At 70.9% G+C, this 50,213-nt stretch carries 40 protein-coding genes, 1 tRNA gene and 1 pseudogene; 26 read left to right on the top strand and 16 right to left on the bottom strand.

Annotation, left to right across the window (positions count from 1 at the left end; all coding sequences use genetic code 11):
* Positions 1 to 209 precede the first annotated feature (209 nt).
* The 6 genes from AB0J67_RS15440 to AB0J67_RS15415 all read right to left on the bottom strand — a co-directional run bounded on the left by AB0J67_RS15440 (position 210) and on the right by AB0J67_RS15415 (position 6,035).
* The gene (locus AB0J67_RS15440) at positions 210 to 1,028 is read right to left on the bottom strand and encodes a WecB/TagA/CpsF family glycosyltransferase (RefSeq protein WP_363482076.1); all 819 of its coding nucleotides are present in this window, start codon (positions 1,026 to 1,028) and stop codon (positions 210 to 212) included.
* Between the two features lie 30 nt (positions 1,029 to 1,058).
* Positions 1,059 to 2,123 carry an NAD-dependent epimerase/dehydratase family protein gene (locus AB0J67_RS15435; protein WP_363482073.1) on the bottom strand — a complete coding sequence of 355 codons (1,065 nt, stop codon included), beginning with the start codon at positions 2,121 to 2,123 and terminating at the stop codon, positions 1,059 to 1,061.
* Positions 2,124 to 2,286: 163 nt separating this feature from the next.
* Positions 2,287 to 3,570, bottom strand: coding sequence for a hypothetical protein (locus tag AB0J67_RS15430; RefSeq protein ID WP_363482070.1), 1,284 nt, complete (start codon positions 3,568 to 3,570; stop codon positions 2,287 to 2,289).
* Positions 3,563 to 4,072 carry a sigma-70 family RNA polymerase sigma factor gene (locus AB0J67_RS15425; RefSeq protein ID WP_363482066.1) on the bottom strand — a complete coding sequence of 170 codons (510 nt, stop codon included), beginning with the start codon at positions 4,070 to 4,072 and terminating at the stop codon, positions 3,563 to 3,565. The genes AB0J67_RS15430 and AB0J67_RS15425 overlap by 8 nt, the downstream gene beginning before the upstream one ends.
* Before the next feature lie 104 nt (positions 4,073 to 4,176).
* On the bottom strand, positions 4,177 to 5,382 hold the full coding sequence (locus AB0J67_RS15420) for an ATP-binding protein (RefSeq protein WP_363482063.1): 1,206 nt from the start codon (positions 5,380 to 5,382) through the stop codon (positions 4,177 to 4,179).
* Positions 5,379 to 6,035 carry a response regulator transcription factor gene (locus AB0J67_RS15415; protein ID WP_363482060.1) on the bottom strand — a complete coding sequence of 219 codons (657 nt, stop codon included), beginning with the start codon at positions 6,033 to 6,035 and terminating at the stop codon, positions 5,379 to 5,381. The genes AB0J67_RS15420 and AB0J67_RS15415 overlap by 4 nt, the downstream gene beginning before the upstream one ends.
* A 164-nt stretch (positions 6,036 to 6,199) precedes the next feature.
* Here AB0J67_RS15415 and AB0J67_RS15410 point away from each other — a divergent pair, with 164 nt between their 5' ends.
* From AB0J67_RS15410 to AB0J67_RS15395, 4 genes and pseudogenes are all read left to right on the top strand, one after another.
* The gene (locus AB0J67_RS15410; RefSeq protein WP_363482057.1) at positions 6,200 to 6,751 is read left to right on the top strand and encodes a hypothetical protein; all 552 of its coding nucleotides are present in this window, start codon (positions 6,200 to 6,202) and stop codon (positions 6,749 to 6,751) included.
* Positions 6,748 to 7,875 (top strand): peptidoglycan-binding protein, encoded by a 1,128-nt coding sequence (locus AB0J67_RS15405; protein WP_363482054.1) that lies wholly within the window; start codon positions 6,748 to 6,750, stop codon positions 7,873 to 7,875. The genes AB0J67_RS15410 and AB0J67_RS15405 overlap by 4 nt, the downstream gene beginning before the upstream one ends.
* Positions 7,872 to 8,519: pseudogene (locus tag AB0J67_RS15400) on the top strand (ABC transporter ATP-binding protein); the annotation flags it as partial. The gene AB0J67_RS15405 and the pseudogene AB0J67_RS15400, both read left to right, overlap by 4 nt.
* 224 nt (positions 8,520 to 8,743) lie before the next feature.
* Positions 8,744 to 9,958 (top strand): ABC transporter permease, encoded by a 1,215-nt coding sequence (locus AB0J67_RS15395; protein WP_363482051.1) that lies wholly within the window; start codon positions 8,744 to 8,746, stop codon positions 9,956 to 9,958.
* A 380-nt stretch (positions 9,959 to 10,338) separates the two neighbouring features.
* Here AB0J67_RS15395 and AB0J67_RS15390 read toward each other — a convergent pair.
* Positions 10,339 to 10,424: transfer RNA gene (locus AB0J67_RS15390), tRNA-Leu, on the bottom strand.
* A gap of 280 nt (positions 10,425 to 10,704) precedes the next feature.
* On the opposite strand from AB0J67_RS15390, the gene AB0J67_RS15385 reads away from it, so the two are divergent.
* From AB0J67_RS15385 to pknB, 7 genes are all read left to right on the top strand, one after another.
* Complete coding sequence (locus tag AB0J67_RS15385) at positions 10,705 to 11,463, top strand: DUF3662 and FHA domain-containing protein (protein ID WP_363482049.1); 759 nt, start codon at positions 10,705 to 10,707, stop codon at positions 11,461 to 11,463.
* A gap of 6 nt (positions 11,464 to 11,469) precedes the next feature.
* A complete protein-coding gene (locus tag AB0J67_RS15380) occupies positions 11,470 to 11,961 on the top strand; it encodes an FHA domain-containing protein (RefSeq protein ID WP_363482046.1) in 492 nt (163 codons plus the stop codon).
* Positions 11,958 to 13,325 (top strand): PP2C family serine/threonine-protein phosphatase, encoded by a 1,368-nt coding sequence (locus AB0J67_RS15375; protein ID WP_363482043.1) that lies wholly within the window; start codon positions 11,958 to 11,960, stop codon positions 13,323 to 13,325. The genes AB0J67_RS15380 and AB0J67_RS15375 overlap by 4 nt, the downstream gene beginning before the upstream one ends.
* Positions 13,326 to 13,482: 157 nt before the next feature.
* The gene (locus tag AB0J67_RS15370) at positions 13,483 to 14,802 is read left to right on the top strand and encodes an FtsW/RodA/SpoVE family cell cycle protein (protein ID WP_363482082.1); all 1,320 of its coding nucleotides are present in this window, start codon (positions 13,483 to 13,485) and stop codon (positions 14,800 to 14,802) included.
* Positions 14,799 to 16,322, top strand: coding sequence for a penicillin-binding transpeptidase domain-containing protein (locus tag AB0J67_RS15365; protein ID WP_363482040.1), 1,524 nt, complete (start codon positions 14,799 to 14,801; stop codon positions 16,320 to 16,322). Before AB0J67_RS15370 ends, AB0J67_RS15365 begins: the two co-directional genes overlap by 4 nt.
* Entirely contained in the window at positions 16,322 to 17,587 is a 1,266-nt protein-coding gene (locus tag AB0J67_RS15360; RefSeq protein ID WP_363482037.1) for a serine/threonine-protein kinase, read from the top strand. Before AB0J67_RS15365 ends, AB0J67_RS15360 begins: the two co-directional genes overlap by 1 nt.
* A complete protein-coding gene (gene pknB, locus AB0J67_RS15355; RefSeq protein WP_363482034.1) occupies positions 17,584 to 19,287 on the top strand; it encodes a Stk1 family PASTA domain-containing Ser/Thr kinase in 1,704 nt (567 codons plus the stop codon). The genes AB0J67_RS15360 and pknB overlap by 4 nt, the downstream gene beginning before the upstream one ends.
* A gap of 75 nt (positions 19,288 to 19,362) precedes the next feature.
* Here pknB and AB0J67_RS15350 read toward each other — a convergent pair whose 3' ends face one another.
* From AB0J67_RS15350 to AB0J67_RS15335, 4 genes are read right to left on the bottom strand one after another with little or no spacing between them, the layout of a single operon-like run.
* Complete coding sequence (locus AB0J67_RS15350) at positions 19,363 to 20,010, bottom strand: aminodeoxychorismate/anthranilate synthase component II (RefSeq protein WP_363482031.1); 648 nt, start codon at positions 20,008 to 20,010, stop codon at positions 19,363 to 19,365.
* Positions 20,011 to 20,022: 12 nt separating this feature from the next.
* Positions 20,023 to 20,307, bottom strand: a complete 285-nt coding sequence (locus AB0J67_RS15345) for a hypothetical protein (RefSeq protein ID WP_363482028.1) — start codon at positions 20,305 to 20,307, stop codon at positions 20,023 to 20,025.
* Positions 20,307 to 21,611: a class E sortase gene (locus AB0J67_RS15340; RefSeq protein WP_363482025.1), complete on the bottom strand. Its 1,305-nt coding sequence runs from the start codon at positions 21,609 to 21,611 to the stop codon at positions 20,307 to 20,309. Before AB0J67_RS15340 ends, AB0J67_RS15345 begins: the two co-directional genes overlap by 1 nt.
* Positions 21,612 to 21,629: 18 nt before the next feature.
* A complete protein-coding gene (locus AB0J67_RS15335; protein ID WP_363482022.1) occupies positions 21,630 to 22,439 on the bottom strand; it encodes a DUF881 domain-containing protein in 810 nt (269 codons plus the stop codon).
* Between the two features lie 115 nt (positions 22,440 to 22,554).
* Here AB0J67_RS15335 and AB0J67_RS15330 point away from each other — a divergent pair, with 115 nt between their 5' ends.
* The 5 genes from AB0J67_RS15330 to AB0J67_RS15310 all read left to right on the top strand — a co-directional run bounded on the left by AB0J67_RS15330 (position 22,555) and on the right by AB0J67_RS15310 (position 29,020).
* The gene (locus AB0J67_RS15330; RefSeq protein ID WP_363482019.1) at positions 22,555 to 22,818 is read left to right on the top strand and encodes a cell division protein CrgA; all 264 of its coding nucleotides are present in this window, start codon (positions 22,555 to 22,557) and stop codon (positions 22,816 to 22,818) included.
* A gap of 222 nt (positions 22,819 to 23,040) precedes the next feature.
* A complete protein-coding gene (locus AB0J67_RS15325; protein WP_363482016.1) occupies positions 23,041 to 25,209 on the top strand; it encodes a (Fe-S)-binding protein in 2,169 nt (722 codons plus the stop codon).
* Between the two features lie 227 nt (positions 25,210 to 25,436).
* Positions 25,437 to 26,750 carry a hemolysin family protein gene (locus AB0J67_RS15320; RefSeq protein ID WP_363482079.1) on the top strand — a complete coding sequence of 438 codons (1,314 nt, stop codon included), beginning with the start codon at positions 25,437 to 25,439 and terminating at the stop codon, positions 26,748 to 26,750.
* Positions 26,743 to 27,753: a hemolysin family protein gene (locus AB0J67_RS15315; RefSeq protein ID WP_363482013.1), complete on the top strand. Its 1,011-nt coding sequence runs from the start codon at positions 26,743 to 26,745 to the stop codon at positions 27,751 to 27,753. The genes AB0J67_RS15320 and AB0J67_RS15315 overlap by 8 nt, the downstream gene beginning before the upstream one ends.
* Before the next feature lie 265 nt (positions 27,754 to 28,018).
* A complete protein-coding gene (locus AB0J67_RS15310) occupies positions 28,019 to 29,020 on the top strand; it encodes an NlpC/P60 family protein (RefSeq protein ID WP_363482010.1) in 1,002 nt (333 codons plus the stop codon).
* Between the two features lie 60 nt (positions 29,021 to 29,080).
* Here AB0J67_RS15310 and AB0J67_RS15305 read toward each other — a convergent pair whose 3' ends face one another.
* Complete coding sequence (locus AB0J67_RS15305) at positions 29,081 to 31,054, bottom strand: N-acetylmuramoyl-L-alanine amidase (protein WP_363482007.1); 1,974 nt, start codon at positions 31,052 to 31,054, stop codon at positions 29,081 to 29,083.
* Positions 31,055 to 31,235: 181 nt separating this feature from the next.
* Here AB0J67_RS15305 and AB0J67_RS15300 point away from each other — a divergent pair, with 181 nt between their 5' ends.
* Both AB0J67_RS15300 and AB0J67_RS15295 read left to right on the top strand, forming a co-directional pair.
* Positions 31,236 to 32,063: a laminin G domain-containing protein gene (locus tag AB0J67_RS15300; protein ID WP_363482004.1), complete on the top strand. Its 828-nt coding sequence runs from the start codon at positions 31,236 to 31,238 to the stop codon at positions 32,061 to 32,063.
* 149 nt (positions 32,064 to 32,212) lie between these two features.
* Complete coding sequence (locus tag AB0J67_RS15295) at positions 32,213 to 33,151, top strand: NlpC/P60 family protein (RefSeq protein WP_363482001.1); 939 nt, start codon at positions 32,213 to 32,215, stop codon at positions 33,149 to 33,151.
* A gap of 3 nt (positions 33,152 to 33,154) precedes the next feature.
* On the opposite strand, the gene AB0J67_RS15290 is transcribed toward AB0J67_RS15295, so the two are convergent.
* On the bottom strand, positions 33,155 to 33,832 hold the full coding sequence (locus tag AB0J67_RS15290) for an NUDIX domain-containing protein (RefSeq protein WP_363481998.1): 678 nt from the start codon (positions 33,830 to 33,832) through the stop codon (positions 33,155 to 33,157).
* Positions 33,833 to 33,929: 97 nt separating this feature from the next.
* Between AB0J67_RS15290 and AB0J67_RS15285 the strand changes: the two genes are divergently transcribed.
* The 7 genes from AB0J67_RS15285 (at position 33,930) to AB0J67_RS15255 (ending at position 42,208) form a co-directional block, all read left to right on the top strand.
* Complete coding sequence (locus AB0J67_RS15285; RefSeq protein ID WP_363481995.1) at positions 33,930 to 34,967, top strand: SPFH domain-containing protein; 1,038 nt, start codon at positions 33,930 to 33,932, stop codon at positions 34,965 to 34,967.
* 40 nt (positions 34,968 to 35,007) lie between these two features.
* The gene (locus AB0J67_RS15280) at positions 35,008 to 35,919 is read left to right on the top strand and encodes a hypothetical protein (RefSeq protein ID WP_363481992.1); all 912 of its coding nucleotides are present in this window, start codon (positions 35,008 to 35,010) and stop codon (positions 35,917 to 35,919) included.
* 39 nt (positions 35,920 to 35,958) lie between these two features.
* Entirely contained in the window at positions 35,959 to 36,588 is a 630-nt protein-coding gene (locus tag AB0J67_RS15275; protein WP_363481989.1) for a TetR/AcrR family transcriptional regulator, read from the top strand.
* 10 nt (positions 36,589 to 36,598) lie between these two features.
* Complete coding sequence (locus AB0J67_RS15270) at positions 36,599 to 37,036, top strand: thioesterase family protein (RefSeq protein WP_363481986.1); 438 nt, start codon at positions 36,599 to 36,601, stop codon at positions 37,034 to 37,036.
* An 86-nt stretch (positions 37,037 to 37,122) separates the two neighbouring features.
* Positions 37,123 to 38,016: a polysaccharide deacetylase family protein gene (locus AB0J67_RS15265; protein ID WP_363481983.1), complete on the top strand. Its 894-nt coding sequence runs from the start codon at positions 37,123 to 37,125 to the stop codon at positions 38,014 to 38,016.
* Between the two features lie 46 nt (positions 38,017 to 38,062).
* A complete protein-coding gene (locus tag AB0J67_RS15260) occupies positions 38,063 to 38,383 on the top strand; it encodes a hypothetical protein (RefSeq protein ID WP_363481980.1) in 321 nt (106 codons plus the stop codon).
* Positions 38,384 to 38,509: 126 nt separating this feature from the next.
* Positions 38,510 to 42,208: a M4 family metallopeptidase gene (locus AB0J67_RS15255; RefSeq protein WP_363481978.1), complete on the top strand. Its 3,699-nt coding sequence runs from the start codon at positions 38,510 to 38,512 to the stop codon at positions 42,206 to 42,208.
* A gap of 161 nt (positions 42,209 to 42,369) precedes the next feature.
* Here AB0J67_RS15255 and AB0J67_RS15250 read toward each other — a convergent pair whose 3' ends face one another.
* The 3 genes from AB0J67_RS15250 to AB0J67_RS15240 form a co-directional block, all read right to left on the bottom strand.
* Complete coding sequence (locus tag AB0J67_RS15250) at positions 42,370 to 42,804, bottom strand: VOC family protein (RefSeq protein WP_363481975.1); 435 nt, start codon at positions 42,802 to 42,804, stop codon at positions 42,370 to 42,372.
* Positions 42,805 to 43,088: 284 nt separating this feature from the next.
* Positions 43,089 to 43,487, bottom strand: a complete 399-nt coding sequence (locus AB0J67_RS15245) for a hypothetical protein (RefSeq protein WP_363481972.1) — start codon at positions 43,485 to 43,487, stop codon at positions 43,089 to 43,091.
* A gap of 127 nt (positions 43,488 to 43,614) precedes the next feature.
* Complete coding sequence (locus AB0J67_RS15240) at positions 43,615 to 44,097, bottom strand: hypothetical protein (RefSeq protein WP_363481969.1); 483 nt, start codon at positions 44,095 to 44,097, stop codon at positions 43,615 to 43,617.
* 2,704 nt (positions 44,098 to 46,801) lie between these two features.
* Between AB0J67_RS15240 and AB0J67_RS15235 the strand changes: the two genes are divergently transcribed.
* Complete coding sequence (locus AB0J67_RS15235; RefSeq protein WP_363481966.1) at positions 46,802 to 50,110, top strand: hypothetical protein; 3,309 nt, start codon at positions 46,802 to 46,804, stop codon at positions 50,108 to 50,110.
* Positions 50,111 to 50,213: the final 103 nt, after the last annotated feature.

Raw genomic sequence — 50,213 nt, 5'->3', positions numbered from 1 at the left:
GCCCCCCGCGTCGTGCCACACCCGTTGTGACTACCCCCCCGGGTCGGTGCTGCACCACATCTCCCCCCCCACCCGCTCACCCCCGGCCGCCGCGCCCGCCTGCGCGGGCGCGGCGGTGCGGGCCTCTGCCCGCCGGTCGCCCGTCCGCTGCGCGGACTTGTCGGCGGGTCCGCCGGTGACCGGACCGCGCTGCGGGCCGGTCCTTCGCGTCAGACGGCGAACGACGCCGGGGACTCCGTGGCCGGGGTGCTCGGGTTCGCGCGCCACAGGCGGGTCTTCTGGGCGCCGAGGCGGGCCAGGTACTTCGGGTTGAGGATCAGGTAGCGACGCCACAGGCGCCGGGGCTCCAGGCCCAGGCGCCACAGCCATTCCAGGGCGTTGCGCTGCATCCACGCCGGCGGCTTGCGCAGGCCGCCCGCGTGGTAGTCGAACGCCGCCCCGACCGCGAGCAGCGGCATGTCCAGGTGCGGCCGCATGGCGTACACGAACTTCTCCTGGCGCGGGCAGCCCAGGCCGACCAGCACGATGCGGGCGCCGGAACCGGTGATGCGCGCCGCGATCTGCTCGGCCTCGCCGGGCGCGACGCCGCGGAACTTCGACGGCTCGCTGCCCGCGATCTTCAGCGCCGGGAACTTCTCGGTCAGTGCCGTGATCAGCCGTTCCAGCGTGGGCTGGGTGGAGCCGTAGAGGTACACCGGCAGGCCCTGCTCGGCGGCGCGGGCCAGCACCCGCAGGGTCAGCTCGGGGCCGTACACCCGGTCACGGAGGCGGGCGCCGTGCAGCAGGTTGAGCGCCCACCGCACCGGCTGGCCGTCCGGGGTGATCAGGTCGAAGCTGTTGAGCTGCGCGTTGAGCACCGGGTCCGCGACACCCTCCATCACGCCGTGCACGGCCAGCGCGGTGACGGCGAACGGGCGTCCGTCCGTCGCGGCCCGGATGATGCGCTCCGTCGCGTCGGCGTAGTCGGTGGCGTCGACGAAGACGCCGAGCACGTTGCGCTTGCTGCCGGTGATCGGCGTCGTCGTCATCGCATTCCTCAGAGTGTGCGCAGGTGGTTCCTACATCCACTTGTCGGCGTTGGCCTCGTAGATTTCGTTGAGGATAGCCGGGACGTCGTAGGTCATCTTCCAGTCCGGGTAGTGCTTCTGGAACTTGGCCATGTCGCTGACGTACCACTGGTGGTCGCCGACCCGGTTCTGCTCCACGTAGTTGACCTGAGCCTGCTTGCCGGTGATCTGCTCGGCGATGGCGAAGGCCTCCAGGTGGGAGGTGTTCGAGAAGCGGCCGCCGCCCAGGTTGTAGACCTCGCCGGAGCGCGGGTTGCGGAAGAACGCCTCGAACGCGGTGAGCACGTCGTGCGAGTGGATCGCGTCGCGCACCATCTTGCCCTTGTAACCGAAGAGGTTGTAGGTGCGGCCCTCCATCACGCAGCGCATCAGGTACGCCAGGAAGCCGTGCAGCTCGGCGGCGGAGTGCGCGGGGCCGGTCAGCGTGCCGCCGCGGAACGCGGCGGTCTTCATGCCGAAGTAGCGGCCGTACTCCTGCACCGCAACGTCCGCGGCGACCTTGGAGACGCCGAAGATCGAGTGCAGGCTGTTGTCGATCGTCATCTCTTCGGTGATGCCGTTGGCGAACTGGTGCGACGGGTCGATCTCGTAGCGGGTCTCCTGCTCGGTCAGCGGGAGGCGGTTCGGGGTGTCGCCGTAGACCTTGTTCGTCGAGCAGAAGATGAACGCGGCGTCGGGGCAGTGCTGGCGGGTGTACTCCAGCACGTTGAGGGTGCCGACGGCGTTGACGTCGAAGTCGGTGAACGGCTCCTTGGCCGCCCAGTCGTGGCTGGGCTGGGCCGCGGTGTGGATCACCAGGGAGATGTCCCGGCCGTACCGCTCGAAGATCTTGTTGAGCACGTCGCGGTCGCGGATGTCGACGTCGTAGTGGGTGTACGAGTCGCCGAGCTTGCTGGTGAGGTTCACCAGGCTCCAGGCGGTCGAGCCGTCCTCGCCGAAGAAGTACTTGCGCATGTCGTTGTCGAGGCCGACGACGTGCATGCCCAGGTCGGCGAAGTGACGTGCCGCCTCGGAACCGATCAGGCCGGCCGAGCCGGTCACCAGCGCAACGCTCACCAGATACTCCCTGTAACCAATCGACGAACGCGACCAGCGGAGAGCTTACCCTGACCGGCCGGGCACGTCGGGTGCCCATCAGAGGCGAAGGTGAAGGGTACACGCAGCGTTAAGAAGGGCACCTTCTGCCACGGAAACCGTTAAGAAGGTGCCCTTCCTTTCCCTAGGTCAGGGGGATCTTGATCCAGGGGCGGGCGGTGACGGGGTCGGCGGGCTCGTCCGGGCTCAGCCAGCGGGCGCCGCCCCCGGAGCCGAGCAGGGTGCCGTCGGGCAGCCGGCTCAGCTGCTCCATGGGGGGCAGGCCGGACACCAGCGTGAGCGTGGGGTACCGCAGGTGCCACACGCCCCGGGGGTCGCTCAGCAGCAGCGAGCCGTCGCGCAGCACCACGACCTGATGGGGGAGGGTCTCGGCGGGCAGGCCGTGCTGCGGGTTCCAGGCCGCGCCGGTGCGCCGCCACAGCGCGCCCTCCTGGCCGACCAGCCAGGCGTCGGGACCGCGGGCGGGCAGCAGCAGGCCGGGCAGCCGGCCGGTCAGCGGGGCGGGCAGCTCCCGCCAGGTGCGGGCGTCGTCCGTGCTGATCTGGAGGCGGATCTGGCCCTCGTCGTTGAGCGAGGTGACCAGCCAGAGCCTGCCGTCGGCCCCGCGATACACCGTCGACGGGCGGTTCGGGGCACCGCCGAGCTTCGGCTGCGGCGACACCGGGCCCGAGCCGATCTTGATCAGCTGCTCCTGTTCGCACTCGATGCCGCTCGCCCCGTCCTCGAAGCCGAGCGCCCCCGGGCACAGCAGCACGTATCCCTCGCGGCCCTGGGCCCGGGCGCCGGCCAGCAGGGCCTCGGTCGGTGGGGCGGAGAGGGGGTGCGCGGAGAACGTGGCGCCGCCGTCGCGGGTGAGTAGGAACCTCTCCCTGACGAGGTGCAGCACGGCGGTCTGGTCGTCGAGCGGGTACAGGTTGATCGTCTTGCCGCGCAGGTCGAGGTCCGCGCCGACCTTACGCCAGGTGCGGCCGCCGTCGGCGGTGCTCGCCGGCACGGAGTCGCAGCCGCCGTCGCACTTCTCCAGCAGCGCCCAGCCGTGCGCCGCATCGGTGAAGATCACCGTGCGTGGCACGTACCCCGGAGCGACACCGGGCACCCGCACCGGCCGGGTCTCCACCTGCGGCGCCGGTGCCACCGGCGGAGGCGGGCTCGCCGAGGGACCGGCCGAAGGGCGGGCCGCCGCGGGCGTGGACGGGGTGAGCACGGGCGGGGTCTGCCCCCGGCCGGCCAGGCCGAGCACGACCACGGGCGTGGCGACGACCACCAGCGCGAGGGCAGCGAGCCCGGCGTGCCTGATCCGCCGCCGCCGGCGGACCGCCGAGGTCAGGGCCTCGACCGGGGCGGCCCGGAAGGTGCCCGCGGTGTCCGACGCGAAGTCGGCGAAGATCTGGTCCATCGGCTCAGGCACGGCTGCTCTCCGCTCGGACGTCGCTGAAGTGGGTGGCGAGTGCCGCCCGGCCGCGCGACAGCCACGAGCGCACGGTCCCCTCGGCCACGCCCTGCTGCTCGGCGATCTCCGCGGTGGAGAGGTGCCCGAGGTGGTGCTGTACGACCGCGAGCCGGTGCCGGTCGGGCAGCTTCGCCAGCGCCGCGACCAGCGCGACGCGGTCCGGCTCGGGCCCGGCCACGTGCTCGGCCCGCTGCCGGGCGAGGTGGCGTAGCGCGACCGCGCGCCGCCGCAGGCGGCTGGTGGCCAGGTTCCAGGCGACGCGGCGGACCCAGCCGACGGGGTCGTCGTACCCGCTGACGCGATGCCAGCGGTCCAGCGCCCGGCAGAACGCCTCCTGGGTCAGGTCCTGCGCCTCGGCGTGGTCGCCGAGGTACGCGTACAGCTGGGTGGCCAGCCGGGCGAAGTGGGTGCCGTAGAGCTCGGCGAACCCGGGTGGCGCAGCGGTGCCAGGTGGTGACATGCGGCGGCTCCGTGAGGGGAAGGGTCTGTGCCCGAGCCGCCCGTCGGCGGCTCCTCACTGGCACGCCCCACCCACCCGGAATGTTGCACCCGACTTCCGCGGGGTCAGTCGCGGGGCAGTGAGACGGTGACCACCAGGCCGCCGCCGTCGCGGGGCTGGGCGGCCACCTCGCCGCCGTGGGCGCGGACGATCGCCCGCACGATCGACAGGCCGAGCCCCACACCCTGGTCGGAGCGGGTGCGCTCGCTGCCCCGGCGGAACGGCTCGAACAGCGCGTCGACCTCGTACGGCGCCACCACCGGCCCGGTGTTCCAGACCTCGAGCTCGGCCCGGCCGCCGCGGGTGCGGGTCGCCGCGCGCACCCAGCCGCCCCGCGCGTTGTGCCGCACGCCGTTGCCGATCAGGTTCTGTGCGACCCGCTCCAGCAGCACCGGGTCGCCGGTGGTCTCGGCGGGCGCGGCCTGCACGGTGACGGTCACCCCGGCCTCGTCCGCGGCGGCGGTGCCCTGCAGGGCGACGTGGTCGACGATGTCGGCGAGGTCCACCGGCCGCCGCTCCACGACCTCGTTCTCCGAGCGGGCCAGCACCAGCAGCCCGTCGATGAGCCGCTCGTGGCGGCCGTTGATGTCGAGCAACGTCTCGCCGAGGCGCTTGACGTCCTCGCTCGCCGTCTTGCGGTGCATCGCCAGCTCCACCAGCGAACGGTTCAGCGTCAGCGGCGTACGCAGCTCGTGCGACGCGTTCGCGACGAACCGCCGCTGCCCGTCGAAGGCGTGGTCGAGCCGGGCCAGCATGGCGTCGAAGGTGTCGGCCAGCTCGCGGATCTCGTCGTGCGGGCCGCCCAGGGCGATGCGCTCGTGCAGCCCCCGGTCGGCGGCGGGCGAGGCGCCGATCCGGCGGGCCGTGTCGGTGACCCGGTGCAGCGGCGCCAGCAGCCGTCCCGCCATGATCCAGCCGAAGGCCATCGCCAGCGCACCGACCACCAGCAGGGCGACCGCGCCCAGCTTGATCAGGTTAAACATGGTCGTCCGGCGCATCTCCTCGGCTCGCTGCTCCATGTAATAGAGGAGGTCGGGGTTGTCGTTGATCAGCACGCGGACCCGCGCCGTACCGGGCTCCGGCATGCCGATCATCCCGGCGGCCTCGGCCGGGCTGGGCAGCGAGCCCTGGATGGTGAACTTCTGCAGCAGCGTCTGGTCCATCAGGAAGTAGATGATCGTGAGCATGGCCACGCCCGCGGCGAAGAACAGCCCGCCGTAGAAGAGGGTGAGCCGGGCCCGGATGCTCAGGCGGTACGAGGGAAAGCTCACGGGATCCGATACCCCACTCCAGCGACGGTGGTGATGACGGGCGGGTCGCCCAGCTTGCGGCGCAGCTTGAGGATGGTCAGCCGGACCGCCGAGGTGAACGGGTCGGCGTGCTCGTCCCACACCTTCTCCAGCAGCGTCTCGGCGGACACCACGGCGCCCTGCGCGCGCAGCAGCTCGGCCAGCACGCCGAACTCCTTGCGCGACAGCGGCACGTAGTGCCCGTCGCGGAACACCTCCCGGCGGGCCGGGTCGAGCCGGATCCCGGCCCGCTGCAGCGTCGGCGCGGCGGCCGGGCGCGCGCGGCGGCCCAGCGCGTGCACCCGCGCGGCCAGCTCGGGGAAGGCGAACGGCTTGGTCAGGTAGTCGTCGGCGCCGAGGGTCAGCCCGGCCACCCGGTCGGTCACGTCGGCGGCCGCGGTCAGCATCAGCACCCGCGCCTCGGAGCGCGAGCCGACCAGCGAGCGGCACACCTCGTCGCCGTGCACCAGGGGCAGGTCGCGGTCCAGCAGCACCACGTCGTAGTCGTTCACGGCCAGGCGTTCCAGCGCCGCGTCGCCGTCGTACACCACGTCGACGGCGTGAGCGTCGTCACGCAGCCACTCCGCGATGGCGTCGGCGAGCAGCGCCTCGTCTTCGACCACGAGTACCCGCATGTCCGGCTCGTCCCTCCCGCCGGAGGCTCCGGCCCGCCAATAGTTACCCGGGCCGTTGTTTCCCCGGCGTTATCGCGGGCGGAAACGGCCGGGAAACGCGCCCCCGCGTGGACTGGGCACCGTGCCGCCGGCGACCGGCCGGCGGCCCGACGAAGGAGACCACCGTGATGAAGCGACGGCTGCGGGGTGCGGCGCTGGCGCTGCCCCTGGCCGCGGCGCTGGCGCTGGCCGGCTGCGCGGGCAAGGACGGCGACGACGGCATCGCCAGCGTGGGCGGCCCGGCCGCCTCGGCGGCGCCGAGCGCCGGACCGAGCCTGAGCCAGCAGGAGCGCGGGATCAAGTTCGCCCAGTGCATGCGCGAGCACGGCATCGAGATGGACGACCCCGACCCCAACGGCGGCCCGGTGCGGGTCCGCATCGGCGGCAACGGCCCGGTGGACCGGGAGAAGGTCGAGGCCGCGCAGGAGGCGTGCAAGGAGTACTCGCCGTTCGGCGAGGGCGGGCCCGCCCGCAACGACCCGCAGATGCAGGAGAACATGCGCAAGTTCGCCCAGTGCATGCGGGACAACGGGGTGCCCAACTTCCCCGACCCGGACGGCAACGGCATCCGGATCGACAAGTCGGTCGGCGAGGACCCGGACTTCGAGGCGGCGCAGAAGCTCTGCCAGGAGAAGTTCATGCCCGGTCTGGGCGGCCCCGCCAAGGTGGGATCGTGACCGACACGGCGCAGCTTCCCGAGGTCCGCTCGGTGAACGGCGGTGCCGCGCCCGCGCGGCGCCGCCGCCGGCGCGGGGCACGGACCGCCCTGCTGGTGGTCGGCGCGCTGGCCGCCGGTGGTGCGGCCGCCGCCGCCGCGATCGGCTTCGGCGGTGACGACGGGGGTACGCCGGCCGCGGCGAACCTCCCGCCCGCGACCGCCGTGGTCACCCGGCAGACCCTGCAGGACACCCAGACCCTCGACGGCGAGCTGGGCTTCGGGCCCACCTACTCGGCGATCAACCGGCTCCACGGCACGGTGACCTGGCTGCCGGAGTCCGGTGCCGTGGTCAGGCGCGGCAAGCCGCTCTACAGGATCGACAACAGCCCGGTGGTGCTGATGTACGGCACCGTGCCGGCGTACCGGGAGCTCAAGGTCGGTGACGAGGGCGCCGACGTGAAGCAGCTGGAGCAGAACCTCAAGGCGCTGGGGTACGACGGCTTCACCGTGGACAAGGAGTTCACCTCGTCCACGGCGAGCGCCGTGAAGCAGTGGCAGGAGGATCTGGGACTGAAGGAGACCGGCCGGGTCGAGTTCGGCCGGGTCGTGTTCGCCGCGGGCGAGGTCCGGGTGGAGAGCCTGGAGGCCACCTCCGCCGCGCCGGCCCAGCCGGGCGGCACCGTGCTGAAGTACACCGGCACCGTGCGCGTGGTCGTGGTGCAGCTCGACGTCGCCGACCAGCGGCTGGCCAAGGAGGGCGCCGCGGTCCGGGTGGCGCTGCCGGGGGCCGGGGACGTCGCCGGGAAGATCACGCAGGCGTACACCGTGATCGAGGCCGGGGAGGGCCAGGGCGAGGCCGAGACGAAGATCGAGGCGATCGTGTCGCTGGCCGACCAGAAGGCGGCCGCGGCGTTCGACCAGGCGGCGGTCGACGTGACCGTCACCGCGGCGGAGCGGCCCGACGTGCTCACCGTGCCGGTCGCGGCGCTGGTCGCGCTGCGCGAGGGCGGGTACGGCGTCGAGGTCGTCGAGAACGGCGCCGGCCGCTACCTGGCGGTGGAGACCGGGCTGTTCTCCGGCGGCCGGGTCGAGGTCAGCGGGGCCGGGCTCAGCGAGGGCATGACCGTGGGGATCCCGCGGTGATCGCCCTGGACGGGGTCGTCAAGGTCTACCCGGGCGGGGTCACCGCGCTGGACGGGGTGTCGCTGGCGGTGGCGCCGGGGGAGATGGCGGCGATCGTCGGGCCGTCCGGCTCCGGCAAGTCCACCATGCTGCACATCGTCGGCACCCTGGACCGGCCGAGCGCGGGCTCGGTGCGCATCGCCGGCTACGACGTGGCCGCCCTGTCGGACCGGCAGCTGTCGGCGCTGCGGGCGGCCCGGATCGGGTTCGTGTTCCAGCAGTTCCACCTCGCCGCCGGGGTGAGCGCGCTGGACAACGTCGCCGACGGGCTGCTCTACGCCGGGCACCCGCTGGGCGAGCGCCGCCGCCGGGCCGAGGCCGCGCTGGTGCGGGTCGGGCTGGGCCACCGGCTCGACCACGAGCCGCACGAGCTGTCCGGCGGCGAGCGGCAGCGGGTCGCCATCGCCCGCGCCGTCGTCGGGGAGCCGCCGCTGCTGCTGGCCGACGAGCCGACCGGCAACCTGGACTCCGCGTCCGGCGCCGGGATCATGGCGCTGCTGCACGAGCTGCACGCCGCGGGCACCACTGTGGTGATCATCACGCACGACCGCGAGATCGCCGACGGCCTGCCCCGCCAGGTCCAGATGCGCGACGGCAGGGTCGTCGCCGACTCCGGCGCTCGGCCCGCGGCCGCGCCCTCCCGGCCGGGCGCCGACCCGGGAGACGTCGCGTCGGCAAACGTCGGACTGCCAGACGTCGGGCTGGCAAACGTCCGGCTCGGTGACGCCGGCCTCGGAGACGCCGACCTCGGGGACGCCGAGCCGGGAGACGTCGAGCCAGGAGACATCGGGCCGGGAGACTTGGCGCAGCGGACCGCCGGGAGGTCGCGATGAGCGCGCCCGCCCTGCCCAAGCTGCACCCGGCCCGCCTGCGCCCGCGCGACGTGCTGCGTGTCGGGGGAGTGGGGCTGCGGACCCGGCCGGTGCGGGCGTTCCTGTCCGCGCTCGGCATCGCCATCGGCATCGCCGCGATGATCGCCGTGGTCGGCATCTCGTCGTCGTCGCGCGCCGAGCTGGACCGCACCCTGGAGTCGCTGGGCACCAACCTGCTCACGGTCGCGCCGGGCCGGACCATGTTCGGCGAGGACGCGCAGCTGCCGGTGGAGTCGGTCGCGATGATCGACCGGATCGCGCCGGTGCAGCAGGTGTCGGCGATCGGACGGGTCGACGACGTCAAGGTCTACCGCTCCGACCGGATCCCGGCGGCGCAGACCAACGGCCTCGCGGTGTACGCCGCCCGGCTCGACCTGCTCGACACCGTCGGCGCGAAGCTGCGCTCCGGCACCTGGCTGAACGCGGCGACCGAGCGCTACCCGGCCGTGGTCATCGGCGCGGACACGGCCGTCCGGCTCGGCATCGGCACGGTCGGCCCGGACACCCAGATCATGGTCGGCGGGCAGCGCTTCACCGTGGTCGGCGTGCTCGAACCGGTGCCGCTGGCACCCGAGCTGAACGCGGCGGTGCTGGTCGGCTGGCCGGCCGCGGCCGAGCGGCTCGACTTCGACGAGCATCCGACGACGGTCTACACCCGGGCCGCCGAGAGCGCCGTGGACGCGGTCCGCGGCGTACTGGCCGCGACGGCGAACCCGCAGGCCCCGAACGAGGTCGACGTGTCGCGCCCGTCGGACGCGCTGGCCGCCAAGCAGGCCGCCAACCAGGCCTTCACCGGCCTGCTGCTCGGCCTGGGCGCGGTGGCGCTGCTGGTCGGCGGCGTCGGAGTGGCCAACACGATGGTGATCTCGGTGCTGGAACGCCGGGCCGAGATCGGCCTGCGGCGCTCGCTCGGCGCGACCCGAGGGCAGGTGCGGCTGCAGTTCCTCGCCGAGTCGCTGCTGCTGTCGGCGCTGGGCGGGGTCGGCGGGGTGCTGCTCGGCATCGCGGTGACCGGCGGCTACGCGGCGTACCAGGGCTGGCCGACGGTGGTCCCCGCCTGGGCGATGCTCGGCGGGGTCGGCGCGACCCTCGTGATCGGCGGCCTGGCCGGCCTCTACCCCGCCGTCCGCGCCTCCCGCCTCTCACCCACCGAGGCCCTCGCCACCCCCTAGAGAGGTAAGGAAGGGCACCTTCTTAACGCTGGGCGTAGAGGAAGGTGCCCTTCCTAACCTTCGGCCCGCTCGGGTCGGGTGGCTCGGCCGGGCTGCGGCTCCACGGTGCAAGATCGCTGGTTCTGGTCAGAAAGTGGAGCCAGACCACACCTTCTGACCCAAACTCGCGATCTTCGCTTCCGAGTCGCCGTTCCGGGGGCACCCGCGGCGGGGTTCGGCCGGAGGTGGCGGTTCTCGACGCGCGGAGGGTGTCGCGGGGGGTCTGCGGGGCTGGGTTGTGACGGGAAACAGCGATCTTTGTGTGAAACGGCCGACACTCCGCGGCGCGCCCGGACCGGAGCCGGAAAACGAAGAAGGCCTCCCGAAGGAGGCCTTCTTGCTGGTGGGGAAGGGGGGAGTTGAACCCCCACGCCCTTTCGGGCACACGGACCTGAACCGTGCGCGTCTGCCATTCCGCCACTTCCCCAGTGGCTTGCGCTGGAACTTTAGCAGCCCCGGCGCCCCGCTCCGGAAGTCACCTCCCGTTGCGTGCTGGCACAGCTTACGCTATGCCTGCTTCGCCTCGCCAACCGGTTATCCCGGCGGGCGGTGCGGGGAGAACACTAACACGACCACCTGGCCAACAGTGAAATCGGAGGCAAGATGGTCGTCATGCTGGCGTGGCGTCGGCAACGGCGGACGTATTGGGCGAAGACGCGGGAGTGGAGGGCAGATAACATCATGTCCTCGGAACCCGAGGAGGACCGGTGAGCGTGTTGCAACGCTTCGAGAAACGCCTGGAAGGCCTGGTTGAGGGCGCCTTCGCGAAGGTATTCAAGGGGGTCGTCCACCCTGTGGAGATCCTGAATGCCATGCAGCGGGAGGCTGAAGCTCACAAGGCGATCCTGGTTGGTGGGCGCACGCTCGTGCCGAACCGCTATGTGATCGATCTCTCGCCGTACGACCACAGCCGGCTCGCGCCGTATGCGGCCGCGCTGGCGCAGGAGCTGGCGCAGTCGCAGGCCGAGTTCATCGGCGAGCAGGCCTGGACCGTCTACGGCGACGTGATCGTCGAGATCGAGCGGGGTGACGGGCTGGACACCGGGATGTTCCGGGTGTCCGCCGAGGTCTACACCGCCGACCAGGCCCCGCAGGCGAGCTACGAGGCCCCGCCGCAGTACCCGCCGTACGGCGGTCAGCAGGCGGGCCCCCCGCACGGCGGCGGTGGTGGCGGTGGTGGCGCGCGCAACGTCCGGCTGGTGTCGGGCGACGGGCGCACGTTCCCGCTCGCCATCGGCTCGACCACGATCGGTCGTGGCGACCAGGCCAACCTGCGCCTGCCCGACGTGGGCATCTCGCGCCGGCACGCCCGGCTCGACTTCGACGGGTCCCAGGTGGTCCTGACCGACCTCGGTTCGACCAACGGCACCATGGTCAACGGACAGCGGGTCTCGGCTGTCGCCCTCAACCCGGGCGACATGATCCAGATCGGCACCACGACCCTGACGTTCCGCGTGGACGGCTGATCCCCCTTGCCCGAAATCGTTCTCACCGCCGCCCGGTTCGGGTTCCTCGTGCTGCTGTGGATCTTCGTGTTCACCGTGGTCGGGGTCATCCGCCGGGATCTGTTCGCCGGCTCCCGTACGGGCCGGCTGGTCGCGGCGCCCCGCGGCGTCGCGGGTGCCGCGCAGGCGGGGGGCAGCGCGCGCCCGGCCAAGGTAAAGAAGGGCCGGGCCGCGCACACCTTGGTGGTCACGGCGGGCTCGCTCGCCGGCACCAAGATCACACTGGGCGAGGCGCCCATCACGATCGGCCGGGCGGAGGACTCCACGCTCGTCATCACCGATGACTACGCGTCCGCCCGGCACGCTCGGCTCGTCCCCCGGGACGGGCAGTGGATGGTGGAGGACCTCGGCTCGACCAACGGCACGTATCTGGACCGCAGCAAGGTGAGCGGACCTACTCCCGTACCCCTCGGCGTGCCGATTCGCATCGGCCGCACGTCCCTCGAATTACGGCCATGACAATCATCCTGCGCTACGCGGCCCGCAGCGACCGCGGCCTGATCCGTGACGGAAACCAGGACTCCGTCTACGCCGGGCCGCGCCTGCTCGCCGTTGCCGACGGCATGGGCGGCATGGCCGCCGGTGACGTCGCCAGCAACATCGTCATCGGCGCCATGGCCCCGCTCGACGAGGACGTCCCCGGTGACGCGATCGTCGACTCCCTGCGATCGGCCGTCAACCTCGCCAACCAGCAGCTTCGCGACACCGTGGACGCCAACCCCCACCTGGAGGGTATGGGCACCACGCTCACCGCGATGCTCTTCACCGGTTCCAAACTGGGCATGGCCCACATCGGCGACTCCCGGGCATACCTGCTCCGCGACGGCGAGTTCAACCAGATCACCAAGGACGACACGTACGTCCAGATGCTGGTGGACGAGGGCCGGATCAGCGCGGAGGAGGCGAGCAGCCATCCCCAGCGTTCGCTGCTGACCCGGGCCATGGACGGTCGCGACATCGAGCCGGACTACACCGTCCGGCCGGTGCATCCGGGCGACCGCTACCTGATCTGCTCCGACGGCCTGTCCGGCGTGGTCAGCGCGGACACCATCGCGCTGACCCTGCGGGAGTACGTCGACCCGCAGGCCTGCGTCGAGCGCCTCATCGCGCTCGCGCTGCGCGGCGGCGGTCCGGACAACATCACCGTGATCATCGCGGACGCCACCGACGAGGACATCGTCGAGCAGGCTCCGGTGGTCGGCGGCGCCGCTGCCCGCGACCGCGGCAACAGCAGCGAGGCCCAGGTCGAGTCGACCCCGGCCGCGCGCGCCTCCGCGCTCACCGGCACGCCCCGCCCGGCGGTGGAGGAGCCCGCGGCGGCACCGGCCGAGCCGGCCGCCCGGCGCACGCGCCACCCGCTGCGGGCCGCCCTGCTCGTGGTGGGCCTGCTCGCGGTGCTCGGCGCCGGGGTCTGGTTCGCCTGGGACTACTCGCAGTCGCGCTATTACATAGGCGCGACGGAGGACGGCCAGGTGGCCGTGTTCCGCGGCGTGCCGGGCCAGATCGCCGGGTTCGACCTGTCCGAGGCCCGCGAGGTCAGCGACGTGACCCTGGACGACCTCACCCTGGTCGCCCAGGAGCAGGTCCGCAAGGGCATCCAGGCCGATGACGAGGCCGACGCCCTCACCCGGTTGCAGAACCTGATCCGGGACGACCCGAGCAACCAGAACATGCTGCCCAGCTGCCCGCCGTCGGCCGACCCCTCGCCGTCGCCGAGCCCGTCGCCTGCCGTCACGCCGAGCGCCACTCCGGCGCCCGCCGCGGCGAGCAGCCCGCCCAGCGAACCGGTGGTGCCGAGTCCGGTGCCCTGCCGGTCGAATTGAGCTTGAGGACGTCGTGACCACCCCCCATACCGCCCCTCCCGCGGCAGCCGCGGCCGTCCCGGAGACGCCCGCGGCGGCCAAGCCGTCGCTGTCGTTCCGCCTGGATCCGGCCGCACGCCCGGTGCGCCGCACCGAGCTGTGGCTGCTGCTGCTCGGCATGGCCATGGTCGCCGGATACCTGGCGGCGGTCGAGGCGAACATGCTCGACACGGTCACGATGGACTTCTGGTATCCGGCGGGTGTGCTCACCGCCGTGTTCCTGGCCCTGCACGTGGTCATCCGGCTCAAGGCGCCGTTCGCCGATCCGGTGCTGATGCCGGTGGTGGCGCTGCTCAACGGGCTCGGGGTGGCGTTCCTGCGCCGCCTCGACCTGGGCCGCGCCGACGCCGACGCCCGCCCGGAGCTGGCCATCTTCGCCGGTGACGGCGGCAAGCAGCTGCTGTGGACGCTGATCGCGGTGACCGGCGCGGGCGCCCTGCTGTGGGTGGTGCGCGACCACCGCGAGATCTCCAAGTTCGCCTGGACGCTGGGCTTCGGCGGCATCGTGCTGGTGCTGCTGCCCGCGGTGCTGCCCGGCAGCGTGTCCGAGGTCAACGGCGCCAAGCTGTGGATCCGGTTCGGCAGCTTCTTCGCCATCCAGCCCGGTGAGTTCGCCAAGCTGATGCTGCTGGCGTTCTTCGCGTACTACCTGGTCCGCAAGCGCGAGGTGCTGGCGCTGGCCAGCCGCCGCTTCCTCGGCATCGACTTCCCGCGCGGGCGCGACCTGGGCCCGGTCATCGTGGTCTGGGCGATGAGCCTGCTGGTCCTCGTCTTCGAGAAGGACCTGGGCACCTCGCTGCTGTACTTCGGCATGTTCGTGGTCACCCTGTACGTGGCCACCGAGCGGGTCAGCTGGCTGATCATCGGTCTGATCCTCTTCTTCGGCGGCGCGGTGCTGGCGTACGTGCTGGCCGGCATCGTCGGCGGCCCGTTCACCAACTTCGGCCAGCGCGTCGACATCTGGCTCGACCCGTTCGCCGAGCCGTACGACCGCGGCTACCAGCTCGTGCAGTCGCTGCTCGGCCTGGGCACCGGCGGCATGTTCGGCACCGGCCCCGGCGCGGGCAGCCCGCTCGAGGTGCCCGAGGTGCGCAACGACTTCATCTTCGCCGGCATGGGCGAGGAGATCGGCCTGTTCGGCCTCACCGCGCTGCTGGCGCTCTACCTGCTGGTGGTCTCCCGGGGCCTGCGCGCGGCGCTGGCCGTGCGGGACTCCTTCGGCAAGCTGCTGGCCGGTGGCCTCGCCTTCACGCTCGCCCTGCAGGTCTTCGTGATCATCGGTGGCATCAGCAAGCTGATCCCGCTCACCGGCCAGACCACGCCGTTCCTTTCCGCGGGCGGCTCGTCGCTGGTGGCCAACTGGCTGCTGGTGGCGCTGCTGCTGCGGATCTCTGATGCGGCGCGCACCCCCGCGTCGACGGGAGGTGTCCGCCGGTGAACGCCCCGCTGCGCCGCGTAGGTGTCGTCGTCATGGTGCTGTTCGGTCTGCTCTTCGCCAACCTGAACTGGGTGCAGGCGTACAAGGGCAACGACTACCGGACCAGCCAGTACAACGACCGCGTGCAGATCGACGAGTACAACCGCCAGCGCGGCTACATCATGGTGAGCAACCCCGGCGGCAAGCCGATCGCGCTCTCCGAGGCCACCAAGGGCAACCTGAAGTACCTGCGCAGCTACCCCAACGGCGCGGCGTACGCGCACGTCGTCGGCTACAAGCCGGTCAACGGCACGGCCACCGGCATCGAGCAGCTGGAGAACGACTTCCTGTCCGGCAGCTCGGACAAGCTGTTCGCGGACCGGCTGCGCGACATCTTCACCGGGTCCTACACGGCGGGCGGCAACGTCACCCTGACGCTGTCGAAGACCGCGCAGGACACGGCGTACAAGGAGCTCGTCAACAACAAGAAGGGCGCCAAGTCCGGCGCGGTGATCGCGCTGGACCCGAACACCGGCGGGATCCTGGCGATGACCTCGTTCCCGAGCTTCGACCCGAACCCGCTGGTCGCCCACGACACCGGCAAGGCCGAGGCGGCGTACAAGCGGCTGGAGGGCCAGGCCGGCAACCCGCTGCTGAACCGGGCCCTACAGGAGACCTACCCGCCGGCGTCCACGTTCAAGGTGCTGGTGTCGGCGGCGGCGCTGGAGGCGGGCAGCAACCCGGACACGCCCCTGAAGGCGGGCCCGAGCTACCAGGCGCCCGGCACCACCCACGTGATCCGCAACGCGACCTCGGGGACCTGCCCCGACGACCAGATCACGCTGAAGGAGGCGCTGACCGTCTCCTGCAACACGGCGTACGCGCGCCTGGGCGTGGAGCTGGGCTCGCAGCGGCTCAACGACACGGCGCGGCGGTTCGGCTTCTACGACGACGACCTGCGCGTCGGCAACCTGTCCGCGCCGGACCGGGGCACCCGGGTGCCGGAGAGCGTGCTCGGCCCGCTGACCACCAGCTCGGGCGGCGACGACAAGCCGAACATCGCGATCTCGTCGATCGGCCTCAACGAGGTCCGGGTGACCCCGCTGCAGAACGCGATGGTCGCCGCGTCGATCGCCAACGACTGCTCGCAGATGCGGCCGTACCTGGTCGAGCGCCTGGTGGGGCCGGACCTGACCACGGGCCTCTACGCGGCGGCGCCCAAGCAGCTGCGTACGACGTGCACCTCGGGCGCGGCCGCGCAGCTGCGCGAGATGATGATCAGCGTCGTGGAGAACGGCACCGGCCGGAACGCGCAGATCGACGGCTACGTGGTCGGCGGCAAGACCGGCACCGGCACCGCCGACGAGGAGGCCCAGGCCGGCTCGGACGGCTGGTTCATCGGGTTCGCGATGAAGGACGGTCGCCCGGTCGCCGCGGTTGCGGTCATCCTGGATGATGCCGGAAAGGGCGGCAGCGGTGAAGCCGCCCGTATCGCTGGACTGGTCATGCAAGGCGTGATCAAGGACAAGGGTGGCAAGTGATGGTCTCCCCTGGCACCACGCTGAACGGGCGTTACCGCATCGACGAGCGCATCGCGTCCGGTGGCATGGGCGACGTGTGGAAGGGCACCGACGAGGTGCTCGACCGGATCGTCGCCATCAAGGTCATGCTGCCCGCCCTGCTGGAGGAGCCGGGCTTCGTCAAGCGCTTCCACGCGGAGGCCAAGACGATGGCCGGCGTCAACCACCCCGGCGTGGTCCGCATCTACGACTTCGGCAACGACGCCCACCTGGCGTACCTGATCATGGAGTTGATCGAGGGCGACCCGCTCTCGCGCACGCTGAACAAGGTCGGCCGGCTCACCCCCGCCCGTACCATGCTCCTGATCGCGCAGGCCGCCGACGCGCTGCAGGCCGCGCACGACAAGGGCATCGTGCACCGCGACGTGAAGCCGGGCAACCTGCTGGTGCGCCCCAACGGCACGCTCGTGCTGACCGACTTCGGCATCGCGCGGTCCGCCGCGGCGAGCCAGCTCACGGCCACCGGCGCGGTCATGGGCACCGCCTCGTACCTCGCCCCGGAGCAGGCCTCCGGCGAGGGCGCCTCGGCCACCTCCGACGTGTACTCGCTGGGCGTCGTGGCGTACCAGTGCCTCACCGGGCACCGGCCGTACGAGGGCGACACCCCGCTCGAGATCGCGATGAAGCACGTCACCGGCACTCCCAAGCCGATGCCGAGCGACATCCCGCCGGTGGTGCGCCAGATCGTCGAGCGCGCAATGGCCAAGAGCCCGGCGAGCCGCTGGCCGTCGGCGGCCGCGTTCGCCAACGCCGCCCGCCAGGCCGCCGGTGCGCTGACCCACGGCAGCGGGCCGACGCTGCCCGTGCAGCCGGTGTCGCCCAGCCCGGTCTCGGCCACGCCCGTCTCGCCGGTGCCGTCGCGCCCGCTGAGCCCGGTGCAGCCCGCCCCGGTTCGCCCCAACGGGGGCTACCAGCGAGGATCTGCCCCGGTCCCGGCTGCGCCTGCCCCGCTCACCCCGGTCCGCGGGGTACCGTACGGGCCTCAGCCCACCCCGTCCGGCGGTGGCGGCGGGCGGACCGCGCTGACCGTGATCCTGGTGGTCCTCGGGATGCTGGCAGTGCTCGCGCTGGCCGCGTTCGCCGGCTACGTGGTCCGCAAGAAGAACGAAGACAACCGAGGACTCCCGGCACATTCCGAACGCGTCACACTTTCGGCCGCCGGGTGGCTGAACGGGGCGGACCACGTGAGCATGGACCAGATGACCGAAGGACGACGTACGCGATGAACGCGCAGGCCCGCCTGCTGGGTGGCAGGTATCAAGTCGGCGAGTTGCTCGGCTACGGCGGCATGGCCGAGGTGCACCGGGGGCGCGACCTGCGTCTCGGGCGCGACGTCGCGATCAAGATGCTGCGCACCGACCTCGCTCGCGACGCCACCTTCCAGATGCGGTTCCGCCGTGAGGCGCAGAACGCCGCCGCGCTGAACCACCCGGCGATCGTCGCGGTCTACGACACCGGCGAGGAGCGTGCGCCCTCCGGTGAGGTGCTGCCGTACATCGTCATGGAGTTCGTGGCGGGCCGCACCCTCAAGGAGGTGCTGGCCGCCGAGGGCAGGCTGATGCCGCGCCGCGCTCTGGAGATCACCGCCGACATCTGCGCCGCCCTGGAGTTCAGCCACCGGCACGGGATCATCCACCGGGACATCAAGCCCGGCAACGTCATGTTCACGCCGAACGCCCAGGTCAAGGTCATGGACTTCGGCATCGCGCGGGCCCTGGCATCCGGCGCGACCACCATGACGCAGACCTCGGCCGTCATCGGCACCGCGCAGTACCTCTCCCCGGAGCAGGCGCGCGGCGAGGCCGTGGACGCCCGCTCCGACGTGTACGCAGCCGGCTGCGTGCTCTTCGAGCTGCTCTGCGGGCACCCGCCGTTCGTCGGCGACTCCCCGGTGGCCGTCGCCTACCAGCACGTGCGGGAGGAGCCGCCGGCGCCCAGCGAGTCCAACCACGATGTCACCCCCGACGTCGACGCGGTCGTGCTCAAGGCGCTGTCGAAGAACCCCGCCAACCGCTACCAGTCGGCCGGTGAGATGCGGGCCGACCTGCTGCGCGCTGCCGCGGGCCGCCCGGTCATGGCGACCCCGGTGCTGCGCGAGGAGCAGACGATCCCGATGTCGGCGCCGACGCGCACCGGCACCAACCGCAACGCGCCCGCCCGGGTGGGCGACGCCCGCCGCCGCCGTGCCTCCGGCTGGGTCATCGCGACCCTGACCGCACTCGGCGTGCTGGCCGTGGTGGCGCTGACGGCCGGGCTCATCCTGGCCAACCAGCCCAAGGACGTCCCGGTCCCCAACCTGATGGGCAAGACGAAGACCGAGGCCGAGGCGCTGCTGACCCGGGCCGGGCTGACGCCGAAGATCGGCGAGCCGGTGCAGAACTCCGACTGCAAGATGAACACCGTCTTCCGGCAGGACCCGGAGCAGGGCAAAGAGGTCGCGGAGAAGTCCGAGGTCGTCTACCAGATCTGCAACGGCAAGCCGACGGCCCAGGTGCCGCCTTTGGTGGGCAGCCCCCGGGATACCGCGGAGCAACTGCTCAAGGAACGCAATCTCGTCGCCAAGATCGTCGAACAGGACAGCGACAAGGGTGCGGGCATCGTCCTGTCCACCAACCCGCCGCAGGGCACGTCGGTGGAGGAGGGCACCACCGTCGTGGTGACGGTCTCCAAGGGCAATCAGAAGCCGGTGCCGGGTGTCGTCGGCAAGTCGCAGGAGGCGGCGGTCGCGGCGATCGAGGCCGCAGGCTTCGAGGCCGTCATCCGCAAGGGCGAGGCGAGCCCCGACCCGGACCGGGTGGGCACGGTCAAGAGCCAGGACCCGCAGGAAGGCACCCTGAAGACGGCCGGTTCCAAGATCACGATCGTCGTCTTCACGGCACCGGAGGTGGAGCCGCCGCCGTCGCCGAGCGTCACCCCCACTCCGTGACCGCATGAACACGGAAACGGCGCCCATCCCGTTCGGGGGTGGGCGCCGTTTCGGTTGTCGGCGCGGGTGCGGGGCTCAGGCCGGGAAGGCCGCCAGTCGGCGCTGCTCGACCTCGTCGGCCAGGGCCGGGGCGCGGTCCAGCGCCGCAGGGTGGCCGCAGGCGGCCAGCCAGTTCGCCAGCATCAGGTGGCCGCCCTGGGTGAGCACCGACTCCGGGTGGAACTGCACGCCCTCGATCGGCAGGGTGCGGTGCCGCATCGCCATCACCACACCCGACGCGGTACGCCCCGTCACCTCGATCTCGGCGGGCAGGGTGTCCTCGACGACGGCGAGGGAGTGGTAGCGGGTCGCGGTGAACGGGTCCGGCAGGCCCGCCAGCACACCCGCTCCGGTGTGCGTGACCTGCGACGTCTTGCCGTGCAGCAGCTCCGGCGCGCGGGTCACGGTGGCGCCGAAGGCCTGCCCGATGGCCTGGTGGCCCAGGCACACCCCGAACAGCGGGAGCTTGCCGGCGTACTCGGCGATGACGTCGAGGCAGATGCCGGCCGACTCGGGCGCGCCCGGACCGGGGGACAGCAGCACGCCGTCGGCGCCGAGCCGGCCCACGTCGGCGACGCTGATCTCGTCGTTGCGCCGGACCTCGCACTCCACCCCGAGCTGGCCGAGGTACTGCACGAGGTTGTAGACGAACGAGTCGTAGTTGTCGATCACGAGAACGCGCATGGCCCTCACCTGCTAGCTCGAGCTGGACGGTGCCGGGGTGACCCCGGTGTCGTACGGGATGTCATGACCGTCGCCGGGGTCCCCGGAGGGTGCTCCGGGCATCTCGAACGGGTCCTCCAGCTGCGAGTATCCGCTGTCGGGGTCGCCGACCTGGACATCGTCGAAGGGGAGCAGCGGCTCCGCCCACGGAAAGATCACGTACCACAGCAGCGCGCCCGCGATGCCGAGCAGCACCAGGGAGCCGCCGATCTTGCCGCCGAGGCCGAAGGGCAGCTTCCGCCAGATCCACGCGTACATCAGGCGGCTCCTGCCAGCTCGGCGGGCGGCCCGGCGGAGCGCGGCTGCTCGTGCACGAGCGTCCCATGGATGATCAGACGCTGGTAGTTGTCGAACTTCGGGTTGCAGGTGGTCAGCGTGAGCAGCTTGCCAGCGGTCATGGTCGGCGGCACCGGCCGCACCACCTCGACTGCGGACGGCAGCACGATGCGCTGCTTGACCACCTCGTACACGTAGAACATGTCCGGGGTCTCCACCACGATCTTGTCGCCGCCGTGGAGCTTGTCCAGGTCCCAGAACGTGGCCCGGTTGCGGTGCCCGGCCACGGAGAAGTTGCCCTGCTGGCCCGGCATCGCGCTGGTGGGGTAGTGGCCGGGCGCGTACCGGATGTCCTTCTGCGTCACGCCCTGCACCACCACCCAGTGCTTGTCCAGCTTGGGGATCCAGAGCTTGGCGACCGGCTGCCCGGCGGGCGGCGGCTTGGGCTTGCCGGCGGCCGACGGGCTCGGCGTGGGCGTCGGCCCGCCGACGGTGGGCTCACCCCAGTTGAGCTGCTGTTCGAGCTCGCTCTGGTGGGCGTCGACGATGGCCGTCTTGCCCCACACCTCGTAGGCGGCGAACAGCAGGATGACCAGGCCGAACGTGATCATGAGCTCGCCGGTGCCGCGCAGCGTCGTGCGCACCACCGAGCCCACCGTGGTCCGGGTGTACTCCGCGTGGATGCTGCGGTAGTTCTTGTCGCCGGCCCGGATCGCCTTGACCGGCGGGGGCGGGGGCTCGGCGGCCCAGCGCGGCTTCGGCGCGGGCTTGGGCTCGTCCGCCGACGGCGGCGGGGTGGGCGGGATCGCGCCGAGCAGCCCGGTCTCGTCGGTGGCGGTCGCCCGGCCGGTCGCCACGGCGGGCGCGGGCTTGGCGATCCGCGGGAGCTGGGTGGTGTCGTCCGAGATCCGGGGCAGATGCGTGGTCGCGTCGTCCGCCTCGGCCCGGCTCACCGGCGCGGCAGCGGCCTGCGGGGCCGGGCTCACCGGCGTGCCGGGGGAGGGGTCCGGCGCCGGGCTCACCGGCGTGCCGGGGCCCGCCGGTGCGGCCGGGCGCGGCGCCGCGGCGCGGGGAGCAGGGCTCGGCGGGGCCGGGCGCGGCGCCGGCGCGGGCGGGGTGGAGATCGCCGGCAGCACGGTGGTCGCGTCGGCGGGCACCACGGGCAGCACGCTCGTGATCGAGGAGTCCGCCGCGGCCGGGTCGGCCGCCACGGGTTCGTCGGTCACCCGGGGGAACACGGTCGTCTGGTCGTCGTCCGCGGAATCCGGCGCCCTGTGCCTGCTCATGTCGCTCTCCGGGTCGTGTCAGCGCGGGACCGAAGCATGGCGCAGCAGCACCGACCCCTGGTAGGCGGGTGCCTGGATGTCCGCCTCGCGGGTGACGCTATAACCCAGGCCGTAGTCGCGTACAGCGTCGCGGAAGGCCTGCACCCCCGCGGAGGCGTCGAGCGCCGCCTGCAGCCGGGCCGGGTCGCCGATCGCCGAGATCACGAACGGTGGAGAGTAACGCTTGCCGTCGAGCAGCAGCGTGTTGCCGACGCACTGCACGGCGGTGGTGGTGATGACGCGTACGCCCATGATCGTCATGGCCTCGGCGCCGCCCGCCCAGAGCGCGTTCACCACGGCCTGCACGTCCTGCTGGTGCACCACCAGGTCGTCCTGCGTGGCGGTGCCGGGGGCGAGGTCGTCGTCGTTGCTGTTGGGCGCGTCGTCCATGCGGACGGTCAGGCCCCGGCCGTGCACCGCGGTCAGCCCGGCGGCGGCCAGGTATCCCTCGCCGCGGGCGTGCTCCTGGGCGACCGGGGTGTCCCCGACGGCCATCGCGTCGGTCAGCCCGTCGATCTCGTTGCGCAGCTGATCCACCCGGATCCGGGCGGCCTGCGTCTCGTCTTCCTTCTTGCCGATCAGCTCGCTGAGCTCGACGCTCTGGTCCTCGCGCAGCGAGGTGCCCGCCGAGGTGGTGGCGCTCATGGTGAACAGCAGGCCGGCCGTGGCCGCGATCAGGGGCACGCCGAGGGTCCAGCCGCTGCGGCGCTTGCCGGGGAGCCGGCCGAACGCGCGCCCGGCCCGGAGCACGGCCTTGCGCCATGACGAGGCGCCGGATGTGTATTCCACCACTCCCCCTCCGTGCCAAAACGCGCTGACCTGACTACGCTATCTGTCGAACATTATTCAGGCCCATGCCCGAGGTCATCGACCGGTGTGGGCAGGGCCCCTCCAGGAGACAACCGTGCCGAAGTCGCAGGTCCGCAAGAAGAAGATCTACACGCCGCCGACGGACGTGTTGCCCAACGCGACCGCCGCGGAGAAGAAGCCGAGCCCGATGTGGCTGCCGGTCACCGCCGTCAGCCTGATCGTTTTCGGCATCGCGTGGCTGGTCGTTTACTACCTGTCCTCCACGGAGTATCCCGTGGCCGGATGGGGCTACTGGAACCTCGCTGTCGGCTTCGGCGCCATGGTCGGCGCGCTGGGCCTGCTCTCGAAGTGGCGTTAGGCCGCTCCGAGCCGTCCACGATAGCTCGCGTTCGAGGTCGCGGCCGTTCATGCGATGCCGCGACCTCGAATGCTGTCCGGAGCCGTCCGCGCCCGTCGGCGTGCCCGCTGACCTAGGGTGATGGGCAGCCTGTGCGAACCCTCACATTACTGAACGGTAACTAGGGCGTAAGCTCCGGAGGGACGTATACACAGGGCTGTTCCGACGCAGGGAGGCGTGGGTATGGGCGTCGTTCAGATCGTCAGTACGGTCATCGCGTTCGCCATGACGGCGGTCGCGGTGGTGCTGGTCGTACGGGCGGTGCGGCAGATGCTCGCGGTGATCCGGCTGGGCCAGCCCGACCCGACGCGCTCCAACGACCGCGGCACCCGCTGGAAGACCATGCTGCGGGAGACCTTCGGGCACACCCGCATGCTCAAGTGGTCGGTCGTCGGCGCGGCGCACTGGTTCGTGATGATCGGCTTCATCGTGCTGTCGACGCTGGTCGCGGGCGCGTACCTCGAGGTGGTCAACCCGGCGTGGGAGCTGCCGATCGTCGGCGGCTGGGACGTGTTCGCGTTCGTCACCGAGTGGATCGGCATCCTCGGCATCCCGGCGATCATCGTCCTGATCGCCATCCGCCTGCGCCAGCGGCCCTCGCGCACGTCCAACTCCCGTTTCGCGGGCTCCACGATGTGGCAGGCCTACTTCGTCGAGTACGTGATCCTCGCGGTCCTGGTGCTCGGTTTCCTGATCCGCGGCTTCAAGGTCGCGAACGGGCTGTTCCACCACCCGGCGTGGGCCACCCCGCTGTCGCACGCGCTGGGCGAGGTGCTGCCCGCGTCGCTGAACGCGATCACGATCACCGCCCTCGTCAAGATCGTGGTCTCCATGACCTGGGCCATCACCATCGGCCTCAACGTGACCATGGGTGTGGCCTGGCACCGCTTCCTGGCCTTCCCCAACATCTGGTTCAAGCGCAACGCCGACGGCGCCCCCGCGCTGGGCGCGCTCAAGCCGATGACCTCCAACGGCGCCCCGATCGACCTCGAGGAGGCCGACCCGGAGAAGGACACGTTCGGCGTGTCCCAGGTCGAGCACTTCGGGTGGAAGGGCCTGCTCGACTTCTCGACCTGCACCGAGTGCGGCCGCTGCCAGTCGCAGTGCCCGGCGTGGAACACCGGCAAGCCGCTGTCGCCGAAGCTGATCGTGCTGTCGCTGCGCGACCACGCGTACGCCAAGGCCCCCTACCTGCTCGCGGGCGGCGGCAAGGACCTGTCCGGGGACGAGAAGGGCACCCCTGAGCAGCTGTCGCAGGTCAACGCCCTGGCACTGGCCGAGGCGGAGCGGCCGCTGATCGGCGGCGCCGCGGAGCTGGGCGTGATCGACCCCGACGCGCTGTGGGCGTGCACCACCTGCGGCGCCTGCGTGGAGCAGTGCCCGGTCGACATCGAGCACGTCGACCACATCGTCGACATGCGCCGCTACCAGGTGATGATCGAGTCGAGCTTCCCGTCGGAGGCCGGCGCGATGCTGCGCAACCTGGAGAACAAGGGCAACCCGTGGGGCGCGCCCCCGAACACCCGCGAGGACTGGACCAAGGGCCTGGACTTCGCGGTCCCGCGCGTGGGTGAGGTCGAGGAGTTCGAGTACCTGTTCTGGGTCGGCTGCGCCGGCGCGTTCGAGGACAAGGCCAAGAAGACCACCCGCGCGGTGGCGACCCTGCTCAACGAGGCGGGCGTCAAGTTCGCGATCCTCGGCAACAACGAGACCTGCACCGGCGACCCGGCGCGGCGGATCGGCAACGAGTTCGTGTACCAGATGCTGGCGCAGCAGAACGTCGAGACCATCAAGGAGACGGGCGCGCTGAAGATCGTCGCGACCTGCCCGCACTGCTTCAACACCCTCGGCAACGAGTACAAGGAGCTGGGTCTCGAGGTCGAGGTCGTGCACCACACCGAGCTGCTGGCCCACCTCGTCAAGATCGGCAAGCTCACCCCGGTCGCGCCCGTCGACGGCGGCCTGACCTACCACGACCCGTGCTACCTCGGGCGGCACAACCGCGTGTTCACCCCGCCCCGCGAGGTGCTGGGCGCGGCGATCGGCGCCGGCGCGACCACGTCCGCCGGGTCCGGCACCGGGATCCTGGAGATGGGCCGGCGCGAGGAGCGCTCGTTCTGCTGCGGCGCCGGCGGCGCGCGCATGTGGATGGAGGAGCGCATCGGCAAGCGGATCAACGTCGAGCGCACCGAGGAGGCCCTGGCCACCGGCGCGAAGACCATCGCCGTGGGCTGCCCCTTCTGCTCCACCATGATCACCGACGGCGTCCGCAGCAAGGGACAGGAAGAGGTCGAGGTCATCGACGTCGCCACCGTCCTGCTCCGCTCCGTCAAACCCACCCCCGCGGCCTGACACACCAGAGGCGGAACGGCCCGGCCGAGCGCAACACCCGCGCTCGGCCGCCGGTCGCACCCGTAAAGGAGCGTGACATCGCGCAGCGATGCAGCGACGCGCGGGTGCGACCGGCTGAGAGGCCGAGCGCCGCGCCCGCGGAGGCGGGCGCCGTGACAGGGCCGAGCGCCGCGCCCGCGGAGCGGGCGCCGTGTCACAGTAGAATCTCGCGCTGAGGTGATCTGGTCATCGACGTGCTGTCTGAGTTCCTGTACATCCTGCTGTTCGTCTTGCTCACCCTCGGCACGGCGTTCTTCGTGGCGGCGGAGTTCGCGCTCGTCACGGTGGACCGGGCGGAGATCGACGCGCGGGCGGAGCGGGGTGAGCGCCCCGCGCGGACGGTGCGCCGGGCGCTGCGCGAGCTGTCGTTCCAGCTGTCCGGCGCGCAGCTGGGCATCACGCTGACCGCGCTGCTGACCGGTTACCTCGCCGAGCCCGCGCTGCGGCCGCTGGTCGAGCCGATGGGCCTGTCCGCGGGCTTCAGCCACGTGGTCTCGCTGGGCATCGCGACCCTGTTCTCCATGCTCTTCGGTGAGCTGGTGCCGAAGAACGCGGCGCTGTCGCGGCCGATGCCGGTCGCGCTGCGTACGGCGGGACCCATGCGCCTGTTCTCCCGGGCCCTGAAGGTGCTGATCAACGCGCTCAACGACTCGGCGAACTGGCTGGTCCGCCGGATGGGCATCGAGCCGCAGGAGGAGCTGGCCAGCGCGCGGTCGCCGGAGGAGCTGGGGCTGCTGGCCGCGATCTCGGCGCAGGCGGGCGCGCTGCCGACCGAGACGGCGTTGCTGCTGCAGCGCACGGTGCGGTTCAGTGACAAGCACGCGGCCGAGGCGATGACGCCGCGCATCGACGTGGTGGGCCTGGCCGGCTCGGCCACCGTCGCCGAGCTGTTCGAGGCGGTGCGGGAGACGGGGCACAGCCGCTTTCCGGTGTACGAGCAGACGCTGGACACGGTGACCGGCGTCGTGTCGGTCAACGACGCGCTGGCGGTGCCGCCGGCCCGGCGCGCGCTGACCACGGTCGCCGCGGTGGCCCGCGAGCCGGTGCTGGTGCCCGGCTCGCTCGATCTGGACAAGGTGGTCGCGGCGCTGCGTGCGGGCCGGTCCGACTTCGCCATCGTGGTCGACGAGTACGGCGGCACCGACGGCGTGGTCACCATCGAGGACCTGGTCGAGGAGCTGGTCGGGGAGATCGCCGACGAGCACGACACGGCCGAGGAGGAGGAGTCCGGCTCGGTCGAGGTGACCGTGCCGGGCGGGGTGCGCACCTGGCTCGTGGACGGCATGCTGCGCGAGGACGAGCTGGACGAGCAGACCGGCTTCCGGCTGCCCGTGGGGCCGTACGAGACGCTCGCCGGCTACCTGATGGCGCAGCTGGGCCGGATCCCGGGGGTCGGCGACACGGTGCTGGCCAACGACTGGGAGTTCACGGTGGTGGAGATGGACCGGCACCGGGTGGAGCAGGTGCGGCTGGTGCGGCTGGCGGGCGACGACGATGACTGACCTGCTGATCACCGTCGGCCTGCTGCTGGGCAACGCGTTCTTCGTCGGCGCGGAGTTCGCGCTGATCGCCTCCCGGCGCACCGTCATCGAGCCGAAGGCGCAGACGTCGCGGCCCGCGGCCTGGGCGCTGTCGGCGATGAACCAGATCCCGCTGATGATCGCTGGCGCGCAGCTCGGCATCACGCTGTGCTCGCTGGCGCTGGGTGCGATCGCGGAGCCGGCGCTGGCGCACTTCATCGAGCGGCCGTTCCACGCGCTCGGCATGCCGCAGAACATGCTGCACCCCACCGCGTTCGTGATCGCGCTGCTGATCGTGGTCTTCCTGCACACGGTGATCGGCGAGATGGTGCCGAAGAACATCACCCTGGCCGGTCCCGAGGCGAGCGTGCTGTGGCTGGGCCCGCCGATGCTGGCGTTCTGCGTGGCGACCAAGCCGCTGCTGGTCGCGATGAAGTGGGCGTCGCGGCAGGTGTTGCGGCTGTGGCGGATCGAGGCGGCGGACGCGGTGAAGACCGTGTTCACCGCGGAGGAGCTGGCCGGCCTGGTGGCCCAGGCGCACACGGAGGGCCTGCTCGACCCGGAGCAGCATGCCCGCATCGCGGGTGCGCTGGCGCTGCACCAGCGCACCGCTGCGGACGCGCTGCGGCCCTGGTCGTCGGTCACCAGCGTCACCGACGACACCTCGCCCGCGACCCTGGAGGTGCTGGCGACCCGCACCGGCCGCTCGCGCTTCCCGGTGGTGTCGCGGGGCAGCCGGCGGGTGCTCGGCTTCGTCCACATCAAGGACGTGCTCGGCATGGAGGGCGCGAGCCGCCGCGAGCCGATCCCGGGCGGGCTGATCCGGCCGCTGGCGATCGTGCCGCCGGAGCGTTCGCTGGCCGAGCTGCTGCTGTCGATGCGCCGCGAGCGCCGGCACATCGTGCTGGTGAGCGAGGGTCAGGTGCCGGTCGGCGTGGTCACCCTGGACGACGTCCTCAACGCCATCATGGCCCCGGCGGCCTGACACCCTCCGTGATCGAAGCTCCGGCCGTGCGGTGATGACCGCGTGGCCGGAGCTCCGAACACCGCGCCGGCGGGGCACGCTGCGTGACATCGGCGCAGCTCAGCGAAGTTGTCCCGCCATCGGCTTGAAACCGACTCACCTTGTTTTCTAGGGTTGGTGACCGTCGGGTGCGTACGCCGGGCCGTGACCCCTCGCGACCCCGCACCGGACACCGCAGCCGGGGCCCCTCCTTCGCCCGGTGGCGGTAGGCGGAAAAGGAGCTCCGGTGACCCCCCTCCGTACCGCGTCGCGCTCGCTGACCAGGGCGCTCGTGCTGGTGGCTGCGCTGCTCGTCGGCCTTGCGCCGGCGCTGCCCGCCCAGGCCGAGCCGGACTCGATCGCCGAGATCGAGGCCGAGATCAGCAAGACCTGGGAGAAGCTCGAGCCGCTGATCGAGGAGTACAACAAGGTCCACAGCGACCTCAAGAAGCTGCAGAAGAAGGCGGCGGCCATCGAGCAGAAGCTCTCGCCGCTCCGGCTGACCGTGGAGGTCACCCGGACCCGGGTCGGCGTCATCGCCGCCGAGTACTACAAGGGCGGCCGGAGCGCGCAGGTCAACGCGATCCTGTCCAGCGGGTCGCCGAAGCAGTTCGCCGACCAGCTGATGATCCTCGACTACCTGGCCCACGACAAGCAGCAGCAGATCTCCGCGACGGCCGAGGCCAAGGCCAAGTACGACGTCGAGAAGACCGCACTGGACCAGTCGATCGCGGACCAGAAGGCCAAGGATCTCGACATGGCCGCCAAGAAGAAGGTCATCGAGGCGGAGATGACGCGGCTGCAGAAGCTGCGTACGCAGGCCTACGGCTCGGGCGCTCCCGGCGGTTCGCTGAAGATCGGCAACGCCTGCCCGGCCCAGATGGGCAGCGGCAAGGGCCAGACCGCCGCGGCGTGGGCCTGCAAGCAGATCAGCAAGAAGTACGTGTGGGGCAGCGCCGGTCCGAACACCTTCGACTGCTCCGGCCTCACCCAGCAGGCGTGGAAGCAGGCCGGGGTCGGCCTCAGCCACTACACCAAGGACCAGTGGGGCGAGGGCACCCGCGTCAGCGCGGCCAATGCCAAGGTCGGCGACCTGGTCTTCTTCTTCAGCGACCTGCACCACGTCGGCATCTACGTCGGCACCGTGAACGGCGAGCGGGTCATGGTGCACGCGCCGCACACCGGTGACGTCGTCCGGATGGCCTACATCAAGTACATGCCCGTCGCCGGGTACGTCCGCCCGAGCTGACCGAGCGCGCGAAGAAGGGCTCCCCGCGGATCGCGGGGAGCCCTTCGCCGTTCCGGTCGATCAGAGCACGACGGCCGGGCGGAGCACCACGTCGTCGCGCAGCACGTACGCGATGCGGTGGCCGAACTGGATCTGCACGTACTTCAGGTCGCCCCGGATCACGGTGCCGTCCCCGGGCGACGACCAGTCGAACGTGCTGGCCCGGTAGTACTCGCCGGTCAGCACCGGACCGGCCGCGTAGCGCTGGCCCGCCGCGATCGTGTACTGCGCGTACGGGCTGACCGCTTGCACCGGCACGCCCGCCGGGTAGGCGGCCGCGTCCGGGTAGGCCCGCCCGAACACCGGGATGCTCGCCAGGCCGGGCTTCGGCTCGACGACGAACCCGACGTTCCACAGCGGTCCGGCGTCGGCGTTGCGGAACCACGCCTTCTGGCCGAGGTACCAGATCGCGGTCCACTCGGCGGTGCGCTCGGCCACGGCGTAGGTCTGCCCTGCCGAGGCCCGCGCGCAGTGGTCGCTGACCAGCATGGTGCTGGCCCTGGTGCCGCAGCGGCCCGGGTCGCGCACCAGCGGCGCGGTCAGGTCCGGCGCGGTGCGCAGGATGACCGACGAGCTGGAGCGGGCCGGGCACGGGTTGCTCGCCGGGCCGGTGCAGCCGGTGAAGGCAGGCTTGTTGGTGGCGAAGTCCGGGTTCAGCGTGACCAGTCCGGCGTGCTCGGACAGCGCCTCGGGCAGACCGCGGAACGGCGCCTTGAGCAGGTCGAAGTAGTGCGCCCAGTCCCAGTACGGGCCCGGGTCCCAGTGCATGCCGGCCACGGTCGAGGTGATGGTGCCGGGCACGTTGTCGTGGCCGATGATGTGCTTGCGGTCCAGCGGGATGCCCAGCCGCAGCGCCAGGTGCCGCACCAGCTTGGCCGACGTACGGTAGAGCGCCTCGGTGTACCAGGTGCCCTGCGCGGCGAAGCCCTCGTGCTCCAGGCCGATCGACTTCGCGTTGACGTACCAGTTGCCCGCGTGCCAGCCGACGTCCTTGGCCTTGACGTGCTGGGCGATGTGGCCGTCGACCGAGCGCAGCGAGTAGTGCCAGCTCACGTACGTCGGGTCGGCGACCAGCTTCAGGGTGGTGGCCCAGCTCGCCTCGGTGTCGTGGATGACGATGTACTCGATGCGCTGCGACTGCGGCCGGTCGCCCAGGTCGTGGTTGCCGTAGTCGCCGTCGCCGAACGCCTGGTACGGAGCGGGCAGCGACTCGCAGGAGATGTCGATCGGGCACTCGATGCCGTCCGGGCGGGCCAGCTTGCGCAGGCCGAGCCGGACCAGCCAGTCCCGCACGGGGGTGACGCCGCGGCCGGCCAGCGCGAGCTGGTGGCCCTCGTCGGTGGTGCGGCTGACGCCTTCGCGCAGCGTCGTGTAGACCTCGTCGGCGAACGCCGCCGCGGCCTGCTCGGTGTCCGCGCCGGAGTAGCGCGCTACCGCGCCGTACCAGGCCGCCGGGTCGGTGTCGGCACCGCGCGGGGCACCGAGCTGCTGCTGGTACGAGGCCAGCAGCGCGGCGCCGCCGCGGATGTTGGCCACCGGGTCGGTGCGCAGCGTCTCGGTGGACAGCCCGGTCAGCTCGGCCGCGGCGGGCAGGGTGTGCAGGGCGGCCTCGGCGGGCGGCGGGGCGTCCACCGGGTGCCCGGCCGCCTTCGGGCGGCTGTCGTCGCCGCGCGCGTCCTCGGGGACGGCCTCCTCGGCGGCCTCGGGGGCGCCGGTCGGCAGCGCGGCGACGTAGGTCGCGTCGGTGAGGTGCATCGGGCCGTAGCCGCCGGAGGTGCTCGGCGTCCCGGCGTTGGCGTCCCAGCGCGACTCCAGATAGGACACGCCGAGCAGCACGTCGACGGGCACGCCGTACTCCTCGGCGGCGGCCTGGTAGTCGGCCTGCCGGGATGGTGGCGACTCGGCCTGGGCGGCGACCGGCACGAGGCCGGAGGCGAGCCCGACACCGGCCGCGGTGAGCACCGCCAGGCGGCGCAGGGGGATTCGGGGTGACACTTTCGGCTCCCTTCGAGTGTCCGATGCGGTCACCCTGCCTTCGGCCGGTCGGGTAGTCAATAGTTACCGGATTGAGTTTCGGTAATGAAACTAATCTTCATAGGATGAGCCGCCTACCCGACAAACGCGCTGTCCGAAGCGGTGACACGGGCTGACCACGACATCTGGTAAAGATGAGCGAATGCGGGGTAGATGGTGGATCGCGGCAGTGTCGGGCCTGGTGGTCGTGGTGGCCTTGGCCGTGGTGGTGTTCGTGCGGCAGTCCGGCGACGATCCGGCCCCGGACGCGGCCGCGCCCTCCGCGGCTCCGCCGTCCCCGGCGGGCTCGCCCAGCCCGAGCGCCAAGCCGTCGCGTACGCCCGGCGCGCACGGCGTGCTGCTGGACTTCACCGACGGCCTCAAGCTGGTCAGGGCGGCCGGTGCCGGCAAGCCGGCGGTGCGCGAGGAGCGGGCGACCGGCGGCGAGGTCCGGCTGGTGCCGCGCGACGGCGGATTCGCGGTCCGCTTCCCGCAGCGGTGCGTCCAGGCCGACCCGAAGCAGTGCCCGCGGGCGATCCTGGAGGCCGGTGCCGACGTGGCCCTCAACCCCGGCACGGGGCTGCTGCACTGGGGCGCCGCGGTGCTGATGACCGCGGACGAGACCAGCGACGGCTCCAATCTGGTGCAGAAGGGCTACTCGCAGACCGGCAGCCAGTTCAAGCTGCAGGTCGACGGCGCCAAGGGCCAGCCGAGCTGCGTGGTCGCCGGGCCGGTGGGCGGCGTCAACGGCATCCACGTGGCGAAGGCGAAGAGCAGCGTGGCGGACGGCCGCTGGCACACGGTGGACTGCGTCCGCCAGGGTGACCGGCTGCGCATCGAGGTGGACGGCGTGGCGGAGAACGAGGTCGCCATCCCGGCCGAGCTCGACATCACCAACGAGGCGCCGCTGCGCATCGGCGGCAAGGGCGTCGCCACCAACAACGACCAGTTCCACGGCACGCTCGACGACGTGTACGTCGAGATCGGATGATCGCCGCTCGATAGGGCCACGTGACACGCAGGTGCATCGACCGGTTTGCGTTCTTGCGGCGGCGCTGCCTAACGTGAACCCTTGTGTGTAGCCATAATCAGCCCCTAGAAGGGCTTCCCCGCGCACCACGAATACCACGCGGCCTGCTGATGGCGGCCGCCACGGTCCTCGCCCTGCTCGCGCCCGCCGTGCCCGCGCACGCGAGCCCCACCCCGGCGGAGATCGAGAAGCAGATCGACCAGCAGTGGAACAAGCTGGAGCCGGTCATCGAGGAGCACAACGCGACGAAGATCCAGCTGGCCAAGCAGCGGAAGAAGGCGGCCGAGCTCAACGCGCAGCTCGCACCCCTGGAGCAGCAGGTTCTCGTCACCCGCACCCGCATCGGGGTGCTGGCCGACCAGCTCTACCGCGGCGGCACGCTGGCCCAGGTCAACGCCTTCCTGCGCAGTGGGGACGCGGGCGCGGTCGCCGACCGGCTGCTGGTGCTCGACCAGCTGGCGCACGACAAGAAGGCCCGCATCGCCGACGTGCTCGCCGCTAAGTCTGCTTTGGACGACGTCAAGAAGCCGCTGGACGAGCTGGTCACGCAGCTGACGAAGACCGAGGCGGAGCAGGCCGGCCGGGCCGACGCCATCGAGGCCGAGATCAAGAAGCTGAACAAGCTGCGGCTGGAGGCGTACGGCACGCTGTCCGGGACGGGCAAGCTGGCCCCCGTGCCGTGCCCGACGGCGTACCCGGGCGGCGCCGGCGCGCAGGCGGTCAAGTTCGCCTGCAAGCAGATCGGCAAGATCTACGTCTGGGGCGCCTCCGGGCCTGACCACTACGACTGCTCCGGGCTCACCATGGCCGCCTGGCGGGCGGCGGGAGTGTCCCTGCCGCACAACGCCAAGGCGCAGCGGGCCGCGGTGAAGTCGGTCAGCCGGGCCGACCTGCGCCCCGGCGACCTGGTGTTCTACTACAGCGACCTGCACCACGTCGGCATGTACGCCGGCAGCGGCTGGATCGTGCACGCCTCACGCTCGGGCCAGCCGATCACGATGCGCCGGATGGACGACGGCAACATCCACAGCTACGGCCGCCCGGCCTAGCGGTTACGAGCCCGGCCGGAGCATCGGCGGGTGGAGCACGCGGGCGGGGCCCCGGCGGAACAGCTGCGCCGGACGGCCCCGCTCTGCCGTGACGGACCGCCCGACCGGCTCGACGAAGCCGGGCGTCGAGGTCACCTTGCGATGGAAGTTGCGCGGGTCGAGCCGCGCGCCCCACACCGTCTCGTACACCGCGCGCAGCTCGCTGATGGTGAACTCGGGCGGGCAGAACGCCGTCGCGAGCGGGGTGTACTCCAGCTTCGCCCGCGCCCGCTCGACCCCGTCGGCCAGGATCCGTGCGTGGTCGAAGGCGAGCTCCGCGACGGGCAGGGTGACCCAGGCCGCGCCCGCCGCGTCGCTGCCCGCGACCGGGGTCGGCAGGTCCGGCAGCAGCGCCAGGTATGCCACGGTGACCACGCGGCCGCGGGGGTCCCGGTCCGGCGTGCCGTAGCTGGCCAGCTGTTCCAGGTGCCCGCCGGGGGCGGTGAGTCCGGTCTCCTCGTGCAGCTCGCGCACGGCCGCCGCGTCGAGGTCCTCGTCGGCGTGCACGAAGCCGCCGGGCAGGGCCCAGGCTCCGCGGTAGGGCTCGACGCCGCGGCGTACCAGCAGCACCTGCAGCGCGGCGTCGCGGACGGTCAGCACCACGAGGTCCGCGGTGACGGAGAACTCCGGATAGTCGGCCATCTGATTTATCACCACCTTGACGAGAATGTAGCACGGCGCTTATCGTCATGGTGACGAAAAAGGGACCCGGGGAAACCTCCGAAGGAGAACGATCACCATGGCCGACGTGTCCAAGCGCTTCTTCCTGCGCCACCTGCGCAGCACCCCGACCAACTGGGTGCGGCACAGCGTCCGCGGCCACGCCAAGCGGGAGGGCGTGGGCCTGGCCTTCTGGTACCGGCCGCTGACCGCGGTGCTGAGCGAAGTGCCGGTCGACGACCGCGAGCTGCCGCTGCTCTTCCACGCCCGCACCAGCGACTTCACCGACGTCACCGTGCAGGCCACGGTGACCTACCGGGTGGCGGAGCCGGCAGTCGCCGTCACCCGGCTGGACTTCTCGATCGACCCGTACCAGGGCAAGGCCCGCGGCCGGCCGCTGGACCAGATCGCCACGCTGCTGGCCGAGCTGGCCCAGCAGCCCGCGCTCGACCTGCTCAGCCGCCTGCCGCTGGCCGAGGCGCTGACCGAGGTCGCCGCGGTGCGCGAGGCGGTCTCGGCGGCGCTGGGCGAGGAGCCGCGGCTGGCCGCGCTCGGCGTGCAGGTGGTCAGCGCGCGCGTGGTGGCGATCCGGCCCGAGCCCGAGCTGGAGCGGGCGCTGCAGACGCCGACCCGCGAGGCGGTCCAGGTCGAGGCCGACCGGGCCACCTTCGCCCGCCGGGCGCAGGCCGTGGAGCAGGAGCGCGGCATCGCCGAGAACGAGCTCAAGAACAAGATCGAGCTGGCCCGCCGCGAGCAGCAGCTCGTCGAGCAGCACGGCGCCAACGCCCGCCGCAAGGCGGAGCTGGACGCCGCCGCGCAGCTCGCCGACGCGCAGGGCCGTGCCGAGCGCGACCGGCTGCTCACCGCCGCCGAGGCGGAGAAGGAGCGCGCTCTGGCCGAGGCCAAGGCGGCCGGCGTCCGGGCGCTCGGTGTCGCGCAGGGCGAGGCCGAGGCCGCCAAGCTCGCGGCGTACCGGGACCTGCCGGCCGAGGTGCTGCAGGGCCTGGCGCTGCGCGAGCTGGCCGGCCAGCTGCCCGAGATCGGCCAGCTCACGGTCACCCCGGACGTGATCACCGGCCTGCTGTCGCGCTTCGGCGCGGGCAACGCGGACCGCTGATGCGCCGGCCGGTCACCGTGCCCGAGGGGGAGGAGCACTGATGGCGACGCTGGCTCCGCGGGTGGTCGTGGTGTCCCGGCGCAGCGAGCTCGACGAGCTGCTGGGCCGCCACGGCACCCGCGCCGCCGCGGCGTACTTCCTCCGGGAGCGGGGGAGGGACATCGCCGAGGTGGCGGAGCGGCACGCCGCGCAGGAGGCGGCGCTGGCCGCGGTCGGCGCCGCCGTGCCGGCGGACTGGCGGCGGGGGCAGGTGCACCGCGACGACCTGTCGCGGTTCCTGTTCGCGCCGGAGGACATCGTGGTGACCGTCGGGCAGGACGGCCTGGTCGCCAACGTGGCCAAGTACCTCGCCGGGCAGCCGGTGATCGGCGTGAACCCCGAGCCGGGCCGCAACCCCGGCGTGCTGGCCCGGTTCGACCCGAGGGAGCTGGCGGCACTGCTGCCCGCGGTGCTCGCGGGACGGGCCGGCACGCAGCAGCGGGCGATGGCGGTGGCGACCCTCGACGACGGCCAGCAGCTGGCCGGGCTCAACGAGATCTACGTCGGGCACCAGACGCACCAGTCCGCGCGGTACGTCATCACCACGCCGAAGGGAAAGCAGGAGCGGCAGTCCTCGTCCGGGGTGCTGGTCGGCACCGGCACCGGGGCCACCGGCTGGTGCGCCTCGATCGCGCTGAGCCGCAACCTGACGAACACCCTGCCCGGCCCGGAGGCCGACGAGCTGTGCTGGTTCGTACGCGAGGCGTGGCCCTCGCCCGCGACCGGCGCGAAGCTGACCGCGGGCCGGGTGGGCCGGGGGCAGCGGCTCACGCTGACCAGCGAGAGCGAGCGGCTGGTCGTCTTCGCCGACGGGGTGGAGAGCGACCACCTGGTGCTCGCCTGGGGCCAGCGGGTCGCCATCACGGCGGGCGACCGCCGGCTGAACCTCGTGACGGGTGAACCTGCTCACTGAAGTTGCACGACCGGTCGGTCGTCTTAATAGGCTGTGGCCATGACCGGGACTGACGGGCGGCTGGCGCGCGGCGAGCGGACGCGCGCCGCCGTGCTGGACGCCGCCGTGGCGCTGGCCAGCGAGGCCGGCCTGGACGGGCTGTCGCTGGGGCAGCTCGCCGAGCGCCTGCACGTGAGCAAGTCCGGGCTCTTCGCGCACTGGTCGTCCAAGGAGGAGCTGCAGCTCGCCGCCATCGACCACGCCCGCGAGCAGTGGGCTCGGCTGGTGGTCGGCCCGGCCCTGGAGCACCCCCGCGGCGTACGCCGCCTCTTCGCGCTGCACGCCTCGCGCCTGGCCTTCTACAGCGACCGGGTGCTGCCCGGCGGCTGCTTCTTCGCCATCGCCGAGTTCGAGTCCACCGGCCGCACCGGCGCGGTCCCCGACCGGCTGGCCGCCGTGCTCGGCGAGTGGATCTCGCTGCTGGAGCGGCTGGTCACCGAGGCCGTCGAGCTGGGCGAGCTGCCCGCCGACGTGGTGCCGCGGCGGCTGGCGTTCGAAGTCGACGCCGCGGGCGTCGCCGCGCTGCTGCACTCGCGCCTGCTCGCGCGCACCGCCGACGACGCGCGCCAAGCCGTGCTGGCCCGGCTGCGCGGGCTGGCCACCGACCCCGACCTGCTGCCGCACGAGTGAAAGGCCCCACATGAGCACCGCGACCCTGGACAGCACCACCGGCACGATCCGGCGAGCCGTCGTCCACATCGACGACCTCGACATCGTCGGCATCATGCACAACGCCCGGTACGCGCTGATCCTGGAGCGGGCCATGTCGGAGTTCTGGGCCGAGCACGGGTACGGCTTCCGCGACGGCGTGCCGAGCAGCCCCGACATGATCGCCGCGGTGCGCGAGTTCGCCATCACGTACCACGCGCCGGTGCGCGGGACCGGCCCGATCCAGGTCCAGTTCTGGCTGGACAGCATGGGCGCCAGCAGCGCCGTCTACGGGTTCCGGTTCCTGTCCGAGGACGGCGCGACGGTCTTCGCCGACGGCCGCCGCGTCATGATCAAGATGGACCGCACCGGCCGCCCGACCCGGTGGACCGACGAGGCCCGCGCCGTCGCCGCGCAGCTCCTGCGCTGACCGCGCGCACCCCTCCCGACGTCCACCGCCGGGCGGGCGGGCGCCACTGGCCTGCGGGAAGCGCCGCCGGCTGGCATCATCAGCGGGTGCGTCTGCCCAAGGTCGTCCCCGCCGTGCTCCTCGCCGCCGCCGCGCTGCTCGCCGGCTGCGGCCCGGAGGCGGACGGCCCCTCGTTCGTGGCCGCTCCGGCGACGAGCGCCACCGCGTCGTCCACCGGCGGCGCTCCGTCACCCCCGCCGCGCCCCTCGCCGAGCGCGGCCGTGTCGCCCGCCGCCGGGCCGAAGGTGCCCGGCCGGACCAAGGCCGGCCTGCTGCCGCCGGTCGTCGACCACGGGCCGCGCAGGGGCGACCTGGTCGCGCTCACCTTCGACGCCGACATGACCGACAACATGCTGGCGCAGCTGCGCAACGGCAACGTCAGGTCGTACGCCAACCTGGCCGTCATCGAGACGCTGGAGCGCGGCAAGGTCCCGGCGACGTTCTTCCTCACCGGCAAGTGGGTGCAGCGCTACCCCGAGATCACCCGGCGGCTCGCCCGCAACGAGCGGTTCGAGCTGGCCAACCACACCTTCGGCCACCAGGCCTTCACCGCCGACTGCTACAGCCTGCCGCGCATCCCTCCGGCCGGCATGACCGAGGACGTCGCGAAGACCTTCAAAATCATCGAGGGGTACGGCGGACGCCAGACCCGCTACTTCCGGTTCCCCGGGCTGTGCCACGACCGGGCGGCGCTGCGCGCGCTGTCGCCGCTCGGCCTGACCGTGGTCGACGGGGACGTGGTCAGCGGGGACCCGTTCGCCACCGACTGGCGGCCCATCGTCAAGGCCGTGCTCGGCCAGGTGAAGCCCGGGTCGGTGATCATCCTGCACGTCACCGAGGCCAACGCCCGGTTCACCGACGAGGCGCTGCCGCACATCCTGAAGGGACTCGCCGAGCGCGGCCTGCGCCCGGCCACTCTCTCCGAGGTGCTCGGCGCCTGATCCGGCGCGCCCCCACAGCATGATCGAACGGCGATAGCCTCGCCCGATGCGGGGGATCGTCGTGATCAGAGTGCTCTGCGGTGCCGTCGTGGGCGTGGCGCCGATGGCGGTGATGCTGCTACTGCCCAGCGGGCACCAGGGCGGCAGATGCGTGGAGGACTGGTATCTCTACGCCGGGATCTTCGGTGCGCTGCCGTGGTTCCTGGTGTTCTCGGCCGCGCTGACGACGCTGCGGACCGGTGCGACCCGGTCGTTCGCGGTGGGCGCGCTGCTCGGCTCGGTCGCCCTGGCGGTGGCGTTCTTCGTCGGCGCGTCCGCGGGGCTGAACCCACCCGGCGTGACCGGCACGTGGCACTGCGCACTCTGACGACGCTGCCCGACAGGGTCATCCGATGACCGAATGACCTGAAAATCCCCGATCGGACGAGGTGCGGGCGCCGTGGTGCGGCCTTACAGTCGCCAAGATTGCATTACACATGGGGGAAAAATGAATATGCGAAGGCGGTCGGCTGCGCGTCGACTGTCCATTCTGTCCCTATCCACCCTCCTCGTCGGCGGCCTCGCCGCCACGCCCGCATCGAGTGCCGCACCGTCCGGCGGCGATGCGCAGGCAACCGGCGCCGTCCAGGTCACCCGCGACGACAGCGGACGCGTCCGCACCGTCCGGCCCTCGGCCGGCCGCTCCGTCAAGGCCCCTGCCGTCGCCGGGCGCGCCCCGGCCACACCGGAGGCCGCCGCGCGTGGGCACCTGCGGCAGTACGGCAACCTGTTCGGGGTACGCGACAGCGACCGCGACCTGGCCGTGACGGGCACCGAGGCGCTCGGCGGCGCGAACACCGTGCGGTTCCAGCAGCGGATCGGCGGACTGCCCGTCATCGGCGGCGAGCTCGTCGCCACCGTCGACCGCAACGGCGACCTGCAGGCGCTCAACGGCGAGACGAGCACCGGGTCCGTCGACGCCACACCGAAGGTCACCGCCGCGAAGGCCTCGGCCACCGCGCTCGCCGCCACCGCCGCCCTGACGAAGGCCCCCGCCAAGTCGCTGCGGGCCGGCAAGCCGGAGCTGGCGGCGTACGACCCGGCGCTGCTGGGCGCGTCCGACATCCGCGGCGTGCGCGCCGTGTGGCGGATCTCGGTGCACGGCACGGCCGATGACAGCATCAACCAGCTCGTGCTGGTCAACGCCGACGACGGCCGGGTCGCGCTGACCTTCTCGGAGACCGAGTACTTCGACGGCGGCGCCCGGAAGGTCTGCGACTACCAGAACGACCCGGCCGTGCCGTGGGCGCAGGTCGCCTGCCCCGGCGCCTACCCCGTGGCCCGCGGCGAGGGGGACGCGCCGACCGGTGTCGCCAACGTCGACAACGTCTACGACATGCTGGGCGGCTACCGGGACTTCCTGACGAGCCTGGGCCGCAACAGCATCGACGGCGCGGGCATGGAGCTCAAGGCCAGCGTGCGTGTCTGCAGCACGTCCTCGGTCGGCTGCCCCACGGGCAGCTACCACTGGTCCGGCACGGAGATGATCGTCGGCGGCCAGTGCACCGTGGGCGATGACGTGATGAGCCACGAGTTCACCCACGGGCTGATCGAGCGCGGCTCCAGGCTGCTGTACACCCACCAGTCGGGCTCGATCGCCGAATCCCTCTCCGACGTGCTCGGCGAGGCGTTCGACCAGCTGTACAGCGGTCCGGCCGGAGGCGGCGACACGGCCGCCGAGCGGTGGCTGCTCGCCGAGGATCCGGGCAGCTGCGGCAGGGGCGAGAACATGGCGGATCCGACGGCCAATCACCGGCCCGACTCGACCGACAGCCCGCTCTGGAAGTACTACCTGGGCGGCGGATTCAGCGTCGCGGACTACAACGCCGGGGTGGGGAACAAGGCCGCCTATCTGATGACCGACGGCGGCACCTTCGGCGGGTTCACCATCAAGCCGATCGGCGACATCCGCAAGGTCGCGGCGATCTGGCTCGGCGCGGAGCGGCTGCTCACGTCCGGAGCCGACTACGTCGATCTGGCGTACGCGCTGCACCAGTCGTGCGCCACGCTGAGCAAGGACGCGGCCCTCGGCATCACCGCCGACAACTGCCTGTCGGTGCTGTACGCCACGGGCGCGGTCAAGATGTCCACGCCGCCGGCCAAGGAGGGACAGATCCCGCAGGCGCCGCGCTGCGCCGCCCCGGCGGCGGCCAACACCCTGGTGCACGAGGACTTCTCCGGGAACGCCGGGACGCTCCCACCGGGCTGGGAAGGTTCCGGCGAGGCTCGCCTCGACGACAGCGCCCAGCCGAGCACCTCCGCGGGCAAAGCGCTCTACATCCCGGAGATCTTCGGAGCACCGTGGGCCGCGACCAAGACCGCCGACACCACCTTCGTCACCCAGCTTCCGGCCAGCGGTCCCATCTACGCGTCGTTCGACCACCGGTACGCGTTGCCCCACACCTGGTACAGCAAGTCCGGATTCGAGGGCTGGGTCTACTGGACGGGTGGCCGGTTCGAAATCGACGTCATCGGGGACGAGGCCGGCTTCTTCGCCCCGGCCGGCGCCTGGGACGTCGGCCCGGACAAGCACTCCGCCGGGCTGCCGGGCAGCCCCGCCTTCGGCGGGGACAGCTGGGGATGGACCTCCAGCCGGGTCGACCTCACCGCCTACGCGGGCCTCAACATCAAGCTCCGCTTCAAGTTGGGGTCCTATGAGGAGTATTTCGAGGGTCACGGCTGGTGGATCGACAACGTGCGGCTGTACACCTGCTCGGGCAAGCGTCCGCTGACCAACGACATCAACGGTGACGGCTACGGCGACGTGGCGATCGGCGAGCCGGGCCGCACGGTGACCGGCCACGCCGGCGCGGGCGACGTCCGGGTCGTGCTGGGCGGCTCGGCGGGCCTGAACCCGCAGGGCGACGAGCTCTACAGCCAGGACAACTCGCTGGTGGCAGGCGCGTCGACCGCCAACGGCGGCTTCGGCACGGCCGTGGCCACCGCCGACTACAACGCCGATGGGTTCGCCGACGTGGCCGTGGGCGCGCCCGGCAGCCCCGACGGGCGGGGCTCGCTCACGACGCTGCGCGGGCACGCGTGGGGCCTGACGGCTCAGCAGTCCGCCGCCGTGTCGGCTCCGGCCGTCATCCCCGCCACGGGCAACGACGCCTTCGGCGCGGCCGTGGCCGCGGGCGACTTCAACGGTGACGGCTTCGCCGACGCCGCGGTGGGCGCGCCCGGTTACGCCTACGGCAAGGGCGGCGTGAAGGTCCTCTACGGGTCGGTGAACGGCCTGGTCAACACTGGGACGACGGTCAACTGGCTCACCCAGGACACCGGCGCGGTGCCCGACACCGGCGAGTATGACGACCGGTTCGGCGCCACGCTGGCGGCCGGCGACTTCAACGGCGACGGCCGCACCGATCTCGCGGTCGGCGCACCCGGCGAGGACGTCGGCACGATCGCCGACACCGGCGCGGTGACCATCCTGCTCGGCTCGGCCACCGGCCTCACGGCCACCGGGTCCCAGTGGTTCCACCAGGACGTCACCGACGTGCCGGACAACGCCGAGGCCGGCGACGCCTTCGGCCTCGCGCTGAGCGCAGGCGACGTCACCCAAGACGGCAAGGCAGATCTCGTCGTCGGCGCGCCCAGCGAGGACGTCGGGGCGACCGCGAACGCGGGAGCCGTGTTCGTGCTGCGTGGCGCTTCCGGTGGCCTGACCGCGGCCGGCAGCCAGGTGCTCGACCAGGACAGCCCGGTCGTGCCGGACAGCGCCGAGGCGGGCGACCGCTTCGGCGCCTCGGTGGCGGTCGGCGACCTGAACGGTGACGGGTTCGCCGACGTGGCGGTCGGTGCGCCGAACGAGGCTGTGGACACGGTGGCCAACGCCGGTGCGGTGACCACCCTGCCCGGCTCGGCCTCGGGTCTGGTCACCGCCGGTTCCCTCTGGAGCCAGGGGTCCGGCGGCGTGGACGACGCGGCCGAGCAGGGCGACCAGTTCGGTGTCACGCTGATCCTGACCAAGCTCGGGAAGACCGCGAAGGCCGATCTGATCGTCGGCGTTCCGTTCGAGAACGGGACGGCGTACAACGACCAGGGCGCGATCCACGTCCTGAACGGCACCGCGACCGGCAACCAGCTGTTCACTACGGACGGGCTGATCGGCGGCGGCACGGCGGCGGCGCGCTTCGGCGGCGCCCTCGCCTGATCGACCGGGGGAGCGGGGTGGCCGGACGGCGCCCCGCTTCCACACGCAGCACAGAGAAAGCCTGGCGGGACTGTCGTCCTGTCAGGCTTTTCTCGTGGGGCGGGGTCACGGGATGGACCCTGTGCCGGCCCGCACCAGTCGACTCACGAGGGGGCGGCCGCTCAGTCGAGGCAGAACTCGTTGCCTTCGACGTCCTGCATCACCAGGCACGATTCGTTGTCGTCATCGGCGGGCAGCAGGCGTACGCGTGTCGCGCCGAGCGCGACCAGCCGGGCGCATTCGGCCTCGAGCACGGCCAGGCGCTCCTCGCCCACGAGCCCGGGGCCGACCCGGACGTCGAGGTGCAGGCGGTTCTTGACGACCTTGCCTTCGGGGACGCGCTGGAAGAACAGCCGCGGGCCGACACCTGAGGGGTCGACGCAGGCGAACCAGGCGTCCTGCTGCTCGGGCGGCAGCGAGCGGTGGTACTCGTCCCAGGTGCCGAACCCGTCCGGCGGCGGCGGTGCGACGTATCCCAGCACCTCGCACCAGAACCGGGCGACGCGCTCGGGCCGTGCGCAGTCGAAGGTGACCTGAAACTGCTTGATCGACGACATCGGTCCACCATAGAGCCGTCCGTCGGCCGCACGGTCCGCGCCCGCCGACCGGGTCGAGCGAGGGCAGCCGGGAAGCAACGCTTCCGGGCCCTGTAACGCAGCCTGCGGCAATCGCTCTGAACGCGATCGGCGTCGCCGCCAAGCCTGGCAGCCGATGGGAGACTAGTTTGAGCAGAGGGGACGCAGTTCCTCGCGTCGGCCGCTGGCCGGATGCCGCTGCCGTCCTCCGCTGCCTGCCTCGACAGCGGGCGTAGATGGCACGGACGCCGCAGTTGGTTGGCTCATCACGCTCGGCCCGCGTCGAACCACACATCCTCGTAGTTCGGTGCCACCACGAACCCCCAGCCTGGCGGCAGGGCGAGATACGGCGCCAGCTCGGGCCATTGTTGGTAAAGATGCGAGGTGTGCCACGGCACGTAGAAGTCAGCGGCGTCGGAGTACTCGCCGGTCCAGAGGTACCACCCCGTCGTATTTCCCTCGACCGCGTGACGGACGCCGTACACGGGCCAAACGGCAGCCGACCGCGTCGAGGGGAGATCATCACCCGCGTCGCCTCGAACGAGCATGCTCCCGGATACGCCGGAGATCAGAGCGGGCGACGCGGCGACGGTCTCGACCTCGAATCGTCGACAGAGCGCGACCTGGTCGTGCGTGACGTAGCTATCCGTTCGAGGCTGGCCCACGCCGGGAATCTACCGGCTCGCCGCACCGGCTGGCAGTGTTGATCTGCTTGTGATGTGCTGCAGGGAGATCACCACCCGGAACGCTCGACAACCAGACGTGACCGTCAAGCAACGATCCGGGCCATGCTCAGGGTCGCCGCGGGTCCGCCAGCAGCACCACGCGACCCGCAGTGGGCTCGAATCCGAGTACAGGCTCCTGGCCCATTTCGGGCGTCATGCACACCGGCTTGCCCAGCCGGCGTCCGATGGCGGTGAAAAAGCCGCAGAGCAGGTCAAGGCGTTCCTGCCCCTGAAGCTCGCGCAGGTCGATGTCGAACCAGATCTCGTCGGACGCGTATGGCCGAAAGATCGCCAACACGTCCGGCGCGGGCCGGACCCGTAGGTACACGCATTCCGCGTCTGCCGGCCGGGCGAAGATCTCCGCCGCCGTCGGCAGCGGAGCGGTGGTGTCGCCGTCGCTGAACTCCCAGGCCCAGCAGCTCTTCAGGACCATGTCAAACAGGGCCTGGAGGTCGTCGACCGTGGTGTTCTGGATGTACACGTCCGGCAGGGAGCCCATCAGGTCAGGGTCAAAGAAGTCCTTGACGTCATCCCACAGCAGATCCGGCATCGAACCATACTGCCCGGCCGGTCAGGCGTCCGCAGCCGATATCCGCGACGTGGATCTATCAGCACGCGACGAGCCAGGCTGACTGTGCGATCGCTGACGCGCTGGGTGCCGCGATAGGAAGCCCGTCAGCGACAGGACTCGGGGTGAAGGAAAGCCCTGGCTCGGAAACGCTTCCGACCTGAGCTTTTCGTGTGAACCGGGTGACGGAATTCGTCTCCGCACTGTCAGTTTGGAAAAGCCTGATCCGGTGGTGTTCGGCATAGCCGAAAACCTGGACTAGCCGAGGTCAGGCCGTTTACCTGGTGCCTGGCGTGACCTGGCGTTCCCCGATGTTTCCCTCGGCAACGGGCACGACCGGGAACTCCGAACCGGGTGAGGGTAGTGCGTGCCTGGTCTAGCCGTACCTTCGGCGGAGCAACGGGTTCGTATTCAGGTTGCATGATGACCGGTATGACGGAACTCTCCAGCATCGCGTTCTACCGGCCGCCAGCGGTCTGGCGGGATCGTCTTCGTGCGTATCGGCTCGTCGTGGACGGGTACGCAGTAGGCGAGGTGCGACCCGGTCAAGTGCTCCGTGTGCAGGTGAGTCCAGGCCGACACGAGGTACAGGCTCGGATCGACTGGACCGGGTGCAAGAGGTGGGTCGTCCATGTGATTGATGGCTGCGAGGCCCGGTTCAGAATCGAACCTGCGGGCAACTCACTGATGATGTGGCAGGTGCTCGGGACGGAGAGCTACCTGCGGATGAGCTTTGAGGGGATGTTCCCAGCTCCGTCTGACGCGGCGAGTGGTGATCTCCTTGGGGCGGCAGTCTCGGACCGAGCCGACGGTTCGAGGTTCACCGGTACGCCCTTGTGATGTCGCCGCGAGGAGATCATCACCGAAACCACCCCCATCGACGACCTGGCACCTTCCCGCTGAACTGAAGCGGTGGCCGGGGTTCGGGGCGGAGCCCCGAGTCAGTCTTCGTCGTCGGCGGCGGTGTAGACCTCACCCTCGTCCCCCACCAGCCTCGCCCCGGAAGGCTGACCGTGGATCGGGCCGAGGACGGGCACGACCGGGGCGACGGGCACGACGGCCGGATAGAGATCGCGAGAAATAGAGAAGCCTGGTGGGAACTGTCGTCCTACCAGGCTTTTCTTTGTGGAGCGGGTGACGGGAATCGAACCCGCACTGTCAGCTTGGGAATCGGCCAGATCAACATCTCTGATCTCGGCTCGCCCTGGTGGAACGCGGTCCCGAGTGGCCTGGATGACCCCTCTTTCACCCCGGCCTATGGCCCGTGGATGGCCCGCCGATGATCCACACTCTGTGCGCATACGCGCGCACGCGGGGCGAGTGGTGATCTCCTTGCGGCGGCAGTCTCTGACCGAGCCGGGTGGTTCTCGGTCCGGGCAAGGGCTCGCCGGAGCGCAGCGGAGGCGACCGCGAAGCGGCTCGGCCCTTGCCCGGACCGAGGTTCCCCGGTACGCCCTTGTGGTGCCGACGCAAGGAGATCACCACCCCAACCACCCACACAGCCTGGTCTTTTCTCGCAGCATCTCTGCAGCGGTGGACGGGGCCCGGGGCAGAGCCCCGGTGGCGCATCGGCAAGAGCAGCCTCTGCACCGGCGTGCGCTGTTCTGCTGGCCGCCGCCGTTGCGAGTTACGCCCTCTGCTGTCGTACGCCAGCGTGTTTGATGTCATGTTGATCCTGACCCGCGGTGATCGGTGCTGCTGGCGCTTCACAGGGGGACCGGCTACGCGACGGGCTGTTTCCACGTCCCCAGCGGCAAGCTGGAACACGGCGATCACGTACTGCCGCATGGGTGAGACCTTCCCGTTCACCGGCTCACCGCTGGGATTAGGCGTTCTGTCGGCCGGTGCCGATGGTGGTCGTCACATCGACTTTGGAAAGTGACCACAGCGCCGGTGGCGCGCCGCGTGCCCGCGACCGGCCGCCAGGCCGCAGCGCGGGTGACGCGAGCGCGCGGGCCGCGCTTGCGCGGCCCTTGATCCCTAAAAAGGCGAATTCGGCAGTACACGAGTTGCTCCGCAGCAACTCTTCGTCCCGAACTGCTGGCGATGCGGCTCTCTGTGGTCGCGTGAGATGTCAGGCGGTCATTTTCGGCGCCGACGTGGCCTGGCTCAGCTGCTGAAGTTGCTGCACTGCTGTACGAGCCGTCGGCGTAGCAGTAGCGGGTCTCGCGGTGACCGCCTCTTTCGGCCGCTGGCCTCATGAATCCAGTTGGCGACCAGCTGTCGAACGCAGTCGTTGTTGGGTGTCGTTGGGTGTCGTTGGTCGACGTCAAGGGCGTGGTGACGGCCTCGGGCGACTTTGGGACGGCCTGTTCGTCCGTCAACCCATGCGGTCCTGCCTCGTTGGCGCACTCCGCCAGGGGCGGCGTGGGCGGCTGCGCTGTCGGCGCGCGGGGGAGCCGCTGAGGGGCCGAAGAGAGGTTGTCATCGCTATGACCCACCACTGTCCCCAATTCCCAGTGAACCCGGCAATTCAGCTTAAAGCGGGTTGCAGCCTTCGAGTATCGGGTGGTGTGTCATGGAACCGTCGATGGGATCCTGTCGTATTGGCTGCTGCCAGGCCTTCTGCTGCGGGCAAGTGCTGTGAGCGATGAGATCGCGCCAATTGCCTCAAATCGGGAGGGCGAAATTGCGCCTGAAGGGTGGAAGGTTGTCTCACCGAAGATTGTGGTTGCTGGGAGCAGCGGTGGTGTCGTTGTTGGCTGCCGGGTTTGTGGCGCCGGGTCAGGCGTCGGCCAAGCCCACGGGTGATGATGCGTCGGTGCGGGACGTTCCTTGCTTCAGTTTGACTTGTCCGCGGCCGGTGGTGACGGTGAACGGGTCGGTGAGGGTCAAGGCCGATGACGGGGTCGGCGCGCTGGGTCTGGGCAGGATTCCGTTCAGGGTTCTCCACGACGTCTACGGTGGCGCTGTGGGGGTTCCGGTGACCGACGGCTCGGGTGACCCGGTGGTGGGTTCTGTCAACGAGGATGGAACGTTCGCGGCGACGTTCGAGTATCCGTGGTTGTTTGTCGATGAGACTGGGTGGCATCCCGGATGCCAGGATTTTCAGGGGCTTCCTTCGTTCCCGGGCGTTGAAAGGAATGCTTGCACGCACAATTCGGTCTACCTGCTGTTCGATCTTGTCAGTGCGGACGGGTCGGTCAGGGTGGTCGACGCGCTGAACAAGGTCGCCAGTGTGAGGATGAACGTCGGTCGCTGGTTCCAGTACCCGGACGAGCTGAACCCGGTGACCGATTCGGCTGCTGCGCGGGCGTACCGGGCCGCGTTGGATGTGAAGGAGGTCATGCCCGGTGACGAGGAGCCGGTGACCCTGCGCATGAACGGCGTGGGTACCTATTTCGACCCGGCGACGGGGTTGGTGCACCTGCACAACGAGCAGTCCTCTGTGCGCTCGGTGATAACCGAGAGCGCCATCGCCCAGGCGTTCCTCAGCCATGCCTATGCGGACGGGTCCTATCCTGGGCAGGGATGCCCTCAAGTTGCCTGGCTGTACTTCCCCTCTTTTGATATGTCGGATGCGTGCGCTTTCGCGTACGGAACGGCCGCGTTCGTCGGCGTGCAGGCAAACCTGCGCAATAGGGGAGCCGACCAGTCACCCACGTTCCATCGAGGTTCTTCTTCCGGCTACTCGGTCGAGACGTGCCTGACCGTTGACGATCCGCGCTTCGGCTGCGCTGAGGGCCCCGGCGACCCGCTGCGTATCACCGCTGCTTTGTGGGATCTGGCAGACAGCGCCAACGAAACCGCTGACAATGAAGGCGCCTCGCAGGGCTTCGCCGACTTCACCGGCTACGGCTTCGAGGCGGTCACTGCTCACCTGGTGGCCGATGTGCCGGTCGACGCTGACGAGCTGTGGCAAGGGTGGAGAGCCGGCCATCCGGCGCAGGACCGGCTGATCTTCTTCATGAACACCCTCGAATACACCGACCTGCAAGACGAGGATCTGGCCACCAACGTCGTGGGGACCTGGGTAGACGCCGAGTGTGACACCTGCCGGGACCTCAGCGGCTCGCCGGGAGGGTCCGCGCCCTTCTACCGCGAGAACAGGCCTGGCGACTACCGGTTCACCGACCCGGCCGGCGGCTCGGCGGAGATCTCGTGGGACCTCGGCCGTCACCTGACCGAAGCAGGCGACTACGAGGTGTGGGTACGGCTGCCGGCAGGCCAGGGCGGTGACGAGACCAACGCCGTCTACACCGTCGACATCGCCGGCGGCACACGCCAGGTCACGTTCAACCAGGCCAGCACGACCGACGGCTGGGTCAGACTCCCTGCAACGTTCGACATCGATCCCGCCGGCGACAACCTCGTCCGCCTGCGCAACACCACCGGATCCACCAGCATCCTCAAAGCCGACGCCATCATCCTGGCCCCGAACGAGGGATCGGCGGGCGGGCAGCAACCTCCCCGTGCACAGCTCACCGGACGGATAGAGGTCCCACGTGATGGGGAAACCTCGGTCATGCGTGCCATGCCGGGTGCGAAGTGGGAGCTGTGGTATAGAGGAAAGGCTGGCAACGACAGCGATCCGGTCCAGTGGCGTCCGGTGCGGACGGACGGTTCCAGTGGTAGTCCCCTCAAGGGCTATCTGGACGAAGAGGGCCGATTCGACATCAGTAGCGCGGCGGGAGATCCGCGAGGTTTCATCTACCCACAGCGGTACCAGCTGCCGGACGGCAACACGTGGCACGGCTGCGAACCGACGTCGATCAGCTTCTTGCAGTCGCACGCCTGTGCCGACGGTGACATCGCGCTGCGCCTGTACCCGACCAACGAGGACGGCTCCGTCAAGGTCTTCGAGCCGGGCCAGCCCGAGATCGTTCCCACGTTGTCGGAGTTCCTTGACAGCGCGGTGTTCACCGATCGGAACGGTGAGGCGGGGACGACTAACCTCTTCACTCCGGCGGCTCACGCCTACGTCGGTGTCTACAACGTCCGCGAGTTGTACGGCGCGGACTTCGGCAGCACACAGATCAATCTGAACACTAACGATGTAAATCACTACAACCTCGACGGAACCATCGAACTCGATGTCAAGAACGCCGCTCTGAGTACGCCAGAACACGAGACAGCCCACAGGCTCTGGCACTTCCTCGGCAATTTGGCCCGAGGGTCGAGCTGCGGTGGTGCCCACAGCGCCACTCGTCCGAGCAACGATACGTGCGCTTGGGAAGAGGGATTCGCCAGCTTCATTGCGGTAGCTGCGGAGAATGAGCCTGGCTCAACGAGCCGCGTAAAGCTTCGGTACGATGGTAATGGCAAGTTCGACATTGAGCTGTGCCATGCGGACTTCCCGGTTGAAGCATGTCGTCACGGCTCTGATGTAGAAGGAAACGTCATGGCCACGCTGTGGGACCTGCTAGATGGCAAGACGGGGCCGCAGTTCGAGGGCACCAACGGTCTCTACGACTACCTCGATTATTCGTTCTCCGACATCATGAACGTGGCCGCAAGTTCTCACGCGAAAACGCTCAATGAGTTTATGACTCGCTGGGTTGCGTCCGGGTCCGAGCGCATGAAGGACAAGGAGGTCATGTGGCTCAATAGGGCGCACGTTGTAGCTATGCAAGATGTCGCCAAGCCTGCCGCGAGTGGCTCATGGAGTAGCCTCGACTGTCCGACTTGCGTCTCGCAGAACTACCTACGGTCGGATGGGAAAACCCCGGGAAACTCTGTGACGTGGCAGTTGATCAGCGTCGCCAACCACAAGCAGCCAGCGTCCGGCCTCTGGGAAATCTGGGCTCGGGTCCCGTTCATCCCAAGCGGGCAAGGCACAGGGCTGGTCAGCTACGAGATTTTGACCAAGAACGGTCCAAAATCCGTGGTCATCGATCAGACCATCCACGCTGCGGACGGAGCATGGATCAATCTCAGTCCTATTGGTTTCTCCTTGGACACCAGTAACCCGATCACTGTCAGGCTGCTCAACGCGCCCGGACGGCCAACGGTCAAGCTCAGCGCCGATGCACTGATCCTCACTCCAAAGTTCTGATTACCTAGTACGGCAGTCACGTTTGACGGTTGAGCTGCTGTAACTCGCGCTGGCGGTAGTGGCTGGTCCGTGCGAGGGCTTGGTGTCGGCGTCGCCAGTAGGA

Origin of the sequence: Catellatospora sp. NPDC049609 (genome assembly GCF_040675365.1) — a bacterium.
Taxonomy (GTDB): Bacteria; Actinomycetota; Actinomycetes; order Mycobacteriales; family Micromonosporaceae; genus Catellatospora.
This window is presented reverse-complemented; position numbering and strand designations above follow the sequence as displayed.

Excerpts from the sequence above, each read along its gene's own strand:
- AB0J67_RS15295 (WP_363482001.1), top strand. The coding sequence starts at position 32,213 with ATGGCGGCCGCCACGGTCCTCGCCCTGCTCGCGCCCGCCGTGCCCGCG.
- AB0J67_RS15415 (WP_363482060.1), bottom strand. The coding sequence starts at position 6,035 with ATGCGGGTACTCGTGGTCGAAGACGAGGCGCTGCTCGCCGACGCCATC.
- AB0J67_RS15315 (WP_363482013.1), top strand. The coding sequence starts at position 26,743 with ATGACTGACCTGCTGATCACCGTCGGCCTGCTGCTGGGCAACGCGTTC.
- AB0J67_RS15375 (WP_363482043.1), top strand. The coding sequence starts at position 11,958 with ATGACAATCATCCTGCGCTACGCGGCCCGCAGCGACCGCGGCCTGATC.
- pknB (WP_363482034.1), top strand. The coding sequence starts at position 17,584 with ATGAACGCGCAGGCCCGCCTGCTGGGTGGCAGGTATCAAGTCGGCGAG.
- AB0J67_RS15275 (WP_363481989.1), top strand. The coding sequence starts at position 35,959 with ATGACCGGGACTGACGGGCGGCTGGCGCGCGGCGAGCGGACGCGCGCC.
- AB0J67_RS15395 (WP_363482051.1), top strand. The coding sequence starts at position 8,744 with ATGAGCGCGCCCGCCCTGCCCAAGCTGCACCCGGCCCGCCTGCGCCCG.
- AB0J67_RS15250 (WP_363481975.1), bottom strand. The coding sequence starts at position 42,804 with ATGTCGTCGATCAAGCAGTTTCAGGTCACCTTCGACTGCGCACGGCCC.
- AB0J67_RS15440 (WP_363482076.1), bottom strand. The coding sequence starts at position 1,028 with ATGACGACGACGCCGATCACCGGCAGCAAGCGCAACGTGCTCGGCGTC.
- AB0J67_RS15280 (WP_363481992.1), top strand. The coding sequence starts at position 35,008 with ATGGCGACGCTGGCTCCGCGGGTGGTCGTGGTGTCCCGGCGCAGCGAG.
- AB0J67_RS15255 (WP_363481978.1), top strand. The coding sequence starts at position 38,510 with ATGCGAAGGCGGTCGGCTGCGCGTCGACTGTCCATTCTGTCCCTATCC.
- AB0J67_RS15240 (WP_363481969.1), bottom strand. The coding sequence starts at position 44,097 with ATGCCGGATCTGCTGTGGGATGACGTCAAGGACTTCTTTGACCCTGAC.
- AB0J67_RS15425 (WP_363482066.1), bottom strand. The coding sequence starts at position 4,072 with ATGTCACCACCTGGCACCGCTGCGCCACCCGGGTTCGCCGAGCTCTAC.
- AB0J67_RS15270 (WP_363481986.1), top strand. The coding sequence starts at position 36,599 with ATGAGCACCGCGACCCTGGACAGCACCACCGGCACGATCCGGCGAGCC.
- AB0J67_RS15360 (WP_363482037.1), top strand. The coding sequence starts at position 16,322 with ATGGTCTCCCCTGGCACCACGCTGAACGGGCGTTACCGCATCGACGAG.
- AB0J67_RS15345 (WP_363482028.1), bottom strand. The coding sequence starts at position 20,307 with ATGTACGCGTGGATCTGGCGGAAGCTGCCCTTCGGCCTCGGCGGCAAG.
- AB0J67_RS15260 (WP_363481980.1), top strand. The coding sequence starts at position 38,063 with ATGCGGGGGATCGTCGTGATCAGAGTGCTCTGCGGTGCCGTCGTGGGC.
- AB0J67_RS15290 (WP_363481998.1), bottom strand. The coding sequence starts at position 33,832 with ATGGCCGACTATCCGGAGTTCTCCGTCACCGCGGACCTCGTGGTGCTG.
- AB0J67_RS15340 (WP_363482025.1), bottom strand. The coding sequence starts at position 21,611 with ATGAGCAGGCACAGGGCGCCGGATTCCGCGGACGACGACCAGACGACC.
- AB0J67_RS15325 (WP_363482016.1), top strand. The coding sequence starts at position 23,041 with ATGGGCGTCGTTCAGATCGTCAGTACGGTCATCGCGTTCGCCATGACG.
- AB0J67_RS15350 (WP_363482031.1), bottom strand. The coding sequence starts at position 20,010 with ATGCGCGTTCTCGTGATCGACAACTACGACTCGTTCGTCTACAACCTC.
- AB0J67_RS15300 (WP_363482004.1), top strand. The coding sequence starts at position 31,236 with ATGCGGGGTAGATGGTGGATCGCGGCAGTGTCGGGCCTGGTGGTCGTG.
- AB0J67_RS15370 (WP_363482082.1), top strand. The coding sequence starts at position 13,483 with ATGGCCATGGTCGCCGGATACCTGGCGGCGGTCGAGGCGAACATGCTC.
- AB0J67_RS15285 (WP_363481995.1), top strand. The coding sequence starts at position 33,930 with ATGGCCGACGTGTCCAAGCGCTTCTTCCTGCGCCACCTGCGCAGCACC.